The 55,754-nt window shown below is 70.7% G+C and carries 57 protein-coding genes and 4 pseudogenes (1 of these 61 only partly in view); 12 read left to right on the top strand and 49 right to left on the bottom strand.

Annotated elements, in window-relative coordinates; all coding sequences use genetic code 11:
• On the bottom strand, positions 1-257 hold the 5' end (the start) of the coding sequence (locus A5696_RS15510; RefSeq protein WP_067880433.1) for an RIP metalloprotease. The gene continues 961 nt to the left of window position 1, outside the view; the window shows 257 of its 1,218 coding nt (coding positions 1-257); its start codon is at positions 255-257; the stop codon falls past the left edge of the window.
• A gap of 19 nt (positions 258-276) precedes the next feature.
• Positions 277-1,467 (bottom strand): 1-deoxy-D-xylulose-5-phosphate reductoisomerase, encoded by a 1,191-nt coding sequence (gene dxr, locus A5696_RS15505; protein WP_067880430.1) that lies wholly within the window; start codon positions 1,465-1,467, stop codon positions 277-279.
• Between the two features lie 78 nt (positions 1,468-1,545).
• Here dxr and A5696_RS28410 point away from each other — a divergent pair, with 78 nt between their 5' ends.
• Positions 1,546-1,800 carry a DUF2631 domain-containing protein gene (locus A5696_RS28410; RefSeq protein WP_082956343.1) on the top strand — a complete coding sequence of 85 codons (255 nt, stop codon included), beginning with the start codon at positions 1,546-1,548 and terminating at the stop codon, positions 1,798-1,800.
• Here A5696_RS28410 and A5696_RS15500 read toward each other — a convergent pair.
• The 6 genes and pseudogenes from A5696_RS15500 to pyrH all read right to left on the bottom strand — a co-directional run.
• Positions 1,801-2,655 (bottom strand): annotated as a pseudogene (locus tag A5696_RS15500) (cytochrome c biogenesis CcdA family protein); the annotation flags it as partial. It abuts the gene before it with no gap.
• A 4-nt stretch (positions 2,656-2,659) separates the two neighbouring features.
• Positions 2,660-3,166, bottom strand: coding sequence for a protein disulfide oxidoreductase (locus tag A5696_RS15495; RefSeq protein WP_156738411.1), 507 nt, complete (start codon positions 3,164-3,166; stop codon positions 2,660-2,662).
• A 207-nt stretch (positions 3,167-3,373) separates the two neighbouring features.
• On the bottom strand, positions 3,374-4,477 hold the full coding sequence (gene rlmN / locus A5696_RS15490) for a 23S rRNA (adenine(2503)-C(2))-methyltransferase RlmN (protein WP_067880427.1): 1,104 nt from the start codon (positions 4,475-4,477) through the stop codon (positions 3,374-3,376).
• 22 nt (positions 4,478-4,499) lie between these two features.
• Complete coding sequence (locus A5696_RS15485) at positions 4,500-5,423, bottom strand: phosphatidate cytidylyltransferase (protein WP_067880424.1); 924 nt, start codon at positions 5,421-5,423, stop codon at positions 4,500-4,502.
• Between the two features lie 21 nt (positions 5,424-5,444).
• Complete coding sequence (gene frr, locus A5696_RS15480) at positions 5,445-6,002, bottom strand: ribosome recycling factor (protein ID WP_067880421.1); 558 nt, start codon at positions 6,000-6,002, stop codon at positions 5,445-5,447.
• Between the two features lie 12 nt (positions 6,003-6,014).
• Positions 6,015-6,776 carry a UMP kinase gene (pyrH, locus tag A5696_RS15475; protein ID WP_067880418.1) on the bottom strand — a complete coding sequence of 254 codons (762 nt, stop codon included), beginning with the start codon at positions 6,774-6,776 and terminating at the stop codon, positions 6,015-6,017.
• Positions 6,777-7,135: 359 nt separating this feature from the next.
• Here pyrH and A5696_RS15470 point away from each other — a divergent pair, with 359 nt between their 5' ends.
• Positions 7,136-7,378 carry a CsbD family protein gene (locus A5696_RS15470; protein ID WP_066909539.1) on the top strand — a complete coding sequence of 81 codons (243 nt, stop codon included), beginning with the start codon at positions 7,136-7,138 and terminating at the stop codon, positions 7,376-7,378.
• A 200-nt stretch (positions 7,379-7,578) separates the two neighbouring features.
• A complete protein-coding gene (locus tag A5696_RS15465; RefSeq protein WP_067880415.1) occupies positions 7,579-8,337 on the top strand; it encodes a winged helix-turn-helix domain-containing protein in 759 nt (252 codons plus the stop codon).
• Positions 8,338-8,355: 18 nt separating this feature from the next.
• Here A5696_RS15465 and A5696_RS15460 read toward each other — a convergent pair whose 3' ends face one another.
• Positions 8,356-9,291, bottom strand: a complete 936-nt coding sequence (locus A5696_RS15460; RefSeq protein ID WP_067880412.1) for a lysophospholipid acyltransferase family protein — start codon at positions 9,289-9,291, stop codon at positions 8,356-8,358.
• 96 nt (positions 9,292-9,387) lie between these two features.
• Positions 9,388-9,948, bottom strand: a complete 561-nt coding sequence (locus A5696_RS15455; RefSeq protein ID WP_067880409.1) for an MPT63 family protein — start codon at positions 9,946-9,948, stop codon at positions 9,388-9,390.
• A gap of 345 nt (positions 9,949-10,293) precedes the next feature.
• Between A5696_RS15455 and A5696_RS15450 the strand changes: the two genes are divergently transcribed.
• On the top strand, positions 10,294-11,127 hold the full coding sequence (locus A5696_RS15450) for an SDR family oxidoreductase (RefSeq protein WP_067880405.1): 834 nt from the start codon (positions 10,294-10,296) through the stop codon (positions 11,125-11,127).
• 10 nt (positions 11,128-11,137) lie between these two features.
• Here A5696_RS15450 and A5696_RS29190 read toward each other — a convergent pair whose 3' ends face one another.
• From A5696_RS29190 to A5696_RS15430, 4 genes are all read right to left on the bottom strand, one after another.
• Complete coding sequence (locus A5696_RS29190) at positions 11,138-11,563, bottom strand: hypothetical protein (protein WP_067880402.1); 426 nt, start codon at positions 11,561-11,563, stop codon at positions 11,138-11,140.
• Positions 11,564-11,684: 121 nt separating this feature from the next.
• Positions 11,685-11,951: a DUF2795 domain-containing protein gene (locus A5696_RS15440; protein ID WP_067880398.1), complete on the bottom strand. Its 267-nt coding sequence runs from the start codon at positions 11,949-11,951 to the stop codon at positions 11,685-11,687.
• Between the two features lie 44 nt (positions 11,952-11,995).
• Positions 11,996-12,409, bottom strand: coding sequence for a ChaB family protein (locus A5696_RS15435; RefSeq protein ID WP_067880395.1), 414 nt, complete (start codon positions 12,407-12,409; stop codon positions 11,996-11,998).
• 17 nt (positions 12,410-12,426) lie between these two features.
• A complete protein-coding gene (locus tag A5696_RS15430) occupies positions 12,427-12,963 on the bottom strand; it encodes a DUF1360 domain-containing protein (protein ID WP_067880392.1) in 537 nt (178 codons plus the stop codon).
• A 125-nt stretch (positions 12,964-13,088) separates the two neighbouring features.
• Here A5696_RS15430 and A5696_RS15425 point away from each other — a divergent pair, with 125 nt between their 5' ends.
• Positions 13,089-13,508, top strand: coding sequence for a MarR family winged helix-turn-helix transcriptional regulator (locus tag A5696_RS15425; protein ID WP_067880389.1), 420 nt, complete (start codon positions 13,089-13,091; stop codon positions 13,506-13,508).
• A gap of 93 nt (positions 13,509-13,601) precedes the next feature.
• On the opposite strand, the gene A5696_RS15420 is transcribed toward A5696_RS15425, so the two are convergent.
• From A5696_RS15420 to rpsB, 3 genes are read right to left on the bottom strand one after another with little or no spacing between them, the layout of a single operon-like run.
• Positions 13,602-15,017 carry an amidase gene (locus A5696_RS15420; protein WP_067880385.1) on the bottom strand — a complete coding sequence of 472 codons (1,416 nt, stop codon included), beginning with the start codon at positions 15,015-15,017 and terminating at the stop codon, positions 13,602-13,604.
• A 30-nt stretch (positions 15,018-15,047) separates the two neighbouring features.
• Complete coding sequence (gene tsf / locus A5696_RS15415) at positions 15,048-15,863, bottom strand: translation elongation factor Ts (protein ID WP_067880382.1); 816 nt, start codon at positions 15,861-15,863, stop codon at positions 15,048-15,050.
• Positions 15,864-15,875: 12 nt separating this feature from the next.
• The gene (gene rpsB / locus A5696_RS15410; RefSeq protein WP_067880379.1) at positions 15,876-16,718 is read right to left on the bottom strand and encodes a 30S ribosomal protein S2; all 843 of its coding nucleotides are present in this window, start codon (positions 16,716-16,718) and stop codon (positions 15,876-15,878) included.
• 212 nt (positions 16,719-16,930) lie between these two features.
• Here rpsB and A5696_RS15405 point away from each other — a divergent pair.
• Positions 16,931-17,452, top strand: a pseudogene (locus A5696_RS15405) (M23 family metallopeptidase); the annotation flags it as partial.
• A 99-nt stretch (positions 17,453-17,551) separates the two neighbouring features.
• Here the strand turns inward: A5696_RS15405 and A5696_RS15400 are convergent.
• The 8 genes from A5696_RS15400 to A5696_RS15365 all read right to left on the bottom strand — a co-directional run bounded on the left by A5696_RS15400 (position 17,552) and on the right by A5696_RS15365 (position 25,553).
• Positions 17,552-18,442 (bottom strand): tyrosine recombinase XerC, encoded by an 891-nt coding sequence (locus A5696_RS15400; RefSeq protein WP_067880376.1) that lies wholly within the window; start codon positions 18,440-18,442, stop codon positions 17,552-17,554.
• Between the two features lie 32 nt (positions 18,443-18,474).
• A complete protein-coding gene (locus A5696_RS15395; RefSeq protein ID WP_067880371.1) occupies positions 18,475-19,638 on the bottom strand; it encodes a lactate 2-monooxygenase in 1,164 nt (387 codons plus the stop codon).
• Positions 19,639-19,642: 4 nt separating this feature from the next.
• Entirely contained in the window at positions 19,643-20,491 is an 849-nt protein-coding gene (locus tag A5696_RS15390) for a siderophore-interacting protein (RefSeq protein ID WP_067880365.1), read from the bottom strand.
• Positions 20,492-20,537: 46 nt separating this feature from the next.
• A complete protein-coding gene (dprA, locus tag A5696_RS15385) occupies positions 20,538-21,689 on the bottom strand; it encodes a DNA-processing protein DprA (protein ID WP_067880364.1) in 1,152 nt (383 codons plus the stop codon).
• Positions 21,686-23,197 carry a YifB family Mg chelatase-like AAA ATPase gene (locus tag A5696_RS15380; RefSeq protein WP_067880362.1) on the bottom strand — a complete coding sequence of 504 codons (1,512 nt, stop codon included), beginning with the start codon at positions 23,195-23,197 and terminating at the stop codon, positions 21,686-21,688. Before A5696_RS15380 ends, dprA begins: the two co-directional genes overlap by 4 nt.
• Positions 23,197-23,583 (bottom strand): YraN family protein, encoded by a 387-nt coding sequence (locus A5696_RS15375; protein ID WP_067880600.1) that lies wholly within the window; start codon positions 23,581-23,583, stop codon positions 23,197-23,199. Before A5696_RS15375 ends, A5696_RS15380 begins: the two co-directional genes overlap by 1 nt.
• Positions 23,584-23,687: 104 nt before the next feature.
• Complete coding sequence (fdhD, locus tag A5696_RS15370; protein WP_067880359.1) at positions 23,688-24,509, bottom strand: formate dehydrogenase accessory sulfurtransferase FdhD; 822 nt, start codon at positions 24,507-24,509, stop codon at positions 23,688-23,690.
• 42 nt (positions 24,510-24,551) lie between these two features.
• Positions 24,552-25,553, bottom strand: coding sequence for an NAD-dependent epimerase/dehydratase family protein (locus A5696_RS15365; RefSeq protein ID WP_067880356.1), 1,002 nt, complete (start codon positions 25,551-25,553; stop codon positions 24,552-24,554).
• Positions 25,554-25,753: 200 nt separating this feature from the next.
• Between A5696_RS15365 and A5696_RS15360 the strand changes: the two genes are divergently transcribed.
• A complete protein-coding gene (locus A5696_RS15360; protein WP_067880353.1) occupies positions 25,754-26,524 on the top strand; it encodes a GAF and ANTAR domain-containing protein in 771 nt (256 codons plus the stop codon).
• 5 nt (positions 26,525-26,529) lie between these two features.
• Here A5696_RS15360 and A5696_RS15355 read toward each other — a convergent pair whose 3' ends face one another.
• From A5696_RS15355 to rplS, 4 genes and pseudogenes are all read right to left on the bottom strand, one after another.
• Positions 26,530-26,835, bottom strand: a complete 306-nt coding sequence (locus A5696_RS15355; protein WP_007171389.1) for a DUF2469 domain-containing protein — start codon at positions 26,833-26,835, stop codon at positions 26,530-26,532.
• A 7-nt stretch (positions 26,836-26,842) separates the two neighbouring features.
• Positions 26,843-27,614: pseudogene (locus A5696_RS15350) on the bottom strand (ribonuclease HII).
• Positions 27,615-27,616: 2 nt separating this feature from the next.
• The gene (gene lepB, locus A5696_RS15345) at positions 27,617-28,483 is read right to left on the bottom strand and encodes a signal peptidase I (RefSeq protein ID WP_067880347.1); all 867 of its coding nucleotides are present in this window, start codon (positions 28,481-28,483) and stop codon (positions 27,617-27,619) included.
• A 48-nt stretch (positions 28,484-28,531) separates the two neighbouring features.
• A complete protein-coding gene (gene rplS / locus A5696_RS15340) occupies positions 28,532-28,873 on the bottom strand; it encodes a 50S ribosomal protein L19 (RefSeq protein WP_044510756.1) in 342 nt (113 codons plus the stop codon).
• A gap of 308 nt (positions 28,874-29,181) precedes the next feature.
• Between rplS and A5696_RS15335 the strand changes: the two genes are divergently transcribed.
• On the top strand, positions 29,182-30,138 hold the full coding sequence (locus A5696_RS15335; RefSeq protein ID WP_067880344.1) for a hypothetical protein: 957 nt from the start codon (positions 29,182-29,184) through the stop codon (positions 30,136-30,138).
• 37 nt (positions 30,139-30,175) lie between these two features.
• Here A5696_RS15335 and trmD read toward each other — a convergent pair whose 3' ends face one another.
• From trmD to A5696_RS15305, 6 genes are all read right to left on the bottom strand, one after another.
• Positions 30,176-30,904, bottom strand: coding sequence for a tRNA (guanosine(37)-N1)-methyltransferase TrmD (trmD, locus tag A5696_RS15330; RefSeq protein ID WP_067880341.1), 729 nt, complete (start codon positions 30,902-30,904; stop codon positions 30,176-30,178).
• Complete coding sequence (gene rimM, locus A5696_RS15325) at positions 30,901-31,419, bottom strand: ribosome maturation factor RimM (protein ID WP_067880337.1); 519 nt, start codon at positions 31,417-31,419, stop codon at positions 30,901-30,903. The genes trmD and rimM overlap by 4 nt, the downstream gene beginning before the upstream one ends.
• Before the next feature lie 13 nt (positions 31,420-31,432).
• Positions 31,433-31,675 carry an RNA-binding protein gene (locus A5696_RS15320; protein WP_003878715.1) on the bottom strand — a complete coding sequence of 81 codons (243 nt, stop codon included), beginning with the start codon at positions 31,673-31,675 and terminating at the stop codon, positions 31,433-31,435.
• 5 nt (positions 31,676-31,680) lie between these two features.
• Complete coding sequence (gene rpsP / locus A5696_RS15315) at positions 31,681-32,235, bottom strand: 30S ribosomal protein S16 (RefSeq protein WP_067880334.1); 555 nt, start codon at positions 32,233-32,235, stop codon at positions 31,681-31,683.
• Positions 32,236-32,450: 215 nt separating this feature from the next.
• On the bottom strand, positions 32,451-32,870 hold the full coding sequence (locus A5696_RS15310) for a nuclear transport factor 2 family protein (protein WP_067880331.1): 420 nt from the start codon (positions 32,868-32,870) through the stop codon (positions 32,451-32,453).
• Between the two features lie 33 nt (positions 32,871-32,903).
• Entirely contained in the window at positions 32,904-33,917 is a 1,014-nt protein-coding gene (locus tag A5696_RS15305) for an NAD(P)-dependent alcohol dehydrogenase (RefSeq protein WP_067880328.1), read from the bottom strand.
• Positions 33,918-34,254: 337 nt separating this feature from the next.
• On the opposite strand from A5696_RS15305, the gene A5696_RS15300 reads away from it, so the two are divergent.
• Both A5696_RS15300 and A5696_RS15295 read left to right on the top strand, forming a co-directional pair.
• Entirely contained in the window at positions 34,255-34,512 is a 258-nt protein-coding gene (locus A5696_RS15300; protein ID WP_067880325.1) for a hypothetical protein, read from the top strand.
• A 146-nt stretch (positions 34,513-34,658) separates the two neighbouring features.
• Complete coding sequence (locus A5696_RS15295; protein ID WP_067880322.1) at positions 34,659-35,540, top strand: D-alanyl-D-alanine carboxypeptidase family protein; 882 nt, start codon at positions 34,659-34,661, stop codon at positions 35,538-35,540.
• Here A5696_RS15295 and A5696_RS15290 read toward each other — a convergent pair.
• The 6 genes and pseudogenes from A5696_RS15290 to ffh form a co-directional block, all read right to left on the bottom strand.
• Positions 35,537-36,139, bottom strand: a complete 603-nt coding sequence (locus tag A5696_RS15290) for a TetR/AcrR family transcriptional regulator (protein ID WP_067880319.1) — start codon at positions 36,137-36,139, stop codon at positions 35,537-35,539. The two genes, A5696_RS15295 and A5696_RS15290, sit on opposite strands and share 4 nt — an antisense overlap.
• 1 nt (position 36,140) lies before the next feature.
• Complete coding sequence (locus A5696_RS15285) at positions 36,141-37,934, bottom strand: amidohydrolase family protein (protein ID WP_067880316.1); 1,794 nt, start codon at positions 37,932-37,934, stop codon at positions 36,141-36,143.
• Between the two features lie 98 nt (positions 37,935-38,032).
• Complete coding sequence (locus A5696_RS15280) at positions 38,033-39,634, bottom strand: serine/threonine-protein kinase (protein ID WP_067880314.1); 1,602 nt, start codon at positions 39,632-39,634, stop codon at positions 38,033-38,035.
• A 36-nt stretch (positions 39,635-39,670) separates the two neighbouring features.
• Positions 39,671-40,747: an amidohydrolase family protein gene (locus tag A5696_RS15275; protein ID WP_156738418.1), complete on the bottom strand. Its 1,077-nt coding sequence runs from the start codon at positions 40,745-40,747 to the stop codon at positions 39,671-39,673.
• Between the two features lie 25 nt (positions 40,748-40,772).
• A pseudogene (locus A5696_RS29185) lies at positions 40,773-40,874 on the bottom strand (hypothetical protein); the annotation flags it as partial.
• Between the two features lie 47 nt (positions 40,875-40,921).
• Complete coding sequence (gene ffh, locus A5696_RS15265; RefSeq protein ID WP_067880305.1) at positions 40,922-42,481, bottom strand: signal recognition particle protein; 1,560 nt, start codon at positions 42,479-42,481, stop codon at positions 40,922-40,924.
• 130 nt (positions 42,482-42,611) lie between these two features.
• On the opposite strand from ffh, the gene A5696_RS15260 reads away from it, so the two are divergent.
• Both A5696_RS15260 and A5696_RS15255 read left to right on the top strand, forming a co-directional pair.
• Complete coding sequence (locus A5696_RS15260; protein WP_067880302.1) at positions 42,612-43,409, top strand: alpha/beta hydrolase; 798 nt, start codon at positions 42,612-42,614, stop codon at positions 43,407-43,409.
• A gap of 162 nt (positions 43,410-43,571) precedes the next feature.
• Complete coding sequence (locus A5696_RS15255) at positions 43,572-45,272, top strand: DEAD/DEAH box helicase (protein ID WP_067880299.1); 1,701 nt, start codon at positions 43,572-43,574, stop codon at positions 45,270-45,272.
• Positions 45,273-45,293: 21 nt separating this feature from the next.
• Here A5696_RS15255 and A5696_RS28705 read toward each other — a convergent pair whose 3' ends face one another.
• The 8 genes from A5696_RS28705 to A5696_RS15220 all read right to left on the bottom strand — a co-directional run bounded on the left by A5696_RS28705 (position 45,294) and on the right by A5696_RS15220 (position 55,751).
• On the bottom strand, positions 45,294-45,416 hold the full coding sequence (locus A5696_RS28705; RefSeq protein WP_255381809.1) for a hypothetical protein: 123 nt from the start codon (positions 45,414-45,416) through the stop codon (positions 45,294-45,296).
• Between the two features lie 126 nt (positions 45,417-45,542).
• Entirely contained in the window at positions 45,543-47,978 is a 2,436-nt protein-coding gene (locus tag A5696_RS15250) for a [protein-PII] uridylyltransferase (protein WP_067880296.1), read from the bottom strand.
• Positions 47,979-48,023: 45 nt separating this feature from the next.
• A complete protein-coding gene (glnB, locus tag A5696_RS15245) occupies positions 48,024-48,362 on the bottom strand; it encodes a nitrogen regulatory protein P-II (protein WP_067880293.1) in 339 nt (112 codons plus the stop codon).
• Positions 48,359-49,741 carry an ammonium transporter gene (locus A5696_RS15240; RefSeq protein WP_067880597.1) on the bottom strand — a complete coding sequence of 461 codons (1,383 nt, stop codon included), beginning with the start codon at positions 49,739-49,741 and terminating at the stop codon, positions 48,359-48,361. Before A5696_RS15240 ends, glnB begins: the two co-directional genes overlap by 4 nt.
• A gap of 187 nt (positions 49,742-49,928) precedes the next feature.
• Positions 49,929-51,161: a signal recognition particle-docking protein FtsY gene (gene ftsY, locus A5696_RS15235; RefSeq protein ID WP_067880289.1), complete on the bottom strand. Its 1,233-nt coding sequence runs from the start codon at positions 51,159-51,161 to the stop codon at positions 49,929-49,931.
• Positions 51,162-51,336: 175 nt separating this feature from the next.
• The gene (smc, locus tag A5696_RS15230; RefSeq protein ID WP_067880286.1) at positions 51,337-54,936 is read right to left on the bottom strand and encodes a chromosome segregation protein SMC; all 3,600 of its coding nucleotides are present in this window, start codon (positions 54,934-54,936) and stop codon (positions 51,337-51,339) included.
• Positions 54,937-55,057: 121 nt separating this feature from the next.
• On the bottom strand, positions 55,058-55,351 hold the full coding sequence (locus tag A5696_RS15225) for an acylphosphatase (protein WP_067880282.1): 294 nt from the start codon (positions 55,349-55,351) through the stop codon (positions 55,058-55,060).
• A complete protein-coding gene (locus A5696_RS15220) occupies positions 55,338-55,751 on the bottom strand; it encodes an OsmC family protein (protein WP_067880279.1) in 414 nt (137 codons plus the stop codon). The genes A5696_RS15225 and A5696_RS15220 overlap by 14 nt, the downstream gene beginning before the upstream one ends.
• Positions 55,752-55,754 lie beyond the last annotated feature (3 nt).

The raw sequence follows: 55,754 nt of genomic DNA, 5'->3' as shown, positions 1-55,754 counted from the left end.
CGGTCGGCCTCGTCGGGCGCCAGGTCCTCGACCGGGGTCATGCCCGCGATGTCGCAGAAGCCGCCCAGCGGGATGGCCTTGACGCCGTATTCGATCTCACCGCGCCGGGTCGACCACAGCGTGGGCCCGAACCCGACGAAGTAGCGGCGCACCTTCATGCCGGTGCCCCGGGCGACCCACATGTGGCCGCATTCGTGCAGCGCCACCGAGATCAGGATGGCGAGCGCGAACAGCACAATGCCGACAACGAACATCATCAGGCTGCTACGACCTTTCTCACACCATTCCCGAGACTTTGTGGGCACCCGCCAGGGCGAGTGCGCGCTGCGCCCGCTCCCTCGCCCAGCGCTGCGCGTCGAGTACCTCATCCACGTTAGCGGGTGAAAGCGCCCATTGGTCGGCGGCGTGCAGCACGTCGGCGATGGTTTTGACGATGGCGGGGAAGCCGATGCGGCCTTGCAGGAACGCCTCCGCCGCCTCTTCGTTGGCCGCGTTGTAGACGGCGGTCATGCAGCCGCCGATCCGGCCGGCGTGGCGGGCCAGCTCCACGGCGGGGAAAACCGCGCTGTCCAGCGGCTCGAATTCCCAGCTAGAGGCGGTGGTGAAGTCGCAGGCGGCTGCCGCCCCTGGCACCCGGTCGGGCCAGCCCAGGGCCAGCGAGATGGGCAGCTTCATGTCCGGCGGGCTGGCCTGCGCGATCGTCGAGCCGTCGACGAAGGTGACCATCGAATGAACAATCGACTGGGGGTGCACGACCACGTCGATGCGGTCGTAGGGAATGCCGAACAGCAGGTGGGTTTCGATGAGCTCGAGCCCCTTGTTGACCAGCGACGCCGAGTTCAGCGTGTTCATCGGGCCCATCGACCAGGTGGGGTGGGCGCCCGCCTGCTCGGGCGTGACGGCCTCGAGGTCGGCGGCGGTCCAGCCGCGGAACGGGCCGCCCGAGGCGGTCAGCACCAGCCTGGCCACCTCGTTGGGGCTGCCGCCGCGCAGGCACTGGGCCAGCGCGGAGTGTTCGGAGTCGACGGGCACGATCTGGCCCGGCCGCGCCGCCCGCAAGACCAGCGGTCCCCCGGCGATCAGCGACTCCTTGTTGGCCAGCGCCAGCCGGGCCCCGGAATCCAGCGCGGCCAGCGTCGGCCGCAGGCCCAGGGCCCCGACCAGGGCGTTGAGCACGACGTCGACTCCGCTGGTCTCCTCGACCAGGCGGGTGACCGCGTCCGGGCCGCTGTAGGGGACGTCCCCGAGCTGCGCCGCCGCGCGCTCGTCGGCGATGGCCACGTTCGTCACCCCGGTCTCGGCGCGCTGCCGCGCCACCGCCTCCGGGTTGGCGCCGCCGGCGGCGAGCCCGACCACCTCGAAACGGTCGGGGTTGGCCGCGATGACCTCGAGCGCCTGGGTGCCGATCGAGCCGGTGCTGCCCAGCACCAGCACGCGCAGCCGGCGCTCGGTGGTCGCGTTCGTCACTCACCCATTGTGCCCGCTCGAGTCCCGCGGCGGGTGTGCCAGAATCTCCCTACCAGCCGATCACGAAGGGGATTCGCCGTGGCCAGTACCGAGGTGGAGCACTACAACGGCGTCGACGTCGCCGAGGTGCCGTCCGCTGCGTGGGGATGGAGCAAGATCAACGTCCGCACCTGGCACGCCACCGGGCTGTTCATCGTGATCTTCCTGCTGGCGATGCTGCGCGGAAACCACGTCGGTCACATCGAGAACTGGTTTTTGATCGGGTTCGCCGCCCTCACGATCTTCGTTTTGGTGCGCGACTGGTGGGGCCGCCGACGCGGCTGGCTCAGGTAGCCGCCGCACCCGACGGCGCCGGGCGGCGGCGAACGCCCCCGCCACCAGCACGCCCAGGGCCACCGCCCAGGGCGCGGCGCCGTGTTGGTGCACCCACCCGGCCAGCGCGCCCTGCAGCCGCCCGGCCGAGGCGATCACCGCGTCCTGCGGGTTCGCGTTGCCGGTGAAGAGGCGCAACTCGTAGACGCCGTAGTAGCCGACATACAGCCCGACCAGCACCAGCAGCGCACCGCCGACGCGGCTGACGAACGGCAGGAGACGGCGCAGCCGGTCGGCCAGGGCCGAGCCGGCCGTCCCCGCCGCGATCGCCAGGACCCCCACGACCAGGGTCAGGCCCGCGACGTAGGCGAGATAGATCGAGACGCCCGTCACCACTGATCCGCCCCGCAAGCCGGCCGCTGTGACCGCGAGGAACGGCCCGAGCGTGCACGACAGCGAGGCGACGGCATAGCTGACGCCGTACGAATACATCGACGCCAGCCGCACGGTCGGCGCCCACCGCGGGCCGAGCGGCCGCGGCGTGAGCGCCGTCAGCTCGCGACCCGACAGCAGCCAAACCCCGAGGGCGACAAGCACGACGCCGATCGCCGCGGTTCCGTAGGGCAGGTAGCGCTGCACGGTGCCGGCCGCCGAAATGGTCAGCGCGCCGAACGCCCCGAACACCGTCAAGAAGCCCAGCGCCATTCCGGCGGTGGCGCCCAGCGCGCGGCCCAGCGCAGCCGGAGCCCGCCGTTCGCCGGACCGCTGCCCCCGCACCACGAGGAGCAGGTAGGCGGGCAGCATGGCAAACCCGCAGGGGTTCAGCGCCGCGACCAATCCGGCGGCGAAGGCCAGGCCGATCAGACCCCGATCCACGGCGTCAGCGCAGCGCGGCCACCCGGCCGGCCAGCTCGTTCTGGGGCATGGCCGCGGTGGGGTTGTTGACGAACGTCGAGCTGCCGTCGGCGCGGTAGAACACGTAGGCCGGTTGCCAGGGGACGTGGTAGCGGGCCCAGATCGAGCCGTCGGCGTCGTTGAGGTTGGTGAAATTCAGGGTGTACTTGGAGACGAAGTTCTGCATGGCCCCGACGTCCGAGTGCGCCGCGATGCCGACGAACGTGACGCCGGGATTGGCGGCCGCCACCTGGCTGACGCCGGGGGCCTCGGCGTTGCAGAAGGGGCACCACGGCGTCCAGAACCACAGCACCGCCGGCTTGCCCTGCAGGGCGGCCCCGTTGAACGGAGCCCCGCCGAGCGTGGTGGCGCTGAACTGCAGGCGATCGTCGGCGGCCGCCGAGCGCGGCGCCTCGGCCAGGCCGAAGATCAGGGCAACGGCGACAGCGGCCGCGGCAAACAACTTGAGCGGCGAGAACAAGCGAACCATCACGGCATCCCCTCGTTTGCTGGTGTATGCCCTAAAGACGTGTTCGGCGCCGCTGAGGTTCATCCTTCGGCTCATCCGCCGATCTCCCGCCGAGCGTGAAACCAGAGCGAAAATTTCGCGGAAAACTCGCCACAGCTTCACGTTCGGCGCCGCTACCCGCCTTCGGCGGCCAGCTGTCCGCAGGCCCGGGCCGAATCGCCTGCGCTCCAGCTAGCCGCCTTCGGCGGCCAGCTGTCCGCAGGCGGCGCTGATCTCACGCCCCCGCGTATCCCGCACCGTGCAGGACACCCCGGCCGCGCGGACCCGCCGCACGAATTCCCGCTCGACCGCCTTCGGGCTGGCGTCCAACTCGCTGCCCGGGGTCGGGTTGAGCGGGATGAGGTTGACGTGCACCAGCGGGCCGAGCGCGCGGTGCAACCGCTCGCCCAGCAGGTCGGCCCGCCAGGGCTGATCGTTGACGTCGCGGATCAGGGCGTACTCCACCGACACCCGCCGACCGGTCACGTCGGCGTAATACCGGGCCGCTTCTAGCGCCTCGGCGATCTTCCACCGGTTGTTGACGGGGACCAGGGTGTCGCGCAGCTCGTCGTCGGGCGCGTGCAACGACAGCGCCAGCGTCACCGCGAGGCGTTCGTCGGCGAGCTTGCGGATCGCCGGGGCCAGGCCGACGGTGGAAACCGTCACCGACCGGGCCGAGATGCCGAAGCCGTGCGGCGGCGGCTCGGTGATGCGCCGCACCGCGGCCAGCACCCGGGCGTAGTTGGCCAGCGGCTCGCCCATGCCCATGAAGACCACGTTCGACAGCCGGTCACCGAAGTCGTCCCGCAGCGCCGCCGCGGCCGCCCGCACCTGTTCGAGGATCTCGGCGGTGGACAGGTTGCGGGTCAGCCCGCCCTGTCCCGTCGCGCAGAACGGGCAGGCCATGCCGCACCCCGCCTGCGACGAGATGCACACCGTGTTGCGGTCCGGGTAGCGCATGAGCACCGACTCGACCGTGGCCCCAGCAGGATCGTTGACGGCCCGCCACAACGTCTTTCGCGTCTGCCCTTCGTCACAGGTGACCTCGGCCGCCGCGGTGAGCAGCGTCGGGAACATCGCCTCCGCGATCACGTCACGCACGGCCGCGGGAAGATCCGTCATCTGGTGCGGGTCGGCGATCAGCCGGCCGTAGTACTGGTGAGCGAGCTGCTTGGCGCGAAAGGCCGGCAGGCCGAGCTCGGCGACGGCCGACGCGCGGCCCGCCGCGTCGAGGTCGGCCAGGTGCCGCGGCGGCTTGCCCGGGCGCGGTTCGGTGAAAACCAATTGTTGGACCATGACCCGTCCAGTATCGGCCACCTCAGCGCACGAGCGTCAGGATCGTCCACGTCGCGACCGCCGAGGGCAGCACCCCGTCGAGCCGGTCCATCAACCCGCCGTGACCGGGCAGCAGCCGGCCCATGTCCTTGATGCCGAGGTCGCGCTTGATCTGGGACTCCACCAGGTCGCCCAGCGTGCAGGTGATGACCAGCACCACACCCAGCAACGCGCCGACCCACAGCGGTCTGTGGGCCAGCAGGGTCGCGGTGAGGATCGCGGCCGTGATGCCGAAGACCAACGAACCGGCGAACCCCTCCCAGGACTTCTTCGGGCTGATCGCCGGAACCATCGGATGCTTGCCCAGCAGCACGCCGACGGCGTAGCCGCCCACGTCGGAGGCGACGACGGTGATCATCAGGCAGAACACCCGTCCGGCGCCGTCCTTCGGGTACACCAGCATCGCGGCGAACGAGGCGAACAGCGGCACCCAGGCCGCCAGGAAGACGGTCGCGGACGCGTCGCGCAGGTAGTTCGCCGAGGGCGAACCGGCGAACGGCTCCGGCCGCTTGCTGTTGTCCTGCTGGAACAGCCGCCACACCATGCAGGCGACGACGGTGGCCCCGAAGCCGGCCAGCGCGCCGGCGGAGCGGTACGGCCAGGTCAGCCAGAGGGTGACCTGCCCGCCGATCAGCAGCGGGATGAGCGGGATGACGTAGCCGGCCTCGCGCAGCCGGCGCACCACCTCGTGGCTGGCGACGAGGATGGCCCCGGAGCACAGCACCACCCACAGGCGCGGGGCGAACACCAGCGTCACAACGAGGACGCTGCCGATGCTGACGCCCACCGCGATCGCCGCGCGCAGGTCGCGTCCGGCCCGCGAGGTCTTCTTGGCCGGCTGCTGCGTCGTCTCCTCGGCCCCCCGCCCCGGCTCGTCGGACGGGGTGCCTGCGCCGGTAGTCACCACGGATAGGTTGCTGAGCGGCCGCTAGACCTCCAGCAGCTCGCCTTCTTTGTGCTTGACCAGCTCATCGATCTGGGTGACGTACTGCTGGGTGGTCTTGTCCAGATCCTTTTCGGCCCGGCCGACCTCGTCCTCGCCGGCTTCGCCGTCCTTGCGGATGCGGTGCAGCTCCTCCATGGCCTTGCGGCGGATGTTGCGCACCGACACCCGGGCCTCTTCCCCCTTGTGCTTGGCCTGCTTGACCAGCTCGCGGCGGCGCTCCTCGGTCAGCTGCGGCACCGCCACCCGGATCAGCGTGCCGTCGTTGGTCGGATTCACGCCCAGGTCGGAGTTGCGGATCGCCGTCTCGATGGCGTGCAGCTGATTCGCCTCATAGGGCTTGATGACGACGAGCCGCGCCTCGGGGACGTTGATGCTGGCCAGCTGGGTGATCGGGGTGTGGGTGCCGTAGTAGTCGATCACGATCCGGGAGAACATGCCGGGGTTGGCACGCCCGGTCCGGATGGTTGACAGGTCGTCACGGGCCACGGATACGGCCTTCTCCATTTTCTCTTCGGCGTCGAAGAGAGCCTCGTCGATCATCGCGTCTTCCCCTCAGGTGGTGACCAGCGTCCCGATCTTCTCACCCGCGACCGCGCGAGCGATATTGCCACTGGTCAGCAGGTTGAACACCAGGATCGGCATGCCATTGTCCATGCACAGGCTGAACGCGGTGGCATCGGCCACGCGCAGCCCGCGGTCGATGACCTCGCGATGGCTGATCGCGGTGATCAGCTCGGCCTCGGGGTTGATCCGCGGGTCCGCGGAAAAGACCCCGTCGACCGCCTTGGCCATCAAGACCACCTCGGCTCCGATCTCCAGCGCCCGCTGCGCGGCCGTGGTGTCCGTGGAGAAGTACGGCAGGCCCATGCCGGCCCCGAAGATCACGACCCGTCCCTTCTCCAGGTGGCGGACGGCCCGCAGCGGCAGGTAGGGCTCGGCCACCTGACCCATCGTGATCGCGGTCTGCACGCGGGTGACGATGCCCTCCTTTTCCAGGAAGTCCTGCAGCGCCAGGCTGTTCATGACCGTGCCCAGCATGCCCATGTAGTCCGACCGGGTGCGCTCCATGCCGCGCTGCTGGAGCTGCGCGCCCCGGAAGAAGTTGCCGCCGCCGATCACCACCGCGACCTGCACGCCGCCGCGGACCACCTCGGCGATCTGGCGGGCGACCTGCGCCACCACGTCGGGATCCAGGCCGACCTGGCCGCCGCCGAACATTTCGCCACCGAGTTTGAGCAAGACCCTCGAATACTTGGATCGACTCTCCGGTGACGACGGCGGTACGCCGTTGGCACTTCTCGTCGGCTCCGTCATCAGACTCCTCGCCATGAGAGTGCCATCCCGGGCGAACTCATCCGGAACGGCATTTCACATCCTGCCTCATCGCAACACAATGCGGCGTCGGTGGGGTGCATTATCTGCACACTTGGCGAATTCACGGGATTGTCGGGTGCTTCGGCCCACGTCGATCCGGCCGTCCACGCCGGCGCGGCTTTGCTTCCGGCGCCGGATGTTTGAGCGGGCGGCGGCATGGAGAATAGGCACCATCGCGGGGGGCGAAGCCAGCGGTCTTGAGAATAAGGACCACGCCCCGCCGTGTGACGGGTCGGTCGTTTCGGCGATCGGCGCTGAGCAGTTGCTCAAGTACGGACGCCAATGAGGAGGAACAATTCATGGCGGACAACGAGAACAAGTCGGGACCTGCGGAAGCGGTCAAGGGCGTCGTCGAGGACGTCAAGGGCAAGGCGAAGGAAGCCGTCGGCGCGGTGACCGGGCGTGACGACCTCACGCGCGAAGGCCAGGCCCAGCAGGACAAGGCCGAAGCTCAGCGCGACGCGGCCAAGAAGGAAGCCGAGGCGGAGGCCGCGCGCGGCGGCGCCAAGGCAGCCGAGGAGCGCCAGAAGGCCAACCAGTAGCGCTTGTCGCAAGGATGGGTCCGGTCCGTGCCAACGGGCCGGACCCATCGGCTTTCCCCGACCAGAGCATTGACCCCGCGAACGCGGACAATAAACTTTGCATAGTTTGGCTCTGATTCGGGTACTCAGCGCTGCGCTGGCAGACATCTCGCCGTGAGGTGCCTACGGGTGGGGGGCGATACAAACTCACGAGTTTGGAGATGTCGTTGGACGTTTTACTTCTTACGGACGAAGACGACTTCGAATCGGCCCTGCCCACCCTGCGGTCGTTCACCCACTCGGTGCGGCGCCTGCCCCTCACCGACGGCGTCGACGAGCATCGCGCTGACGCCGACGTCGCGATCATCGATGCGCGCACCGACGTCGACTCCGCCCGCAGCGCCTGTCGCCGGCTGGCCTCCGCGGCACCGTCCGTCGCGGTGGTGGCCGTCGTGGCGCCGGCGGACTTCGTCGCGGTGGACGTCGACTTGCACTTCGACGACGTGCTGCTGCCCGCCGCCGGGGCCGACGAGCTGCAGGCGCGGCTGCGGCTGGCGATCTCGCGCCGGCGCAGCGCGCTCGACGGCATCCTGAAATTCGGCGACCTGTTGCTGCACCCCGCGAGCTTCACGGGCTCACTCGGCGGCGCGGACCTGGGCCTGACGCTCACCGAGTTCAAGTTGCTGAATTTCCTTGTGCAACATGCCGGCCGGGCGTTCACCCGCACCCGGCTGATGCACGAGGTGTGGGGCTACGACTGCAGCGGGCGCGTCCGCACGGTCGACGTGCACGTGCGGCGGCTGCGGGCCAAGCTGGGGCCCGAACACGAGTCGATGATCGACACCGTCCGCGGGGTCGGCTACATGGCGGCCACGCCCCCCCAACCCGAATGGATCCTCGGCAGCGGGTCGACGCTGGCTCCGCTCTGGACGTCGACGACACGCCCCGCCACCGACCACGAAACGGCCGGCCGCGCATAGCTTTTCGCCGGTCCCGGTTCACGCGAACAGCGGCAGCGCCCGCTTTCGCGCCAGGGCGTCCATGCCTTCCTGGATCGAGTCCTCGACCTCGTGGTACTTGCGCTCGACGTAGGCGTCGTCCTCTGCGCGCGCCGGATCGTGGTCGACCTCGACGGCCGGCATGAACCGGGTCCTGATCTTGGCCGGCAGCGGCAGCTGCGGCAGCGCCGCTGGCGCGATCCCCCACGGCAGGGAGACCGCCAGCGGGAACACCTTGAGCCGCAACACCCGGTCGAGCCTCAGCGCCTTCGACAGGCGGTCGCCGCGGATCAGCACCGGCATCGCGTCGGCGCCGCCGACGGTGGCGATCGGCACGATCGGCACGCCGGCGCGAATCGCCATCTTCACGAAGCCCTTTCGCCCCGCAAGGTTGGCGCGGTCGCGCTCGGTCCACGGCCGCAGCGAGTCCACTTCCCCGCCGGGCCACAGCGCCACGTCGCGCCCCTCGGCCAGCGCCGTGGCGATCGCGTCCGGGGCGGCCGGCAGCACGCCCATGGAACGGAAGTAACGCCCGAAGATCGGGATCGCCATCAGCGCGTCGTGCGCCGTGCCGTGCAGCGGGCGGTCCTGGCCGAAGCGCCGCCACCATTGCAGCCCGACGGTCCAGGCGTCCCAGACGAACGGGGCGCCGGAATGGATGCCCACCAGCAGCGCCGGGGGTGCGGGGATGTTCTCCCAGCCGTCGATCTCCATGCGAAACCAGTAGTCCACCAGCACATTCCAGAAGAATTTCTGGCGCTGCAGGGTGGCCTCGTCCTGGCCGCTGAGGTCCCACCTGCCGGCGCGCTCGGCGAGCCAGCCTGCGAGCCCGCCATCCTGCTTGCTGCGCCGCTCGTCCATCGTCACCCGCGCCCGCTTGGCGTGGAGCTTGGCTTGTGCACGTATTTCGGCTGGCCTGTGATCGGGATTACTCATAGGGGTCGGGTACCCGATTCGGTCGCGCGGGATTCCCCGCAGACGCAAAATCTCCCCGCGCCAATTGGGGAGGCGCGGGGAGATGGTTGCGACCGATCAGGTATGCGGCGCCGGCGCCGGCGGTTGGCCCGGTGCCGGGCTCGCGTTCGGCGGTGCGCCGGGCGTCGAGGCGCCCGGGACGTTCGACGTCCAGATCAGGACGTCTTGCAGCCCGTCGTTGTAGACGACGCCGTTAGGCGGCGCCCCGGTCACGTCGAAGTACAGCGTGCCGGTCGACTCTTGGCCCTGCGGGATCGGCGCCGGGTTCAGGCTGCCCGGAGCGCCGGCCTTGTCGATCAGCTTGTACGTCTGACCGTTGGGCCCGCGGGCGCTGAAGTCCTTGACCATCGGGGTGACGAGTCCGGCGTCCGACCGGGCGGTGATGTCCGCCTGGTAGAGCGTCCCCTTGGGGGTGTAGCCCGGAATCGAGACGTTGCTCGGCTGCAGGTTGCTCACCGTGTAGTTGGTGATCATGGGCCCGTCGACGAGCTGTTCGCTGGTGCCGAAGCCCTGGATGTTGGGCGGCGCAGCGGAAGCGGTTGCTGCTGCGAAAACGCCAGCGGCCGCGATGCCCCCGGCGGCAATGGCACTCTTGACAGCGGTTTTTGTGACCTTCATGGTATTCCTTTCGTGTCGAACAATCGCTCCCACTTAGGGCGATAACCGCACTCCGAAGGCATAACCGCTCGGCCGCGAAGGTAAACCCCAGGTATCGGCCGAATTCCGCATAAGTCGGTCCTCAGCTGCATTTACCGCGCCGTTGTTGCTTTATCCCGCAGCCCCTTTCGCGTCACAGAATTCACATTTGCATCATTGCCATCACCGCTGGAACCGGCGATCAGTTCCGCCACCGAGGGGTAGCCGCACCGAGAGAGCCGCGGTGAAGAGCCGCTTACAGCGCGCGGGTGCCCCGTGAATCCTGAAGCGGCGCGAAAAGCGAAAGCGCGAAAGGACGAGTCACAAATGAGTTTTGCGGCGCAGCAACAAGAAGTTCCGGGCGTGCAGGCGCGAATGGATCCCGTGCCCGACTGCGGCGAAAAAAGTTACCGGGGCTCGGGAAAGCTGACGGGAAAAAGGGCGATCATCACCGGCGGCGATAGCGGCATAGGCCGCGCCGTCGCCATCGCGTTCGCCCGCGAAGGCGCCGACGTCCACCTCAACGAGGACGATGACGCGCGGGATGTCGCCCGTTACGTCGAGGATGCCGGCCGCACCTGCGTGCTGGTCCGCGGCGACCTCTCCGACGCCGACCAATGCCGCGCCGTGGTTGCGCGGGCGGTCGAGGAATTCGGTGGGGTAGACATCCTGGTCAACAACGCCGCGTTCCAGATGATGCACAAGCGCCTCGACGAAATCAGCGACGAGGAATGGGACTACACGTTCCGGCTCAACGTCGGGGCATACTTCCACCTCGCCAAGGCCGCCGTGGCGCACATGAGGCCGGGCTCGTCGATCATCGGAAGTTCCTCGGTCAATTCCGATACGCCCAACCCCACCCTGGCGCCCTACGCCGCGACCAAGGCGGCCATCGCCAACTTCTCGGCCAGCCTCGCCCAGTTGCTGGGCGACAAGGGAATTCGGGTCAACAGCGTGGCACCGGGCCCGATATGGACACCGCTCATCCCGTCGACCATGCCACCGCAGAGCGTCGAGTCGTTCGGCGACAACGTGCCGCTGGGGCGCGCGGGCCAACCGGCCGAGTTGGCGGCGCCGATCTATGTGCTGCTGGCCTCCGACGACGCGAGCTACATCTCCGGGGCGCGGGTCGCCGTGACGGGCGGCCGGCCGATTCTCTAGGCGTCGCAATTCATGGACGGAACGGGCACGCGGCGCCCGGGGTCCAGCCAAGCGGGACCGCCGGGTTGGCCGGGTCCGGCGGGCACACCCGGCTGCACTGGGTCCCCCCGAAGCCGAGTACCGAGACGCTGACGCAGTGGTCGTAGCTGCCGTCGGGGTACGGGTTGCTGTCGCAGTAGGTGCCACCGCCCCACGGTGTCCATCCGCCCTGACACCCGGCCGTCGGCATGCTGTCGGGCCCGGCGAGCGGGCCGTCCGTGGATGTCAAAGGCGCACCGGCGCAAAGGAGTCCGGCCTCAGCGGAGGCCGGGCGGTCATCGTCGAGGTCGTCGCCGCGGTGTTGCCTACTGAATGTGAAGCCGCCGAACGCCACGGCCGCCGCCACCAGGCTGGCAGTGAATCCGGCACCCCAGGCCGGCGCAACGCCGTCCTTCATGACACTTCCTATCTGGCACGGCCGAACGCGAATGCTTGCGCACCGTTGCGCAAGTCTGAGCGACGGGCTCGATCGGCAGATAGGGCCTCAGGTCACATGGGGCAGGGCACTCGGTAGGCGCTCAGGATCCCCGGTTTTCGCCCAACTCCTCGACGATCGGGCCCTGGGCGGCGTTGCCTGCGTCGTCGTTGTCGTCGGCGATCGTCACGGACGCGGCGACCTGACCGACGTTGGTGTAGGTCTCGGGTGGTATCCCACGCAGCGCGCGGACGGTGTCGTCGTCGCAGCCGTTGCGAACGGCGGAATCGATCAGGTCCTGCTTGTTAGCCGGAAAGTCGACGTCTGTGAGGCACTTTCGGAGTTGACTGCGGGTGGTGGTCGCGACCATGGCTGCCGGGATGCCCAGCGGAAGTCGGCCTAAACCCGGCCCGCTCAGCGCCCTCGCACCCGCCGGTTCTCCTTCTTGATCGCCTCGACCAGCTCCGACTTGCTCATCGTCGAGCGGCCGCGCACCTCAAGACGTCGGGCCACGTCGAGCAGGTGCTTCTTGCTGGCGTTGGCGTCGACGCCCTCGGCCGAGCGGCCGGCGTTGTCCAGACCGCCGCCCTCGGCCAGCTCGTCCGACGGACCCTTCTGGTCCTTGGGTTCCCAGTGGTCGCCGACCTTTTCGAAGCTGTGCTTGAGCGCCGAGTAGGCCACCCGGTGGGCGCGCTCCTCGCTGCCGTACTCCTCGGCGGCCGAGTCGTGGGTCTTGGCGAAGGTGCGCTGCGCCTTGGCGTTGGAACGCTGCAGGGTGCTCGGCAGCTCACTTTTCTTCGCCGCGCCGCCTTTGGTGGTCTTGGGCATCGAACCTCCTCGCGTTGTCAGCCCTCGGTGATCTGCTGTGCCTTCGCGTAGGCCAGCTGCAGGAAGTCGGCGCCGGCCAGTGCGGTGAAGGTGCCCGCGATCAGGCGGGTCGGCCTGGGCGCGAAGATCAACCCGATCACGAACGCGGTGGCCACCCACATGTCGAGGCAGAAGGGGCAGGTCAACAGCTCGCCCAGGCTGTGGCGCAGGGCGCTGCCGTGCCGCGTCTCCTCCATCACCTCGGCCGGGCCTCCCGAACCCGCGTACCGGGCGAACGGGGCCCGCAGCGGGCTGGTCACGGCGTCCTTGGACACCGTGCGCGACAACTTGTGGGTGCCGACGGTCACGGTCAGCAGGTCCTGGACGCCCCAGCGCTCGGGTAACCGTCGCCCGGTGGCCGCGGCGATGGCGCCGGTCAGGGCGACGAGGGCACCGTAGATCGCGAGGACCACCGTGTAGCCCTCCAGCGGTCGGGGGCTGTCCCCGCGGTACGCGTCGGCTTCCCGCCGCGCGCGCTCGGCCACCCCTTCGGTGATGCCGGTTGCTTCGCCCATGGGCGCTCCTTCACGTTGTGGATCCCCTGTGGGTTACCCGGTTGGGCGCCCGGGAACCACGATCCGCCGAACCGCACCGGCGCGGGTGCGCATCTGCGCGTCCCGGATATGTCAAGATCACTGACATGGGTCAGGCCGAAGACGCTCCGCTCGGTTTCCTGCTGTACCGGGTGGGAGCCGTTCTGCGCCCGGAGGTTTCCGCGGTGCTGGGGCCGCTGGGCCTCACGCTGCCCGAATTCGTTTGCCTGCGCATCCTTTCGCTGCACCCGGGCATGTCCAGCGCCGAATTGTCCCGGCACACCAACGTCACGCCGCAGGCGATGAACACGGTGCTGCGCGGGCTGGAAGACGTGGGGGCGGTGGAACGGCCGGCGTCGGTGTCCTCCGGGCGGGCGCTGCCGGCCACGCTGACCGGCCAGGGCCGCGCCCTGCTGAAGCGCGCGGAGGCCGCGGTCCGCCTCGCCGATGACCGGATCCTGGCCAAGCTGACCGACGCGCAGCAGCGCGAGTTCAAGCGGATGCTCGAAAAACTCGGATCCGACTAGAGCGCGGCGTAGCCGGGCGCTTGGGGGTATCCCCGCGGAGCCGGGGGACGGGTCGCCGCCATCAGGCCTGGACGGTGGGGGGCCGGGGCCTGATCACGCGTCCTGGATGCGGGCCCACGGCCGCGCCTCTTCGAGCTCGTAGGCGAGTTCCAGCAGCAGCGATTCGTGCCCCAGGTCGGCCGAGAGCATCATGCCCACCGGCATGCCGTCGGCGGATTGGGCCAGCGGCAACGAGACCGCGGGCTCGCCGGTGACGTTGTGCAGCGGGGTGAACGAGACCCAGTCGATGAGCCGCTCGATGACCTGGTGATAGTCGGTCGGCGCCAGATGGCCGATGCGGGGTGTCTCGTCGGCGAGGGTCGGCGTCAGCACCGTGTCGTAGGTGCGGTAGAGCTCGGCGGTGCGCCTGCGTACCCGGCGCAACCGCACGATCGCCAGCGGCAACCGGTGAATGTTGCGGCCGGTGTTTCGCTCCAGCCCCAGCGTCAGGCTGTCCAGTTTGGCGCGGTCGAACGTCTTGCCGAACAAGCGGGGCCCGGTGCGCACCTGCGCCAGCGCCAAAAATCCCCAGTACAGAACGAAATCCTCGACGAAACTGGCCGACACCGGCGGCGTGTCGAGGTACTCGACGCGGTGGCCGAGTTCCTCGAGCAGAGCGGCGGACTTCAGAGTCAGCTCGCGCACCTGCGGACTGGATTCCCGCTGCACCGACCGGGTCAGCACCGCGATCCGCAGCCGCCGCCGCCCGGGACCGGTGACGTCGCCGATCGGCGCCAGCTTGGGGTTGCGCCAGATCCGCTCGGCCTCGCGATAGAACGCCGCGGTGTCGCGCACCGAGCGGGTCACCACGCCGTTGGCGACGATGCCCACGGGCATCCGGCGCAGATGGGGGTCCAGGGGCAGCCGTCCGCGCGACGGCTTGAGCCCGACCAGCCCGTTGCAGGCGGCCGGAATGCGGATCGAGCCGCCGCCGTCGTTGGCGTGCGCGATCGGCACCACGCCGGCGGCGACGAACGCGCCCGACCCCGACGACGAGGCGCCGGCGCTGTAGTCGGTGTCCCACGGGTTGCGGACCGGCCCCAGCCGGGGGTGTTCGGCGGACGCGCTGAAGCCGAATTCCGACAACTGTGTCTTGCCCACCGGGGCCAGCCCGGTGGCCAGGTACAGCCGGGTGAACTCGCTGTCGCTGGTGGCGTTCCAGGGCGTCCACGCGTCGGTGCCGTGCATCGTCGGCTGGCCGGCGACGTCGACGTTGTCCTTGACGAACGTCGGGACGCCTTCAAAAAACCGCGAGAAGCCCGTGCTCGGGCTGCCCGACGCGGCGGCGCGGGCCTGCTGGTAGGCCTTGTGCGCCGTCCCGTTCAGGACCGGGTCGACGGCCTCGGTGCGTGCGATGGCGGCCTCGATGACCTCGGCCCTGCCGACCGACCCGGCCCGGATGGCCTCGGCCACGCCGACAGCGTCGAGATCACCGAGGGCATCGTCAAAGAAGGCGTGGACGCGTCGCATGACACGACGCTAGCCGCTGGCGCCCGCCGGTCAGGCCTGGCCCACCTCAAAGCGGACGAACCGGGTCAGCGTCACCCCGGCCTCGTCGAGCAGGGCCTTGACCGTCTTCTTGTTGTCGGACACCGCGGGCTGCTCGAGCAGCACCACGTCCTTGAAGAAGCCGTTGAGCCGGCCCTCGACGATCTTGGGCAGCGCCTGTTCCGGCTTGCCCTCGGCCTTGGCGGTCTCCTCGGCGATGCGGCGTTCGCTGGCCACGACCTCCTCGGGCACGTCGTCCCGGGAGAGGTACTTGGCTTTCAGCGCGGCGATCTGCAGGGCGGCGGTGTGCGCGGCGTCCTGGCTCTCGCCGGTGAACTCGACCAGCACGCCGACGGCGGGCGGCAGGTCGGCCGCACGCTTGTGCAGGTACGTTTCGACGTTGCCGTCGAAGTACTGCACGCGGCGCAGCTCGAGCTTCTCGCCGATCTTGGCCGACAGGTCGGCGATGGCCTGCTCGACGGTCGTGTCACCGATCTTGGCCTGTTTCAGGGACTCGACGTCGGTGGCCTTCGCGGCCAATGCGGCGTCGACGACCTGGTCGGCCAGTGCCTGGAACTCGGCGTTCTTGGCGACGAAGTCGGTCTCGCTGTTCAGCTCGATCAGCGCGCCGCCCTTGGCCGCGACCAGACCCTCGGCCGTGGCCCGCTCGGCGCGCTTGCCGACGTCCTTGGCGCCCTTGATCCGCAGCGCCTCAACGGCCTTGTCGAAGTCGCCGTCCGTCTCGGCCAGCGCGTTCTTGCAGTCGAGCATGCCGGCGCCGGTCAGTTCCCGAAGCCGCTTGACGTCGGCAGCGGTGAAATTCGCCAATGCTCAGCCTTCCTATGAGGGTTCGGTAGTCGGTTCGGTCGGGCCCGCAGCGGCGTCGGTGGGGGCGGCGGTAGCGGTCGCGGTCGCCGAGGCCAGCAGCTCCTGCTCCCACTCGGCGAGCGGCTCGGCGGACTCGGCCTCGGGCTTGCCGTCGCCGCGGCCCACCCCGGCGCGCGCCTGCAGGCCCTCGGCGACCGCGGACGCGATCACCTTGGTCAACAGGGCGGCGGAGCGGATCGCGTCGTCGTTGCCCGGGATCGGGTAGTCGACCTCGTCGGGGTCGCAGTTGGTGTCCAGGATCGCGATGACCGGGATGCCGAGCTTGCGGGCCTCGCCGACGGCGATGTGCTCCTTGTTGGTGTCGACGACCCAGATCGCCGACGGCACCTTGTTCATGTCGCGGATGCCGCCGAGGCTGCGCTCCAGCTTGTTCTTCTCCCGGGTCAGGCCGAGGATTTCCTTCTTGGTGCGGCCCTCGAAGCCGCCGGTCTGCTCCATCGCCTCGAGCTCCTTGAGGCGCTGCAGCCGCTTGTGCACCGTGGAGAAGTTGGTGAGCATGCCGCCCAGCCAGCGCTGGTTCACGTACGGCATGCCGACGCGGGTCGCCTCGGCCGCGACCGACTCCTGCGCCTGCTTCTTGGTGCCGACGAACAGCACCGACCCGCCGTGGGCGACGGTCTCCTTGACGAACTCGTACGCCTTGTCGATGAACGTCAGGGTCTGCTGCAGGTCGATGATGTAGATGCCGTTGCGGTCGGTGAAGATGAACCGCTTCATCTTGGGATTCCAGCGACGGGTCTGATGCCCGAAGTGGGTGCCGCTGTCGAGCAGCTGCTTCATGGTTACGACAGCCATTGCCGCCATTCCTTTGTTGTCGGTTGTCGCCCGGCATCGGGTGAGGCCGGGCCCTGGCGCCTGCGGATTGCCGCGCCCTTCCCGGATGTCTTGGACGTCCGGGACGGGACCGCACGGCAGTCGGTTGGCTGCAGGCGCGCGAAGTCAGCCCGCTAACGAGCTGCGAGCAGCAGTTTACACCGACTCAGCAGGTGGTTTTTCCACAGCGGTGAGTGGCGGGGTCACGCGGGCCGCGCTGGACTGAGCGCGTGCGGTGGGTGGCGCTGGTCCTGACGTTGGGCCTGGTCAGCGCGCTACCCGCCAGCGCCGACGACGTGCGGTTGGACTGGCCGCTGCGGCCGCCCCCGGCCGTCGCGCGCGGATTCGACGCGCCCTCACCCGACTGGCATCCCGGTCATCGGGGCGTCGACCTGCCCGGCTCCCCCGGTCAACCGGTCTATGCCGCCGGCGCCGCGACCGTGGTGTTCGCCGGGCTGCTCGCCGGGCGGCCGGTGGTGTCACTGGCCCACCCCGGCGGCCTGCGCACCAGCTACGAGCCGGTCCTGGCGGTCGTGCGGACGGGCCAGGCGGTGACGGCCTACACGGTGATCGGTTCGCTGGTGGCCGGGCATGCCGGCTGCCCGGCCGCCGCCTGCCTGCACTGGGGCGCGATGTGGGGTCCGGCGTCGCGCGCCGAGTATGTCGACCCGCTGGGGCTGCTGAACTCCACGCCGATTCGGCTTAAGCCGCTCAACGGGTAAGCCCGTGCGCTGAGGGCTTTGGGTGTGCGCCCAGGGCGGCCCGCCACGGCGTGTCGCCGCCGGCCTTTCACACTCAAAGCCCTGAGTGCACACTCAGGCCCGCGGGTGGGCCTGGTCGTGCACGGCCCGCAACCGCGACACCGCGACGTGGGTGTAGAGCTGCGTGGTCGCCAGGCTGGAATGGCCGAGCAACTCCTGGACGACGCGCAGGTCGGCCCCGCCTTCGAGCAGGTGGGTGGCCGCGCTGTGGCGCAGCCCGTGCGGCCCCATGTCGGGTGCGCCGTCCACCGCGGCGACGGTTTGGTGCACGACGGTGCGCGCCTGGCGCACGTCGAGCCGACGTCCCCGCGCGCCGAGCAGCAGCGCCGGCCCGGACTCCGCGGTCGCCAGGGCGGGACGGCCGTCGGCCAGCCAGGCCTGCAGTGCGTCGGCGGCCGGCGCCCCGAACGGCGCGCTGCGCTGCTTGTTGCCCTTGCCCAGGACGCGGACCAGCCGGTGGTGGCCGTCCACGTCGTCGAGGTCCAGGCCGCACAGCTCGCTGACCCGGATGCCGGTGGCATACAACAGCTCGACGATCAGCCGGTCCCGCAGGGCCAGCGGATCACCCTGCTCGGCACCGGATTTCGCGGCCGCCATCGCCTGCAGCGCCTGGTCCTGGCGCAGCACCGACGGCAGGGTCCGGTGCGACTTGGGCACCTGCAGCCGGACGGCCGGATCCTCCTTGAGCAGGCCGCGCCGCGTCGCCCAGGCGGTGAACGCCTTGATCGCCGAGGTGCGCCGGGCCAGGGTCGTGCGGGCCGCGCCGGCGCCGGCGGCCGATGCCAGCCACGCCCGCAGCACCGGCAGGCTCAGCGCTTCCAGGCCCCGCTCGTCGAGAAACGCGAACAGCGAGCGCAGGTCGCCGAGGTACGCCCGGCGAGTGTGCGCAGAACGGCCGCATTGCAGGTCCAGGTACTGGTCGAACTCGTCGAGGATCGCCTCCACGCCCCCACGTTCGCAGGCGCCGCGGGCTCGGCTCAGGTGACGCGCCGAAGCGTGTCCGGGGTGAGATCTTTGAGCGTGGGATAGCCGTCGACGGCCATGATCAGGTCCGCCTCGGCGAGCATTGTGCGCAGCACGTGCACGACGCCGTCGACGCCGCCCAACGCCAGTCCGTAGGCGTACGGGCGGCCGACGCCCACCGCCGTCGCGCCCAGCGCCAGGGCCTTGACGACGTCGGCTCCGCTGCGGATGCCCGAGTCGAAGAGCACGGGCAGCCCGTCGGCGGCCGCCACCACCCCGGGCAGGCAGTCGATGGCCGGCAGCCCGCCGTTGGCCTGCCGGCCGCCGTGGTTGGAGCAGTAGATGCCGTCGACGCCGCCGTCCCTGGCGCGCCGGGCGTCGTCGGGGTGGCAGATCCCCTTCACCAGCAGCGGCAGGTCGGTCAGCGAGCGCAGCCAGGGCAGGTCGTCCCAGGTCAGCGCGTTGCCGAAGAGCTGTATCCAGCGCAGCACGGCGCCCTGCGGGTCCTCCTCCGGCGGGCGGGGCAGCCCGGCGCGGAACACCGGGTCGCTGGTGTAGTTGGCCAGGCAGTGCCCGCGCAGCTGGGGGAAGTTCGACGTGCTCAGGTCGCGCGGGCGCCACCCGGTGACCCAGGTGTCGAGGGTGACGACGATGCCCTTGAACCCGGCCGCCTCGGCGCGGTGCACCAGGCTGGCGGCCACCTCCCGATCGGTCGGTGTGTACAGCTGGAAGAAGCCGGGCGTGTCGCCCAGGGCGGCGGCGACGTCTTCCATCGGATCGACCGTCAGCGTGGAGGCCACCATCGGCACGCCGGTGCGGGCGGCGGACCGCGCGGTGGCCAGGTCGCCGTGGCCGTCCTGGGCGCAGATGCCGATGACACCGATGGGCGCCATGAAGAGCGGGGACGGCAGGGTCATGCCGAACAGCTCGACGGACAGGTCGCGCCGGGCGGCGCCGACGAACATGCGCGGGATGAGCCCCCAGCCCTCGAAGGCCGTGCAGTTGGCCCGCTGCGTGCGCTCGTCGCCGGCCCCGCCGGCGACGTAGGACCAGACCGACGGCGGCAGCGCGGTGGCGGCCTTGGCCTCCAGCTCCGCGAAGGCCATCGGGAACGGGGGCACCACGCCGGCCAGGCCCTGCAGGTAGATCTCGTTCTGGTAGTCGCCGAAGTGCGCCATGCGCCTAGGCCCCGGCCTCGGCCTCGGCCAGTTCCCTCTTCCACTGCCGGAACGTCTCCTCGGTGCGGCCGCGCCGCCAGTAACCCGAGATCGACGACGCCCATTTCGCGTCCACGCCGCGCTCCTTGCGGATGTAGGGCCGCAGGTTGTGCATGACGGTTTGCGCCTCGCCGTGGATGAACACGTGCACCTGTCCGGGCAGCCACGGCGCGGTGGTGACCGCCTCGATCAGCGGTGCGAAATCCCCGGCGCGGTCCTCGGGGACCAGGTCGGCGCGGCCACCGCGGTACACCCAGCTCACCTCGACGCCTTCCGGTGCGGTCAAACCGATTTCGTCCTCGGGGCCCCCGACCTCGATGAACGCCTTGCCAACGGCGTTGGGCGGCAACGCTTCCAGCGCGACGGCGATGGCCGGAAGCGCCGACTCGTCGCCGGCGAGCAGGTGCCAGTCCGCGGTCGGGTCGGGGGCGTAGGCGCCGCCCGGCCCCCTCAGGTAGATCGGCTGGCCGGGCTGGGCCGCCGCCGCCCACGTGCCGGCCACGCCGTGCTCGCCGTGCACCACGACGTCCAGGGTGAGTTCGCCGGCCGCGGCGTCCACGCTGCGGACCGTCATGGTCCGCACGGAGGGCCTCTTCTCCGGGGGGAGCTCGTTGAAGCTGTCCAGGGTCAACGGCCGCGGCAGCCCCGCCACGTCGACGTCGTCGGCCACGAAGGCCAGCTTGACGTAGGAGTCGGTGAACTCGCTGGGCGCGAAGGTGTCGAAGTGGTTGCTGCCGAGCACCACCCGGACCATGTGCCGGGTGAGCTGTTCGGTGCGCACGACTTCGAAACGTTGCAGAGGTCGACCTGCCACTTGGTCCTCCTGTCCGGTCCTCCTGTCCGGACCCGACCCCCGTCGACTATACGAGCCGCGCCGCCGAGTGCCGGGCCCCAGCGGCCCGGACGATTCGCCATCGCCCGCCGTCGCGCTGCGCCAACCCGGCCACCTCGAGGATGGCCAGCGGCCCGAGCACCTGCTCGGGCGGCAGCGCCGACGCGATCGCGATCTCGTCGACCGTGGCGGCGCCGCGGCCCGGCAACGCCTCATAGACCCGGCGCTCGGCGTCGCCCAGCCCGTCGAGCGCGGTGCTGGGGCGCTGCTCTTCGGGCGCCAGCTCACCGATGCGGCCGACCAGCTCGACGACATCGTCGGCGCGGGTGACCAGCTGCGCGCCGTCGCGCAGCAGCGCGTGACAGCCCGCCGACGCCGAGGAGGTCACCGGCCCGGGCACGGCGGCCACCACCCGGCCCAGCGCCCGCGCCCAGGCGGCGGTGTTCGCGGCGCCGCTGCGCAGGCCCGCCTCCACCACCACCGCCGCCCCCGCGGCCGCGGCCACCAGGCGGTTGCGGGTCAGAAACCGGTGCCGGGCCGGACGGACACCCGGCGGGTATTCGGTGAACACCAGCCCGCTCTGGCCGATGCGGTGCAGCAGCCCGGAATGCCCCGCCGGATAGGGGATGTCGAGGCCCCCGGCCAGGACCGCCACGGTGATCCCCTCGCAATCCAGCGCCGCGCGGTGCGCCGCGCCGTCGATGCCGTAGGCGCCGCCGGAGACCACCGCGACGTCGCGCTCGACCAGCCCGGCGGCCAGGTCGGCGGCCACCTGCTCGCCGTAGGCGGTCGCGGCACGGGTGCCGACCACCGCGGCCGCGCGCTGGGCCACCTCGTCGAGGCGTTCGGGCCCCAGCGCCCACAACACCAGCGGCGGGCCGCCGCCGGCCTTGGCCGCGGCGCCGCCGAACGCCGCGAAGGCCAGCACCGGCCACTCGTCGGCGCCGGGGGTGATCAACCGCCCGCCGCGACGGGCGAGCAACTCCAGATCGGCTGCGCTGCGGTCGGTTTCGCGTCTGGCCTCGGTGCGTCGCGCCAGGTCGTCTTCGACCGATCCGCGCCGAACCCGGTCGGCCGCCTCGACCGGGCCCACCCGTTGTACCAACGCGGCCAGCTCCGCGCAGGGCGGTTCGGCCACCCGCGACAGGTACGCCCAGGCACGCAGCAGCGGATCACTCATCGCCGGGCTCCCGGTTGCCGGAAGCTCAGCGCGGTACCGACCTCTTCGAGCCCGGGCGACACCCGGCCCGCCAGGTCGGCCAGGCTCCACGCGACGCGCAACGTCCGGTCCACGCCGCGGATGCTGAGCAGCCCGTTGTCCAGGGCCCGCTTCAGCGGCTCCATCGCGGCGTTGCCGGGGCGAAACTTGCGGCGCAACAACGTCCCGCTGACCTCGGCGTTGGTGCCGAACCCGTGTGGTCGCCAACGCTCGGCGGCCGCATCGCGCGCCGCGGCCACCCGCCGGCGAACCTGCGCCGTCGACTCCCCGGCGGTGGCCGCGAAGGCCCCGGCGCGCACCGGATGCATCTCCACCCGCAGGTCGACGCGGTCCATCAGCGGCCCGGACAGTTTGCCCAGGTAGCGGCGTTTGACCGCCGCCGCGCAGAGACAGTCGCGCGGATCGGCGGGCGCGCACGGGCACGGGTTTGCGGCCAGCACCAGCTGGAAGCGGGCCGGGTAACACGCCACCCCGTCGCGGCGGGCGAGGCGGATTTCGCCGTCCTCCAACGGGGTTCGCAGCGCTTCCAAAACACTGACGCCGATCTCGGCGCATTCGTCCAGGAACAACACCCCGCGATGCGCCCGGCTGACGGCGCCCGGCCGCGCCATGCCCGATCCCCCACCGACGAGCGCCGCGACGCTGGAGCTGTGGTGCGGCGCCACGAAGGGCGCCCTGGTGATCAGCGGCGTGTCCGCCGACAGCAGCCCGGCCACCGAGTGAATGGCGGTGACCTCCAGCGCCTCACCCTCGGACAGGGGCGGCAGCAATCCCGGAAGACGTTGCGCCAGCATCGTTTTTCCCACGCCGGGCGGCCCGGTCAGCATGAGGTGATGCGCCCCGGCGGCCGCGACCTCGACCGCGAACCGAGCCTGCGCCTGCCCGACCACGTCGGCCAGATCCGCCGCCGGCTCGGGGTCGCCGGCCGCCGCGCCGATCCTGTGGTCGAGGCCGCCGGAGCCGTCGAGCCAGCGCCTCAGCTGGCGCAGGGTGCGCACGCCCCAGACGTCGATCCCGTCGACCAGGCTTGCCTCGGCCAGGTTGTCCGCCGGGACGACGACGGCCGGCCAGCCTTCGCGCTTGGCGGCGAGCACGGCCGGCAGCACCCCGCGCACCGGGCGCACCCGACCGTCCAGCGACAGCTCGCCGAGCAGCACCGTCTTCTCCAGTCGCTCCCACGGTTGCTTGCGCTGCGCCGAGAGCACGGCGGCGGCCAGCGCGATGTCGTAGACCGAACCCATCTTCGGCAGCGTCGCGGGCGACAGCGCCAGCGTGAGCCGCGACTGGGGCCAGGCGTCGCAGCAGTTGGTGACCGCCGCCCGGACCCGGTCCCGCGACTCCTGCAGGGCGGCGTCGGGCAGGCCGACCAGGTGCACGCCGGGCAGCCCGGAGGTGATGTAGGCCTCGATCTCCACGATCGCCCCGTCCAGCCCGCGCACCGCAACCGAGAACGCCCGCCCCAGCGCCATCAGCCGACTCCGCGCAGGTGGGTGAGCTCCGGGGCGCGGCGCGAATTCCTCGGCCCGATGCGCACGCCGATCACGTCGATGCGCAGCGCCGCCCACCGCACGTCCTGGCCGGCCAGCCAGAGCCCGGCCAGCCGGCGCAACCGCCAGACCTTGCGCGGGGTCACCGCGTACGCCAGCCCCCCGTAGCCGTCCCCGGTGCGGGTTTTCACCTCGACGAAGACGACGGTGCGGGTGGCCTCGTCGGCGGCGATCACGTCGAGCTCGCCGTAGCGGCAGCGCCAGTTGCGGCCCAGGATCCGCAGCCCCAGCCGGGTCAGGTGATCCACGGCGAGCGCCTCTCCCAGCGCGCCCAGCTGGGCCCGGGTCATGCTCTGTTCGGTCGTCATGGCGGCCACGCTGCCCGGCGATCCCGACACGGCGTGCCGCCGCCGGGTGCGAACGGCGACGGAAACGACCGGTTATCCCCAGTCGCGCGCCCGTCCACAGCCGGTTACGTGATGCGGTCGGCCCGGGTGTAGACGTTCATCGAGTCCTCCCGCAGGAAGGCCACCAGCGTCAGCCCGGCGTCGTCGGCGAGCGAGACCGCCAGCGACGACGGCGCCGACACCGCGGCCAGCACGGGAATGCCCGCCATCACGGCCTTCTGCGTCAGCTCAAAGGAGGCGCGCCCGCTCACCAGCAGCACCGTGGCCGTAAGCGGCATCCGCCGGTGTTCGGCCGCCCAGCCGATGACCTTGTCGACCGCGTTGTGCCTGCCGATGTCCTCGCGCACCACCTGCATCGTGCCGTCGACAGCGAAGAGGGCCGCGGCGTGCAGGCCGCCGGTGCTGTCGAAAACCTTTTGCGCGGAACGCAATTGGCCGGGCATCGCCTGGAGGGTGGCCGCGGGGACGGTCGCCGCATCGGCGCCGGGCGGGAACCGGCCCGCCAGGCGCACCGCCTCGAGCGACGCCTTGCCGCACACCCCGCAGGACGACGTGGTGTAGAAGTTGCGGGTGACGTCGAGCCCGGGCGGTTCGACCCCGGGAGCCAGGGTCACGTCCACGACGTTGTAGGTGTTGGCCCCGCCCCCGCCCCGACCGCCGCAGTAGCGGATGGCGAGCACGTCGCCACGCCCGCCGATCACCCCCTCGGTGAGCAGGAACCCTTGCGCCAGTTCGAAATCCGAGCCGGGCGTCCGCATCGTCACCGTGACCGGCGCGCCGTTGACGCGGATCTCCAACGGCTCCTCGACGGCCAGGGTTTCCGGCCGGGTGACGGCCCGGTCCGCGGTGAGATGATGCGCGCGCCGGCGCGCCGTTACGCGGCTCACCCGCGCCGGGACCTCATGCAGCCAAAACTACATTGGCCGACGTCACACCGCCCTCGGACCGCCCCCGGCCAGCGCCGCCAGCGTCTCCGCCGACGAGTGCAGCGGCTGCCACCCCAGCTGGGTCTTCGCCTTCGTCGTGTCCATCACCACGGACGTCCGCGCGATGTGCAGCCACTCCAGCAGCGAGGGGACGAACGGGAGCCGGGACAGCGCCGCCGACGCCGCCGACGCCGCCAAGGCCGGGACGCGCACCGGCCGGCCGCCCAGCGCCCTGGCCACCTCGGAAACCGTCACCACGCCGTCACCGGCGATGTTGTACGCCCCTGGGGGCGCCGGAGCCGTCGCCGCCAGCGCGATCGCCTCGGCGACGTCGTCGTGGTGGACGAGCTGCAACGGAAAACCCGGATCGGGCACGACCGGCTTCAGCACCGGCACCACCCTGGAAATGGCGCGCACCGGGCCGGGCAGCTGGTTCCATGGCATCGCGTCGGCCAAAGCGGTCGCCTTGGGCCCGGCGACGATGCACGGCCGCAGGACGAACACCTCGAGCGACGACCCCTTGGTGACTTCCGCCAGCAGCGCCTCGCACGCCGCCTTCTGCGCCGAGTAGTAGTGCTCGGCGGATCCCCGCGTCGGCACCTCCTCGGTGAGGGGCACCGGGTTGTCGGAGTGGTAGCCGTAGGCCGCCACCGACGACGTGTAGACCAGCCGCCGCGGCCGCCCGGCGGCGGCCCCGGCAGCCACCGCCTCGAACACGTTTCGGGTGCCCTGCAGGTTGATGCGCGAGCTCTCCTCGCGCGAGCCCATGATGATGAACGCCAGGTGGATCACCACGTCGGCCTGCGCCACCAGGGCGTCGACCGCCTCCCGGTCGAGGATGTCGCCCCGCTGGTAGACGGTCTTGACCCAGCCGCACGACACCGGGTCGAACGGCCGGCGGGCCATCCCGATGATGGTGTCCACCGCGGGCTCGCGCTCGAGCGCTGTCACCGCGGAGATGCCGATTTCCCCGGTCGGCCCGGTCACCGCAACGGTCAGCCCCATTCGAGATGAGCTTCCCTGCGGCGCCGCTTCGAAACCACAAGTGACCAAAGTCGCAAGTCGATATTCTCGACAAGGGAGCGTGAGCAGCCACGCCGCCTATACCCGGCAACTGGCCATACAGCGTTTGCGGTCGTGTTGGCGACCGATAATCTACGGCGATCGCGGGCCGAACACCGGCAGCGCAGGAATGGGGACACGACGTGGCACAAGACGCGAATGCGGTCGCGGACGGTCCGCCACCGGGCGGCGAGAAGGCCGACCCGGGGACGGTCTTCGCCGCCCTCGCCGAGATCATCTATCAGGGCTCGGACGCCAAGCAGATGTACGCGGCCATCTGCATCGCGGCGACCCTGACCGTGCGCGGCTGTGACCATGCCAGCCTGATGGTGCGCGAGGGCGACCGCTACGTCACGGTCGGCGCGAGCGACCGCCTCGCTCACCAGATCGACGAGCTGGAGCGGCGCGCCGGGGACGGGCCCTGCATCGACGCGATCGAGGAAGAGACGCCCCAGATCGACACGGACCTGACCACGCCGTCGCTGTGGCCCAAGCTGGCATCCGTCCTCGTCGAGGAAACCCCGGTGCGTGGGGCCATGGGCTTTCGCCTGCTGGTCGACAAGCGCAAGGGGGCCGCGCTGAACCTGTTCAGCGACACGCCCAACATGTTCGACGCCGAGTCCGCCGGCCGTGCGGCGGTGCTGGCGGCGTTCGCCAGCGTGGCGATCAACGCCGTCGCCAAGGGCGAGGACGCCGCCAGCCTGCGACGGGGCCTGCTGAGCAACCGCGAGATCGGCAAGGCGGTCGGCATGCTGATGCTGCTGCACGGCATGAGCGAAGACCAGGCGTTCGACCTGCTGCGGCGCCACTCCCAGGCGCTGAACATCAAGCTGGCCGACGTGGCGCGTGCCGTCATCGAAAATCGCGGCGCGCTGCCGTCGGACGCCGAGAATCAGCCGCCGCCGGACGCCTGACCGCGTTACTCGGGCAGCCGCAGCTCGGGCTTTTCGACCTCTTCGATGTTGACGTCCTTGAAGGTGACCACCCGCACCTGCTTGACGAACCGGGCCGGCCGGTACATGTCCCACACCCAGGCATCGGACAGCCGGAGCTCGAAGTAGACCTCGCCGTCGGCGTTGCGCGGCACCATCTCCACGCTGTTAGCCAGGTAGAAGCGCCGCTCGGTTTCCACGACGTAGCTGAACTGGCCGACGATGTCCTTGTATTCGCGGTACAGCGAGAGCTCCATCTCGGTTTCGTACTTTTCGAGATCTTCTGCACTCATCTGCCACTCATCTGCTCAGACGCCTCCGTCGCCACGCGGGAACCTGGTCCCATCTTTCCTCACCGGTATCCGTCACGCTCGGCCGGAGGGTCCGGTTTGCACTCGGCCACTATCCGGGCCCCCGATCCGGTTGCCACGCGCCGGACGTTGATGAACGAATAGCGGTGCTCGGCGCAGGGCCCCAGCTCGGTCAGGGCCGTCGAGTGCGCCGGTGTGCTGTAGCCCTTGTGATCGGCGAAGCCGTAGCCGGGATGCTCGGCGTCCATGGCGACCATCAGCCGGTCGCGGCTGACCTTCGCCAGCACGCTCGCCGCGGCGATGCAGGCGGCCGCGGCGTCGCCCCCGATCACCGGCAGCGACGGCATCGGCAGGCCGGGCACCCGGAACCCGTCGGACAGCACGTATCCCGGACGAACGGCCAGGCCGGCCACCGCGCGCCGCATGCCCTCGATGTTGGCGACGTGCACGCCGCGCCGGTCGACCTCTTCCGACGGGATGAACACCACGTGATAGGCCAGCGCGTAGCGGCGGATCAACGGAAACAGCCTCTCCCGCACCTTCTCCGTGAGCTTCTTCGAATCATCAAGGGCGGCAAGGCTTTCCAAGCGCCCCGGTCCCAGCACGCAGGCCGCCACCACCAGCGGGCCCGCGCAGGCGCCGCGGCCCACCTCGTCCACCCCGGCCACCGGCCCCAGGCCGCTGCGATACAGCGCCGACTCCAGGGTGCGCAGACCCCCGGCCTTGCGGATCACCGTCCGCGGCGGCCACGTGGTGGCCACGGCTACTGGCCCTGTTGGGGATTCACCGATCTGACTCCGCCCCACCGCGACGGCGGCCACACGATGAATCTGGCCTTGCCGATGACGTTGGACACCGGCACGGTTCCCGAGTTCGGGTCACCGGTGCACAGGATGCCCTTGAGGGCTTCGGCCGGGACGCTGGTGCAGTGGGCCCGCGAGTCCGCCGAGTGCGTCCGGTTGTCGCCCATCACCCACAGCCGGCCCGACGGGACGGCGACCGGACCGAACTCGCTGCCCAGGCACGGATACTTCGCCGGGTCGGCCATCATGGTGTTCGGATCCAGGTAGGGCTCCTTGAGCGGCTTGCCGTCGACCGTCAACCCGGTGTCGGCCCGGCACTGCACGGTCTGGCCCCCAACCGCGATGACGCGCTTGACCAGGTCGTTCTCGTCGGGCGGCACGAAGCCGATGAACGACAGCCCGTCCTGCACCCAGCGCAGCCCGGTGTTGTTCGAGCGGATCGACTTGTATCCGGCGTTCCACGACGGCGGACCCTTGAAGACGATCACGTCGCCGGGCCGCGGCTGACCGAAGCGGTAGGTCAGCTTGTCCACCATGATCCGGTCGCCGACACAGCCCGTGCACCCGTGCAGCGTGGGCTCCATGGATTCCGACGGAATCAGGTACGGACGCGCGATGAACGTCAGCATGACGTAGTAGAGCACCACCGCGATCAGCGCGAGGATCGCGAGTTCGCGCAGCGTCGACTTCTTCTTGGGCTCCGGCCCGGGCGGCACGGTCCGCTCGGCGGCGGGCGCCTCGGTGTCACCGGGGTCGCGGGTGGATACCTTCGGCTCCGGCTGGCCGGCGTCGGACGGGGCCTCGGAGGGGTCCGGGTTGTCGGTCACGGGATCAGCGTAGCCAGCATGGTCGGCGCCCCGGTGAACCGTGTCCGGTCAGCGCTTTTCCTTGATCTTGGCCTTCTTGCCACGCAGTTCGCGCAGGTAGTACAGCTTCGCGCGACGGACGTCGCCACGGGTCACCACCTCGATGTGGTCGATGTTCGGCGAGTGCACCGGGAAGGTCCGCTCGACGCCGACGCCGTAGCTTTCCTTGCGGACGGTGAACGTCTCGCGGATGCCCCCACCCTGGCGGCGGATGACCACGCCCTTGAACACCTGGATGCGCTCCTTGGCGCCCTCGATGACCTTGACGTGCACGTTGATGGTGTCGCCCGGGTTGAAGGCCGGGATGTCGTCGCGCAGCGACGCCTGATCGACGAAGTCCAGCCTGTTCATCGTACGAAGACACTTCCTTGCGGTCGCGGCTTGCGATGGCCGCCCACACCCGCGGGCGTGGGGCGGTCATCAAGCCGATGGGTTTCGGGCTCTTGGTGTGCATCTCGCGGCGGCCGGGAAGGAGCCCGGCCCGCTGACGGGTGCGAGACAACTGAACAATTGTGCCAGACGGCCCGCTTGCTTTGAAAATCACATGTAAACGCTGCGGTTCATAGCCCGCCGAAGACCCTGGTGAGTGGTAAATATGACTCGGGTCCACGTGCGCCGATCGACCCGACGACGTCAGGCGAAACCAAGGAGACCGACCCATGCGCCCCCGCCCGCTCACCGTGCTCGCCGCCGTGGCGGCGGTGACGCTGGTGTTGGCAGGGTGCGACGAGGCGCTGGTGGAGCGGCAAAGCCAACCGAAGGTGTCGGGCAGCCCGGAACGCAGCGCGCCGGTGCTCGAGTCGCCGAAGCAGCCTGAGACGGTTCAGCTGCTGCTGGACAGCCTGCCGATGCACGGGTCGCCGCAGGCGCTGTCCGGAACGGTGTTCGGCGGCCTGCCGGCGCGGATTCAGCAGGCCATCGACGAGGCGGCCGCCGCCGGAGCCACGCTCTCGGTGGCCGTGCTCGATCGCAAGACGCATGAGCTGGTCTCCAATGGCAACAGCCAGATCATCGGCACCGCCTCCGTGGCCAAGCTGTTCATCGCCGACGACCTGCTGCTGGCCGAGTCCCAGGGCAGGACCGCGCTGCCCCCGGAGGACCGCCAGGCCCTGGACGCCATGTTGCAGTCCTCCGACGACGGCGCGGCCGAGAAGTTCTGGGGTCAGGGCGGCGGCGACGCCATCGTCAGCCAGGTCGCGGCCCGCTACGGCCTGTCCTCCACCACCCCGCCCAGCGACGGCCGCTGGTGGAACACGATGAGCTCGCTGACCGACCTGGTCCGCTACTACGACATGCTGCTCGACGGGTCGGGCGGCCTGCCGGCCGACCGGGCGACGATCATCGTCAACGACCTGGCCCGGTCCACTCCCACCGGGATCGACGGTTACCCGCAGCGGTTCGGCATTCCGGATGGGCTGTTCGCCGAGCCGGTGGCCGTCAAGCAGGGCTGGATGTGCTGCATCGGCACCGACTGGGTGCACCTGTCGACCGGCGTGATCGGCGCCGACCACCGCTACGTCATGGTGGTCCAGTCGTTGCAGTCGTCCGACGACGCCACGGCGCGGCAGACGATCACCCAGGCCGTCAAGACGATCTTCCCCAGCGGTCGCATCTGAGCCCGGCCGGTCACGGCGCGAGCAGACGTAAACGCCCCTAATCTTCGGCGTGTCGCGGGGCTTTTGCGTCTGCTCGCGGGTCCTCCAATAAGTCGGGGCGGCGTTCCCGCGTGCGCTGCCGCGAGACCTCGCGTCGCCACGCGGCGATGCGCGCGTGGTCGCCGGACAACAGCACCTCGGGAACGTCGAGCCCGCGCCAGCTCGGCGGCCGCGTGTAGCTGGGGCCCTCCAGCAGCCGGTCCAGGGCCGGCGAGTGCGAGTCCTCCTGCAGCGACGCGGGATTGCCCAGGACGCCGGTCAGCAGCCGCAGCACGGCCTCGATCATCACCACGGCCGCCGACTCCCCGCCCGGCAACACGTAGTCGCCGATCGAGACCTCCTCGACCCGCATCCGGCGGGCGGCGTCCTCGATGACGCGCTGGTCGATGCCCTCGTAGCGCCCGCACGCGAACACCAAATGGCGCTCGGCGCTCCAGCGCTGCGCCGTCGCCTGGGTGAAGAGCGAACCCGCTGGCGTGGGAACCACCAGAAGCGTTTCGCCGGAACACGTTTCGTCCAGCGCCTCACCCCACACCGGGGCCTTCATCACCATTCCCGGGCCGCCGCCGTATGGCGCGTCGTCCACCGAGTGGTGCACGTCGTGGGTCCACCGGCGCAGGTCGTGCACCTGCAGATCGACCAGCCCCGAGGCAATCGCCTTGCCCGGCAACGATTCTCGCAGCGGATCGAGGTAGGCCGGGAAGATGGTGACGACGTCGATCCTCATGCCAGATCCAGCAGCCCCTCGGGCGGGTCGATCTCGATGACGCCATCGTCCAGCGACACCGACGTCACGATCGCGGCGACGAACGGCACCAGGGCTTCGCCGGAGTCGCGCCGCACCGCCAGCAGCTCACCGGCGGCGGTGTGCAGCACCTCGGCGACGACGCCGACGTGCTGTCCGCCGGTGGTGCGCACGCGCAGGCCCTCGAGCTGGTGGTCGTAGTAGGTGTCGGGCTCGTCGATCGGCGGCAGCTCCGCGGAGTCAACCACGAACAGGCTGCCGCGCAACGCTTCGGCGGCGTCGCGGTCGTCCACCCCGGCCAGCCGCACCAGCAGCCGCGCGCCGTGCTCGCGCACCTGGTCGACGACGACGTTGCGTTCGTCACCGGTCCGGGAGTTCTTGGCGCGCAACGTGTTACCCGGGGCGAAGCGGGCGTCGGGATCGTCGGTGCGGACTTCGACGACCACCTCGCCGCCGATGCCGTGTGCCTTGACCACGCGCCCGACCGTCAACTCCAAAGGAGGCGCTCCGCTACTGGTCGGTGTCCACCACGTCGACGCGGATGCCGCGGCCGCCGATCCCGGCGACCAGTGTGCGCAACGCGGTCGCGGTGCGTCCGCCGCGACCGATCACCTTGCCGAGGTCGTCGGGGTGGACGTGCACCTCCACGGTGCGCCCGCGCCGACTGGTCACCATGTCGACCCGGACATCGTCGGGATTGTCGACGATCCCGCGGACCAGATGCTCGACAGCGTCGACGACGACCGTGCTCACCCCGGTCAGCCTTCCTCGGACGTCTCAACCGGCTGGGCCGGCTCGGCCTGCTCGCCGCCCTTGGCCGCCGGCTGTTCGGCGGCTTCGGCCGCCGGCTGTTCGGCGGCTTCGGCCGCCGGCTGTTCGGCGGCTTCGGGGGCCGCTTCCTCGGCCGCCTTGGCGGCCTTCTTGGCGGGGGCCTTCTTCTTCGGCTTGGCGGCCTCGGTGGTGGGCCCGCCGTCGGCCTCGGCGAGCGCGGCGTTGAACAGCTCCAGCTTCGTGGGCTTCGGCGGCGCGGCCTTCAGGGTGCCCTCGGCGCCGGGCAGCCCCTTGAACTTCTGCCAGTCACCGGTGATCTTCAGCAGCTTGAGCACGGGCTCGGTCGGCTGGGCGCCCACCGAGAGCCAGTACTGGGCGCGCTCGGAGTTGATCTCGATGAGGCTCGGCTCCTCCTTCGGGTGGTAGCGGCCGATGACCTCGATGGAGCGGCCGTCGCGGCGGGTGCGCGCGTCGGCGACTGCGATTCGGTACTGGGGATTGCGGATCTTGCCAAGCCGGGTGAGCTTGATCTTCACAGCCATGGTTGAGCGACTTCTCCTGTGGGTGTCACGCTGCAATTCAGCGATCCGGGCGGGATGCCCGGATCCGGTTTTGCCTCGCGTGTGTGACCACCGGGCGGCCGTAACCGCGCGGCGGACAGCCGCCCATTGTGCCAGAACGGGGCGGTCGCGCGGAAATTGCGGCGATCGCAAGCGCGGCGCAGCCGGGCGCGGCGGGTCGCCGCCATCAGATTCGCCTACATCACCTTCTGGAAGACTTTGGTCTCCACCCGGCGCGTCATGCGCCAGCCCTCGGGGGTCCGCACGAACTCGTCGTCGTACCAGAGCCCGCAGAACAGCGCCTGGTCGCCCCCGCCGGGCAGCACCATCGGGTTGAAGCAGATCACCCGCGACGCGGCCTTGTCCCCGTCGATGTGCACCGAGAAGTTGCCCAGCATGTGCGCGTACACCGGGAAGTTCGGCAGCACCTCCGCCAGCCATTTCTTGACCTCGGGGTAGTGGCCCTCGATGCCCCCGAGGGCGGTGTAGTCGATGTAGGCGTCCGGGGTGAACACCTTGTCCAGGTCGTCGAATCGGCGGTTGTCGATCGCGGTGGAGTAGTCCACCAGCAGCTGCTGGATCTCGAGGCGGTCGGAGATTTCGGCCAGGCTCAACATGGCTCGATTGAACACGACGGCCGGTCGCCGCGCTCAGCCGATCCGGACGACGAGCTTGCCGACGTGCTTGCCGTCGCGCAACCGTTCGAATGCCGCTTTCGCGTCATCGAATTCGAAGACGTCGTCGATCACGGGCACCAGCCCCGTGGCGGCCACGGCTCGCACAAGGTCCTGCAGATCGGACCGGCTCCCGACGGTGATGGACCGCGTCGTCGCGCCGGCCCCCTTGAGCAGGAAATAGTCGATGCCCGGATTGTCTTGGCTGAGAAAGCCGATCAGCGTGACCTCGCCACCCTCGGCGACCGCACGCAGCGACTGCTCGATGGTGGCCGGGCCGCCGACTTCGACGACGCGGTCCGCGCCGCGGCCACCGGTCAGTTCGCGTACCTGCTCACCCCAGTTGGGATTGCGGCGGTAGTCGATGACGTCGTCGGCCCCCAGCGCTTTGAGGGTCTGGGCTTTCTCCGAGCTCGACGTCGTCGCGACCACACGGCCGCCCACCAGCTTGGCCAGTTGCAGCGCGAACAGCGAAACCCCGCCGGTACCCAGGGTCAACACGGTCTGGCCCGCGCGAATCGGCGCGGGGCCACCGAGTGCGTTCCAGGCCGTAACCCCGGCGCACGGCAGCGTCGCGGCCTGTTCGTCGGGTATGGCGTCGGGAATGCGCACGACCGCCTCCCGGGACACCACCTTGTACTCGGTCAACCAGCCGTCCTGGCCGCTGCCGTAGCTGTCCGAATTCGCCGTCGCAGGCATTGGGCCGCCGAACCATCTCGGCTGGAACGAGCCCACCACCCGCTCGCCGGGACGGTAGTCCTCGACGCCCTCGCCGACCTCCACGACCTCGGCGGCGGCATCGCTGCACGGCACCAGGCCCGGTGTGCTGTCCCGCACGTACCGGCCCAGGGGAATCGCCACGTCTCGGTAGTTCAGCGAGACCGCTCGTATCCGAAGCAGCAATTCTCCTCGCTGGGGCGACGGGACGGGTTCGTCGTGAATCCGCAATCCGTCCAGCCCGGTGAAGTCGTCGAACCGGTACACACGCATAACGCACTCCTCCCGATATCGGTCTTCAACACTTGCGGATGATTCCCTTGTTCCGCAGCCAGAAACCCGTCAGGTTAGTGTGAGTCGACGCGGACCGATAGAACTTTAGCGAGGGGGAGTTCGCCTGTCCCGCAAGCGATTCTACGTCGTGAACCGCGCCCGGTCGCCGACTTCGATCTCGGCAACGTCGCCACCCGAGTTGGGATCGGTAGCCGCGTGCGCGGTGTGCAGTTGCCACAGGATCGTCAGCAACGAGGGAGCTCAGATGAACCAACCGCGACAGCATTCCGGTCTTCCCAGGACATCAGCGGCAAACGAGCGGAATAATCCTGAATTTATGAGAGCGGCACTCGCGGCTTTGGCAACGACGCTGTTGATGTTCGGCGGCTCGGGGCTGGCCGCGCCCTCGGCCGAGGCCGCCCCTTGCCCGGCCGGGAAGTCCTGCCAGCACTGGTGCCCCGGCGACGTCCTCCCGGCGGGCCGGCCCGTCCCGTGGGACGGCAACGTCTGCCACGACTACTTCTGGGACTACTACGGCGTCCACGACATCGGCGACGGGAAGTTCTACTCCTGGCGCGACATGCCCTGGCATTAGCGCCTCAACTCGTCAAAAACACTCGCCGGGAGGGTCGCAGGTCAGCCTGGCAGGCGCCGCCCGCACCGGCGGGTCCGATCAGCCCGGGGCCACCTCCGTCCGGCAGCGGACCCACCGCACGAACCCGGAAGTTAAACTGAGCGGCCATGCGCAAGCTCATGGCCGCAGCCGCCGCCCTGCTGGCGGCCGTCGCGTCCGGTGCCACCGTCGGAGTGCCGCCCGCCTCGGCCGACAGCGCGCAGCCGGTCGGCTCGGTGCCCATCCCCGACGGCCCGGCCCAGACCTGGATCGTGGCCGACCTGGACAGCGGCCAGGTGCTGGCCGGCCGCGACCAGAACGTGCCCCACCCGCCCGCGAGCACCATCAAGGTGCTGTTGGCGCTGGTGGCGCTGGACCAGGTCAGCCTGGACTCGTCCGTCGTCGCCGACGTCGCCGACACCGAGGTCGAGTGCAACTGCGTCGGCATCAAGCCGGGCCGCAGCTACACCGCGCGCCAGTTGCTGGACGCGCTGCTGCTGGTCTCGGGCAACGACGCCGCCAACACGCTCGCGCACCTGCTCGGCGGCGCCGACGCGGCGGTCGCCAAGATGAACGCCAAGGCCGCGTCGCTGGGCGCGATGAGCACCCACGCGGCGACCCCGTCGGGCCTGGACGGGCCGGGTGGCTCCGGGGCGTCCACGGCGCACGACCTGGCCGTCATCTTCCGCGCAGCCATGGCCAACCCGGTGTTCGCCCAGATCACCGCCGAGCCGTCGGCGATGTTCCCCGGCGATCACGGCGACGAACCGATCACCAACCAGGACGAACTGCTGGCGCGCTACCCCGGCGCCATCGGCGGCAAGACCGGCTTCACCGACGCCGCCCGCAAGACCTTCGTCGGCGCCGCCGCCCGCGGGGGCCGCCGCCTGGTGATCGCGATGATGTACGGGCTGGTGAAACCGGGCGGCCCGACGTACTGGGATCAGGCCGGCAGCCTGTTCGACTGGGGTTTCGCGCTGAACCCCGAGACCGGCATCGGCTCGCTCTAGGCGCCGGCCTCCGGCAGCGCCGCGTTCAGCAGCGCCGTCAGCACCGGGATCCGCTGCTGGGCGATCGCGGGCTGCGGCAGCACCCCCTCCACCACCGCCGCGCCGTCGAACACGTTTGTCATCAGCGCCACGACGACCGGGAACGTCTCCTCCGGGAAGGCCTCGGCCCCGGGCAGCGCCCGCGCCGCGTCTACGATCTTGGCGGAGTACTGCCCGAGCTCGTGTTGCAGAGTCTCCCTGAGCTTTTCGTCGGTGCGCGCGGCGATCAGGAGCTCGTAGACCACCGCGTTGGTGGGGCCGCTGGTGATGTCGCGCAGTATCGCCAGCGCGGCCTCGAGGGCCGGCCGGTCGGCCGGTATTTCGGCGACGCCCTTGGTGAAGGACTCCAGCTGGCGGCGCAGCACCTCGGATGCGGTGGCCGCCATGAAGTCACCCATGGTTTCGAAGTGGCGGAACAGGGCGCCGACGGACACCCCGGCGCGCTTGGTGATCACGGCGGCCGATGCCCGCGCGTAGCCGACCTCGATGATGGTGGCGATGCAGGCGTCGATGAGCCGCCCGACGGTCTCCTCGCGCCGCTGCTGCTGCGTCCGGGCCATGTCAGGCGCCCACGCTCAGCGCGGTCCGCTCGCCGGCCCGCAGGTAGCGGCCCGACTTCACCGTCTGGCCGTAGCCGTCGCGGAATCGGCCCCGCGCGAAGACGACGGCCCCGCCGACACCGGTCGCGACGACGGCGTCGTCGTTGCGGTTGACCATGCGCCGCAGGCCGCCGTAGAACGGCACCGCTTCCTCGTGATAGCCGTCCACCGCCTCGTTGAGCCCGGCCGGGTCGATCACGACGAAGTCGGCCCGGTCGCCCTCGCGCAGGGTGCCCGCGTCGATGCCGAACCACTCGGCCAGTTCGCCGGTCAGCCGGTGCACCGCCCGCTCGGTGGACATGAACGGCGCGCCCGCCCGGTGGGCGTCGCGGGTGCGCTTGAGCATCTTCAGACCGAAGTTGTAGAAGGCCATGTTGCGCAGGTGCGCGCCGGCGTCGGAGAAGCCCATGTGGATGCTCGGCTCGTTGGCGAGCTTGTCGAGTTGGCGGGGGCGGTGGTTGGCCACCACGGTCGTCCAGCGCACGTTGCGCTCACCGTTTTCGACGAGCACGTCGAGGAACGCGTCCAGCGGGTGCAGCCCGCGCTCGTCGGCGATGGCGCCGAAGCTCTTGCCGATCAACGACCCGTCCGGGCATTCGACGACGACCGCGTCGTGAAAGTCACGGTGCCACAACGACGGTCCGAGCTTGACGCGGTCGAACTCGCGGCGGAACTTGCGGCGGTATTCCTTGTCGGCGAGCAACTCGTTGCGCTGCAGTTGGTCGCGCAGGTGCAGGGCCGCCGTCCCGGCGCCGAACTCCTCGAACACCGGCAGGTCGATCCCGTCGGAGTACAGCTCGAACGGGACCGGCAGGTGCTGGAACCGCACGGCCGAGCCGAGGAACCTGTTCAGCATCCTGGTGCCGAACCCGAACGTGTGCACCGCCAGCGGCATCGACTTGGCGTCGGCCGACACCAGCATGCTCATCCGAACACCCTTGCCGCGCCCGAAGATCCGGCTGCTGGTCAGAAAGAACATCAGCGCCGACACGGGGCTTTCGACGTCCGGGGCGCTCTGCAGCATCCGCCCGCGCTTGCGCAGGACATTGATGAGCTTGCGCCGTTCCCGCCACGTGGCGAAGGTCGACGGCAGCGCGCGCGACCGGAAGCGATCGCCGTCGAGCTTGTCGATGGCCGCGTCCATGCCGGACATGCCGAGCATCCCGGCGTCCAGCGCCTCGTCGAGCAGCGCCGCCATCCGCTCCAGCTCGGCATCGGTGGGCCGGACGGTGTCGTCGGTGGCGCGATCGAGGCCGAGCACCGCGGTCCGCAAATCCGAATGACCAAGCAGGGAGCCGACATTCGGCCCGAGCGGCAGGGTGTCGATCGCCTTGACGTACTCCGCGGCGGTCGACCAGGTCTTGTTGGAATCCAAAGCGCCGTAAACGAATTCGCGCGGCACCGCCTCGACGCGGCTGAACAGGTCGGCCGCGTCCTCGGAATCGGCGTAGACCGTCGACAGCGAGCAGTTCCCCAGCAGCACGGTGGTGACGCCGTGGCGCACCGACTCCCGCAGCCCCGGGTCCAGCAGCACCTCGGCGTCGTAGTGGGTGTGCACGTCGATGAAGCCGGGCATCACCCACTTGCCGGCCGCGTCGATCACCTCGGGGCAACCGGTCTCGTCCAGCGGCGCGGCCGAGACCGTGGCCACCACGCCGTCGCGGATGCCGAGCGTGCGAGTCTGCGGCGCGCCGCCGGTGCCGTCGAACCACAGCCCGTCGCGAACGATCACGTCGTAGGTCACGGTTTCCTCCAAGGTCGTCGAGTTGGCACGAACCGTAACATAGATAGCAAGTACTCGCAATCTTTCCGCGAAGGCCGGCGCGCCGTGCCGAAAGCGCTGGTCAGGCGGGCTTAGCGAGGGGGGCCGGGGGGCGAGGCGTGGGGTTCAAGGGCCCCCGCCGGGTCCGGGACCGTGACGCCCGACGGCAGGTCGCCGCTGCGGGTGGCCACCGCGGGCGCCCGCAGCACGGCCCCGAGCTGGCCGCATTCGTCGCTCTGCACGGTGACGGTCATGTCGCCGGCGAACTCGCCTTGCGGCCGCGGTCGCAGCGACAGCACCTGCGTGGTCGCTTGCATCCCGTCGGCCCCGTTCCGGCCGATGCAGGCGACGGTCGCCTCCTCCGGCCGCGACAGCCAACGACCGTCGCGGAAGTCGAGCACGACCGGCCCGCGGACGGTCGGCTTCGGCTGGGTGTGGTTATCGTCGTCCAGCGGCTGGCCGACGGCCGTGCACGGACCGGCCGCGCACGACGAGCGGAAGGCCCACCAGGTGGTCACGTCGGGTGGCTGCGGGTCGGGCGTGTCGTTGAACGTCTGCCGGGTGCGCTGGACCTCGAGGCGGTACGTGCCGTCGAGCGGGATCGCTGCCACGGGTGGCGCCGGCGGCGCGCTCGTTGACGGGCGACCCGCAGGGGCGATGTTCGTGTCGGTCTTGCGCCCGATGGCGACGCCGACGGCGAGCAGCGCCGCGACGAGCAGCGCCGCCGCGGCGGCCACCACGATCCTGCGGGGCCGGCGCCTCTTCGGCCGGGCCACCGCGGGCTCCCGCTCGTGCGGGGCGGTCCGCGTGAGCGCGTCGTCCAGGCGAAGGGCCGGCGATCCGGCCGCCGCTCGTTCGGCCGCGGCGGGTGCGGTATACGCCGGGTACTCGGCCACCAGGGCGGCCTCGGGACTGCGGTCACCGCTGAGGACGCCCGCCTGTTCGTTCGCCGCCGCGGCGAACTCCCGGCAGGTCGCGAACCGGTCGTCGGCGTTGGGGGCGAGCGCACGGGCGAACGCGCCGTCGAGGCGCGCCAGTTCCGGGCGTTGGTCGCTGAGCAACGGGGGTGCGGCGTCGGGTGGCGGCGGCGCGCCGGTCAGCAGGTGGAAGGCGGTGGCGGCCAACGCGTACTGGTCGGAGCGCCCGTCGACGCCCGTGCCCAGCAGCTGTTCGGGCGCGGCGTAGCCGGCCGTGCCCGGGTCGCGAACCACCCCGAAGTCCGTCAGCAGCGTCCGCTGTTCGCCTTCCCAGAGGCCGGTCAGCAGGACGTTGGCGGGTTTGACGTCGCGGTGCAGCAGCCCGCGCTCGTGCGCGTAGTCGAGGGCGCCGGCGAGCGCGGTCACCATGGCGAGCACCTCGCCCGCCGCCGAGACGGCCGGGAATCGGTCGGCGATCAACCGCGCGGCGTTGATGCCCTCGACGTACTCCATCGCGACGTACAGCTGGCCGTCGAACTCGCCGCGGTCGCGCGCCTCGACGACGTTCGGGTGGTACAGGCGCGTCGCGACCGGGACCTCCGCCAGGAATCGCCGACGGAATGCGCCGTCGTCGGACAGCGCCGGCGCAAGGACCTTCAACGCCTGCCAGCGCGACGCCCGCGGGTCCTGGACAAGGTAGACCGCGCCGGTCGCTCCAGAACCCAGCCTCCGCGCGACCAGGTAACCGGCGAAGGTCGCGCCGCTGGCCAACGCCATTCGAGGATCCTATCCGCGATCGCTACGCCGCGCCGCCTAGTCGTGTGGCCGAAAAATCTTGCCGCGCAATATCACAAGGTCCGGCCGGTTCAGGACCCCCGGACTCTGCCGTGGGTCCTGTGCGTAGCACAACAGGTCGGCCGACACCCCGTATTCCAGACCGGGCCGGCCCAGCCAGCGGCGGGCATCCCAGCACGCCGCGCCCAACGCCTCGGTCGGGCTCATACCGATGCGCTTGAGCGCCTCGACCTCGTCGGCGATCCGCCCGTGCGCGATCATGGTGCCCGCGTCGCTGCCGGCATACACGGCAACGCCCGCCTCGCGCGCGGCGGCGGTCCGCTGCAGGCATCGGGCGTGCAGGTCGCGCATGTGCGCGGCATAGGCCGGGTAGCGGCCCGCGGCGTCCGCGATGCCTTCGAAGTTCTCCAGGGTGTTGATCAGGGTGGGCACCAGCGCGGTGCCGTGCTCGACCATCAGCGCGATGGTGTCGTCGGTGAGCCCGGTGCCGTGTTCGATGCAGTCGATGCCGGCGTTGATCAGGCCGGGCAGCGCGTCCTCGCTGAAGACGTGCGCGGTGACGCGGGCGCCGTGCTCGTGTGCGGCAGCGATCGCGGCCTTGAGCACGTCGTCGGACCACAGCGGGGCCAGGTCGCCGATGTCGCGGTCGATCCAGTCGCCGACCAGCTTGACCCAGCCGTCGCCGCGCTTGGCCTCGCGGGCCACCGCCTCGGGCAGCTGGGATTCGTCTTCGAGTTCGTCGGCGAAGCCCCGCGAATAGCGCTTGGGCCGCGCCAGGTGCCTTCCGGCGCGGATGATGCGGGGCAGATCCTCGCGATCGTCGAGGCTGCGGGTGTCGGTTGGCGAGCCGGCATCACGCAGCAGCAGCGCGCCGACGTCGCGTTCGGCCTCGGCCTGGCCGATCGCCTCATCGAGGGGGATCTCGCCGTCGTCGCCGAGCCCGACGTGGCAGTGCGCGTCGACCAGCCCGGGCAGAATCCAGCCACCTTCGAAGACGGTGTCCGCGCCGGCCACCGGTTCGGTGCTGATGCGGCCGTCGACGATCCACAGCTGCAGCTCGGTCTCGTCGGGCAGCCCCCGGCCGCGCACGTGCATCCGCACCGCGCGGCTACTTCCGCCGGTGACGACCCGCTTCGCCCGGCTCCGCCGCGCTCGCGATCGTCACGATCTGACGGTGACGACCCGCTTCGCCCGGCTCCGCCGCGCTCGCGATCGTCACGATCCGCCGGTGACGACCCGCTTCGCCCGGCTCCGCCGCGCTCGCGATCGTCACGACTTCTTGCCCGGGAACTTCAGCTTGGACAGGTCGAAGTCGGCCAGCCCGGGCGGCAGCTCGTTGAGGCCCTCGGGCATCTGCGACAGGTCGGGGAATCCGGCCGGCATGCCGGGCATGCCCTGCATGAGCGGGTTCCTGGCCTTCGGCGGAGTCGGCCCGCGCCCGCCCTTCTTGCCCTTCTTTCCAGCCTTCCCCTTGGCCTTTCGGGTCGCCGACTTGCGGCCGATGCCGGGGATGCCCATGCCGCCGAGCATCGACGACATCATCTTGCGGGCCTCGAAGAAGCGGTCGACCAGCTGGTTGACCTCCGACACCGTCACCCCCGAGCCGTTGGCGATGCGCAGCCGCCGCGACGCGTTGATGATCTTCGGGTCGGCCCGCTCCTGGGGCGTCATCCCGCGGATGATGGCCTGCAGCCGGTCGAGCTGCTTGTCGTCGACCTCGGCCAGCGCGTCCTTCATCTGTCCGGCGCCGGGCAGCATGCCCAGCAGGTTGCCGATCGGGCCCATCTTGCGAATGGCGAGCATCTGCTCGAGGAAGTCCTCCAGCGTCAGCTCGCCGCTGCCGATCTTGGCGGCCGCTTCCTCGGCGCGCTGCGCATCGAAGACCTGCTCGGCCTGCTCGATCAGGGTCAGCACGTCGCCCATGCCCAGGATGCGGCTGGCCATCCGGTCGGGGTGGAAGACGTCGAAGTCCTCCAGCTTCTCGCCGCTGGAGGCGAAGAGGATTGGCACGCCGGTGACCTCGCGGACCGACAGCGCGGCGCCCCCGCGGGCGTCGCCGTCGAGCTTGGTCAGCACCACGCCGGTGAACCCGACACCCTCGCGGAACGCCTCGGCGGTGGTGACGGCGTCCTGGCCGATCATCGCGTCCAGGACGAACAGCACCTCGTCGGGGTCGACGGCGTCGCGGATGGCCGCGGCCTGCGCCATCAGCTCGTCGTCGATGCCCAGCCGGCCGGCGGTGTCGACGATGACGACGTCGAAGTGCTTGGCCCGGGCCTCCGCGAGCCCCGCCGCCGCCACCGCGACCGGGTCCCCCGGTCCCGACTCGGGCGACGCGCCGGGGTGCGGGGCGAACACGGGCACGCCGGCGCGCTCGCCGACGACCTGGAGCTGGTTGACCGCCGCGGGCCGCTGCAGGTCGCAGGCCACCAGCAGCGGGGTGTGACCCTGGCCGCGCAGCCACGCGGCCAACTTGCCTGCCAGCGTGGTCTTACCGGAACCCTGCAGGCCGGCGAGCATGATCACCGTCGGCGGCGTCTTGGCGAACGCGAGCTGGCGGGTCTCGCCGCCCAGGATGCCGATGAGTTCCTCGTTGACGATCTTGACGACCTGTTGCGCCGGGTTGAGCGCGCCGGACACCTCGGCGCCCCGGGCGCGTTCCTTGATCCGGCCGACGAACGCCCGCACCACGGGCAGGGAAACGTCGGCTTCGAGGAGCGCCAGCCGGATTTCGCGGGTGGTCGCCTCGATGTCGGCGTCGGTCAGTCGACCCTTGCCGCGCAGGCCCGCAAGGGCACCGGTCAACCGGTCGGACAGCGATTCAAACACCCCGCAAGCCTAGCGGGCGCGAGCGCCGCGAAGCCGGGCGCCGGTGGTGCCCCCGCTTGCGGGGGACAGGTGCCGCCGCGCGGGGCATGGGGGCTTGACGCGGAGGGGCCTGCTGGCAAAAAGTCAGCTCATGCTCGAGGTGATCGACAAGGGGTCCTGCAGCGACGCGCATCCCGTGCCGTTGCTGTTCGTGCACGGCGGCTGGCACGGCGCGTGGTGCTGGGACGACGGTTTCCTGGACTTCTTCGCCGACGCCGGCTACCGCGCGGTCGCGATGAGCCTGCGCGGCCACGGCGGAAGCCCCACCGCCGAGCCGCTGCACCGGGTTTCCATCGCCGACTACATCGACGACGTCCGTTCGGTGGCCGACGATCTGGGCGGCTCCCCCGTCCTCGTCGGTCACTCGCTGGGCGGCTACACGATCCAGCGCTACCTGGAGGACCGGGACGCCCCGGCCGCGGTACTGGTGGGATCGCTGCCGCCGAGTGGCGTGCTCGGGGCGGCGCTGCGGGTCTGGCGGCGCCGCCCGTGGATGACCGTGCACTCGTTCAACGACCCCACCTTGGTCAGGTTCCTCCGGACGGCGGCGCTGGCCCGCGAGTATCTCTTCTGCGCCGACACGCCCGAGGACGTCGTCCAATCGTGCTGGCATCGCGCCGGGCCCGAGAGCATCCGCGCGGCGATGACCGATCCGATGTTCCGCCGGGTCGACACCGAGCGGATCACCACACCGATGCTGGTCCTCGGCGGCGTGCACGACGGCTTCGTCAGCGTGCGGGCGGTGCGGGCCACCGCGCGCGCCTACCGCACCGAGGCGGAGTTCTTCGACATGGGGCACAACATGATGCTCGAACCGGGATGGGCCGACGTCGCCGCCCGAATCCACGGGTGGCTACAAGCCCGGGACCTGGCGGGCCACGCCGTCTAGTGGGGATCGCAAGCGCGGCGTAGCCGGGCGCGGCGGGTCGCCACCATGAATCGACCCAGTGCGTCGCTGCTGCGCCGAAAAGCGTTGGCATGCTACATTTCACACCCGTCGCCGAGCCGCACCTGACGCGTCGAGGACGCAACTTTGGGGGGAACCTTTTCGATGCAGTCGGGCAGCGACACGGTCCTGGCGTTGCGGGGCTGGCAGCGCCGCGCGCTGGTCAAATATCTCGCCGCCCAGCCGCGCGACTTCCTCGCCGTCGCCACCCCCGGTTCCGGCAAGACGACGTTTGCGCTGCGGGTGGCGGCCGAACTGCTCGGCCAGCGCGCCGTCGAGCAGATCACGGTCGTGGTGCCCACCGAGCACCTCAAGGTGCAGTGGGCGCTGGCCGCGCAGCGGCACGGCCTCGCGCTGGATCCGAGGTTCTCCAACACCAACCCGCAGACCTCACCGGAGTTTGACGGCGTGATGGTGACCTACGCCCAGGTCGCGGCGCACCCGACGCTGCACCGGGTGCGCACCGAGCAGCGCAAGACACTCGTCGTCTTCGACGAGATCCATCACGGCGGTGACGCCAAAACCTGGGGCGAGGCCATCCGCGAGGCGTTCGGTGACGCCACCCGACGACTCGCCCTGACGGGCACGCCGTTTCGCAGCGACGACAGCCCCATCCCGTTCGTCACGTACGAGTCCGGCGCCGACGGCGTGGCACGCTCGCAGGCCGACCACACCTACGGCTACGCCGAGGCCCTGGCCGACGGCGTGGTCCGGCCGGTGGTGTTCCTCGCCTACTCGGGACAGGCCCGCTGGCGCGACAGCGCCGGGGACGAGCATGCCGCGCGGCTGGGTGAACCGCTGTCGGCCGAGCAGACCGCGCGGGCGTGGCGCACCGCGCTCGACCCGGCCGGCGAATGGATGCCCGCGGTGATCGCGGCCGCCGACGAGCGGCTGCGCCAGAAGCGGGCGCACGTGCCCGACGCGGGCGGCATGATCATCGCCTCCGACCGGACCGCGGCGCGCGCGTACGCCGCACTGCTGACCAGGATCACCGGGGAGGCGCCCGCGGTCGTGCTGTCCGACGACCCGGGGTCGTCGGACCGGATCACCGAATTCGCAGCGAGCACCAGCCGGTGGCTGGTCGCGGTGCGCATGGTGTCCGAGGGCGTCGACGTGCCGCGGCTGTCGGTCGGGATCTACGCCACCAGCGCCTCGACGCCGCTGTTCTTCGCGCAGGCCATCGGCCGGTTCGTGCGCTCGCGTCGGGCGGGCGAGACCGCGAGCATCTTCGTGCCGTCGGTGCCCGGCCTGCTGCAGCTCGCCAGCGAGCTGGAGGCTCAGCGCAACCACGTGCTCGGCCAACCGCACCGCGAGTCCGACGATCCCCTCGACGGCGACCCGGCCACCCGGACGCGGACCGAAAAGACCGACGCCGAACCGGGTTTCACCTCGCTGGGCGCCGACGCGGAGCTGGACCAGGTGATCTTCGACGGGTCGTCGTTCGGCACCGCGACGCCGGCCGGCAGTGACGAGGAGGCCGATTACCTCGGCATCCCGGGGCTGCTCGACGCCGAGCAGATGCGCGCCCTGCTGCACCAGCGCCAGGACGAGCAGCTCAAGAGGCGGGCGGCCGGCGCCCCCGGAGCCCCGGCGACGGCGTTCTCCATGCACGGCCAGCTTCGCGACCTGCGCCGCGAGCTCAACACGCTGGTCTCGGCCACCCACCACCGCACCGGCCAACCACACGGATGGATTCACAGCGAACTGCGCCGCCGCTGCGGGGGCCCGCCGATCGCCGCGGCGACCCGCGAGCAGATCCAGGCCCGCATCGAGGCCCTGCGCCAGCTGAATTCGGAACCGTCGTGACCCAGTGGGCCTGAGCCGGACCTATCCACAGTTGCGGTCGGGGGGTTCGGCGATCTCGGCGAACAACCGATACATCAGGCCCCGGTTGGTGCGCTCCCGGGTCTCCAACCGCTCGGCCACCTCGACGCGAAACTCGTCGCCCACCAGGTTCGAGTCTGACGCAGCACGTCGTGCGCGGCATCGATCGCGTCAAGCGCGGCGCTGATTCGCTGCTGGGCCGCTGCAGACTCCGACCCACCCGACGAGGACGAACAGTGAGCCGCGCCGGGCCTATCCCGCAAGGCCGCCCAGCACCGCCAGCAGCTGCTTCTCCACCGCCGCCTGCGCGCCCGGCTCTTCGGGCAGTTCCACGCAGAACACGTCGGCGGCCGTCGACCCGAACGTGTGAACCTTGGCCCATCGCAGGTCGGCCCCCGCGCGCTCCAGCGCCCGGGCCAACAGCGCCAGTAACCCCGATCGGTCCATGGCGCGGACCTCGACGAGCGAGTGGCCGGACGCGGCGGGGTCGAGCCACTGGATGTGCGGCGGCGCCGTCGAGCGGGTGACGGGCACCCCGACCTGGATCTCGCCGGCCCGCGCGGTCGCCGCGTCGACGGCGTCAGTGTCACGCTTCTCCACCGCGCCGATGACGTCGACGTCGCCGTTCAGCGCGTTGGTGAACTGCTGCCGCAGCAGCCCGGCTTCGGGCGGTGATCCGAACAGCGGCGACACCACGAATTCGATGATCGCCGCTCCCTCGTGGGTGTTGACCGACGCCGAATGGATGCGCAGCGAGTTCAGGGCCAGCACCGCGGCGGCGTTCGACACCAGTCCGCGCTGATCCGGCGCGACCATCACCAGGTTCAGGCGCTCGCCGCCGCCGGCCTCGATCTCGACATGCACCCCGCCATCGGCGGCCAGCGAAAGGTATTGCGGCGCAATCGGTTGCGCCTGAGGCAGCGGCTCCCCGGCCATCACCAACCGGCAGCGCCGCACCAGGTCCTCGATCAGGGACGCCTTCCAGTCGCTCCACACTCCGGGACCGGTCGCCTTGGAGTCCGCCTCGGTCAGCGCCTGCAGCACGTCGAGCAGGAGCGGATCGCCGCCCAGGGCCGCCGACACACCCTCGATGGTCTTGGGGTCGTTGAGGTCGCTTCGGGTGGCCACCACCGGCAGCAGCAGGTGGTGGCGGACCAGCTTCGACAGGAACTCGGCGTCCTCGGGGGCGACCCCGAGCCGGGCGCCCATCTCGATGGCCATCTCGGCCCCCAGCACGCTGTGGTCGACGCCGCGGCCCTTGCCGATGTCGTGCAGCAGCGCGCCGAGCGCCAGCAGGTCGGGCCGGGCCACGCGGGTGGCCAGGGGCGCCGCGTTCACGGTGGTCTCAATGACGTGCCGGTCCACCGTCCACTTGTGCGCGACGTCGCGGGGCGGAAGGTCGCGGATCGCGGCCCATTCCGGCAGCAACCGCTCCCACAACCCGGTGCGGTCGAGCGCTTCGACCGTCGCCACCGCGGTCGGCCCCGCCGAGAGCACGACGAGCAAGTCGTCCAATGCCTCGCTGGGCCACGGGGCCGGCATCTCGGGCGCGCCGGCGGCCAGACGACTCAGCGTCGCGGCGCCGATCGGCACACCGGTGCCGGCCGACGCGGCGGCCACCCGCAGCACCAGCCCGGCGTCGGTTTCCGGCGACGCGTCGCGGGCGAGCACGATTTCCCCGGCGTACTCGACCACGCCCTCGTCCAGCGGTCGCCGCTTGGGCCGCCGGACGAGCACCGACACGCCGCGCCGCGGCAACGCGTTTTCGGCCGTCCGCAGCCCCGTTTCGGCGTGGTAGGCGATGGTGCGCCCGGCCCCGGACAGCTTGCGCGCCAAGTCGAATCGGTCACCGATGTGCAAGTGGGCGCTGATCTCGTCGGCGTACTGGGCCAGCAGCTGATCGCGGCCGCGCCCGGACACCCGGTGCAGCTCGGTGCGCACGTCGAGCAGCGTCAGATAGGCATCGTCGAGCGAACCCCCGGGCGTTTCCGGGCGGGCCATGCCGTGCCGGTCGATCAACTGGGCCACCCCCAGCGCGTCGAGCAGTTGCACGTCGCGAAGCCCACCGCGGCCCGATTTGAGGTCCGGCTCGGCGCGCTGCGCGATCCGGCCGCAGCGCTGCCAGCGGGCCTGCGTGATGTCGACCAGCTCGTCCATTCGTGAGCGAATTGCGCTGCGCCACTGCCTTCTTGCGCCGGCGATCAAGTCCTCGGACAGCCGCGCGTCGCCGGCGATGTGGCGGGCGTCCAGCATGCCCAGCGCGGCGATCATGTCCATGTTGGCCACGCCGAGCGCCCCGGAGACCGTCCGCACGCTGTGGTCGAGCCGAACGTTGGCGTCCCACAGGGGATACCACAGCTTGTCGGCGACGTCTTGGAGCACCTCGACGGGCTTGTCGTCGTGCAACAGCATGAGGTCCAGATCGGAATACGGCAGCAGCTCGTGACGGCCCAGCCCGCCGATCCCGACGATCGCGAAACCGCTGCCGTCGGTGATCCCGATCTCGTCCGCCTTGGCGGTCAGCCACGACTCGTGCAGATCCTGCCACGCGTGCCGCAGCTCGGCGGCTCCCAACCCACGACCATCCGACAGCAAACGGCGCCGCGCGACAACCAAATCGCTTGCCGCGCAGGCGTTTTCCGCTCCCGCTCCGGATGACCCGGACGGGCCGGGTGGGTCCTGTTTCATACCCTCCCGGCCCGTCCGGCCTGGTTCAGCAATGCACGACTGGGGTCAGAGGGCATCGGTTCCGCGTTCACCCGTGCGCACCCGCACGATGGTTTCCACGGGGCTCACCCAGACCTTGCCGTCACCGATCTTGCCGGTGCGGGCCGCGCGGACGATGCTGTCCACGACCTTGTCGACGATGGAGTCGTCGACGACGACCTCGATGCGGACCTTCGGGACGAAATCGACCGAGTATTCCGCACCCCGGTAGACCTCCGTGTGGCCCTTCTGCCGTCCGTAGCCCTGGATTTCGCTGACCGTCATCCCCAGGACGCCGGCCTCCTCGAGGGCGGTCTTGACGTCGTCGAGGGTGAACGGCTTTACGATCGCGGTGACCAGCTTCATGAAGTCTCTGCCTCCACTTTCTTGACTGCGTCGTCCTGTCCGTTGAGACTTTCCTCCGCGCCGCCGATCCGGTGCGGAATGGACGAGGCCCCGATAACTGCGAACTCGTAAGCGGTTTCTGCGTGCTCCGACTCGTCGATGCCGCCAGCCTCGGCTTCCGGACTCAACCTGATCCCGATGGTGTATTTCAAGATAAGCGCCAGGATAAGCGTCACGATGAACGAGTAGAAGAGGACGCTGAACGCGCCGACCGCCTGCCGCTCGAGTTGAGACCAGCCACCGCCGTAGAAGAGGCCCTTCGACACGCCGGTCACGCCGTTGATCGCCGTGCTCTCCGGGGCCGCGACCAGGCCGACCAGCAGCGTGCCCGTCAAACCGCCGACCATGTGGACACCGACCACGTCCAGCGAGTCGTCGAAGCCGAACCTGAACTTCAGCCCCACCGCCAGCGCGCACACCGCACCACCGACGAAGCCGATCACCAGGGCACCGAGCACGTTGACCGACGAGCAGGACGGCGTGATGGCCACCAGCCCGGCGACGATGCCCGAGGCCGCGCCCAGCGTGGTGGGATGCCCGTCGCGGATGCGCTCGACCAGGAGCCAGGCCAGCATGGCCGTCGCGGTTGCGATCGTCGTCGTCATGAAGGTCGACCCGGCGGAGCCGTTGGAGCTGGTCGCCGATCCGGCGTTGAACCCGAACCAGCCGAACCACAGCAATCCGGCGCCCAGCATGACGAACGGCAGGTTGTGCGGGCGGAACAGCGTCGTGGGCCAGCCCTTGCGCTTACCCAAGACGATCGCCAGCGCCAGGCCCGCCGCACCGGAGTTGATATGGACCGCCGTTCCACCTGCGAAGTCGATCGCATGCAGCTTGTTGTTGATCCAGCCGCCGTGCTCGGAAGCGAAGCCGTCGGCCGCGAACACCCAGTGCGCCACCGGGAAGTAGACCAGCGTCGCCCACAGTCCGGCGAACACCAGCCACGCGGTGAACTTCAGCCGGTCGGCCACCGCGCCCGAGATCAGGGCGACGGTGATGATCGCGAACATCAACTGGAAGGCGACGAACACCGTGGCCGGCATGGTGCCCGCCAGGGGGATGTCCACCTGGGCGGCGCCCTTGGACGGATCCGCCTTGACGGCGTTGCCGCCGATGAGCTTCGCCAGCCCCCAGTAGTCGGACGGGTTGCCTACGACGCCGCCCTTGCTGTTGCCGAACGACATCGAGTAGCCGTAAAGCACCCACAGCACCGTCACCACGCCCATCGCGCTGATGCTCATCATGATCATGTTGAGCACGCTTCGGGTACGGACCATGCCCCCATAGAAGAAGGCAAGGCCCGGCGTCATTAACAGCACCAGAGCGGAACTCGCCAACATCCAGGCGGTATCGCCGGTATCGGGTTGGCCCAATTGCGGGAATGCCACGCGCTATCACCTCCGGTCGCACAGGAAAGGCCGTCAGACGTCCGTCCGTGGCCTGCCAGAACCATGCGCAATTGTTGTTTCGGCGATGGTGCCGCCGTGTTTCGGCGGTATTAACGTCGCGCTTGGCGTGTAAGCGGTCTCAGCCGAGCAGGGCGTCCACGAAAGCGGCGGGTTCAAACGGCGCCAGATCGTCCGGACCCTCGCCGAGCCCGACCAGCTTCACCGGCACCCCGAGCTCTTGCTGAACGCGGAAGACGATGCCGCCCTTGGCGGTTCCGTCAAGCTTGGTGAGCACCGCGCCGGTGATGTCGACGACGTCGGCGAACACGCGCGCCTGGGCCAGCCCGTTCTGCCCGATGGTCGCGTCGAGCACCAGCAGCACCTCGTCGACGGCGGCGCGGCGGCTCACTATCCGCTTGACCTTGTCGAGCTCGTCCATCAGCCCGACTTTGGTGTGCAGCCGGCCCGCGGTGTCGATGACCACCACGTCGGCGCCCGACGCGATGCCCTTGTCGACGGCGTCGAAGGCCACCGACGCCGGGTCGGCGCCTTCTGCCCCGCGGACTACCTCCGCGCCGACCCGGGACGCCCAGGTCTGCAGCTGATCGGCCGCCGCGGCCCGAAAGGTGTCGGCCGCGCCCAGCACGACGCGCCGCCCGTCGGCCACCAGCACCCGCGCCAACTTGCCGACGGTGGTGGTTTTGCCGGTGCCGTTCACGCCGACGATGAGCAGCACCGACGGGTGGTCGGCGTGCGGCAGCGCGCGGATCGAGCGGTCCATGCCGGGCTGCAGCTCGTTGATCAGCACGTCGCGCAGCACGGCCTTGGCGTCGGCCTCGGTGCGCACGTTGCCGCTGGCCAGCCGGCTGCGCAGCTGCGCGATCACCGACTCGGTGACCACCGGGCCGAGGTCGGCGATCAGCAGGGTGTCCTCGACGTCCTGCCAGGACTCCTCGTCGAGGTCGCCGCCGCCGATCAGGCCCAGCACGCTGCGCCCGAGCGCGTTCTGTGACCGGGCCAGCCGGCCGCGCAGCCGCTCCAGCCGGCCCTCGGGCGGGGCCTGCGGCGGCGCGGCCTCGAGCGTTTCGGGGTGCGGCAGTTCGACCTCGGAGATCGTGCGCCGGGGGGCGTCGCGGGGAATGGTGGCGTCGTCGCCTACCGCGGGCAGCCCGGTGGTGTCGATCGTCGGCGCGGACTGGCTGAAGGTGATGCCCGACGACGCCGTATAGCGCCCGGAGCGGTCGAGCGCGCCGGGCTCGGGCCGGGCCAGCCGGATCCGTCGGCGCCGGTATCGCACCAGGCCTGCGACCAGCGCGGCGATGACGAGCAGGGCGGCGACGACCGCGACGGCGATCCAAAGACCTTGTGACACGCCGACAATCCTTCCAGCCGCGGGTCACCCGGCGGTCGGCGGGCATTGGTGCGCGTGCCGGCCGTTGAGTGTGTTGCCTGGGCGTCGGGTGTGTTCTCCTGGCGGAAAAATCGCCGAAATCCCGCCGTCAGTACACGCTGAAAGCCGTCAGTTCACACTCAAGCCCCGACCGGCGCTAGTTGGAGCTGGAGACCAGCTGCTCGACCTGCTGACCACGCATCCGCTGGGAGATCACCGCGGTGATGCCGTCGCCCTGCATGGTGACGCCGTACAGCGCGTCGGCCACCTCCATCGTCGGCTTCTGGTGGGTGATGATGATGAGCTGCGAGCGGGCCCGCAGCAGTTCGAACAGGCCGATCAGGCGGCGCAGGTTGGTGTCGTCGAGCGCGGCCTCGACCTCGTCCATGATGTAGAACGGCGACGGCCGGGCGCGGAAGATGGCCACCAGCATCGCCACCGCCGTCAGCGCCTTCTCGCCGCCGGACAGCAAAGACAGCCGGGTGATCTTCTTGCCGGGCGGGCGCGCCTCCACCTCGATGCCCGTGGTGAGCATGTCGCCCGGGTCGGTCAGCCGCAGCCGGCCCTCGCCGCCGGGGAACAGGACGGTGAACACTTCCCGGAATTCGCGTTCCACATCGGTGAATGCGTCGCTGAACACCTGCAGGATGCGGGCGTCGACGTCGGCGATGACGTCGAGCAGGTCCTTGCGGGCCGCCTTGACGTCCTCGAGCTGGGTGGACAGGAAGTTGTAGCGTTCCTCCAGCGCGGCGAACTCCTCCAGCGCCAACGGGTTCACCCGGCCCAGCTCGGCCAGCTCGCGCTCGGCCCGCTTGGCCCGACGCTCCTGGGTGGCCCGGTCATACGGGATCGGGGCCGGCGCGAACACCTGCTCGCCGCGCTCCCGGGCCTGCTCGTACTCGGCCATCTCCAGCTCGGTCGGCGGCAGCGCAACCTCGGGGCCGTACTCGGCGATCAGGTCGGCGGGCGCCATCCCGAACTGCTCGAGCACCATCTGCTCGAGCTGCTCGATGCGCATCGCCGCCTGGGCATTGGCCACCTCGTCGCGGTGCAGCGAATCGGTCAGCTGAGCCACCCGCGCGCCGAGCGCGTGCACCTCGTCGCGCACCGCCGCCATCGCCGCCGAACGCTCCTGGCGCTCGGCGACAAGCGCGTCGCGGATTCCCGACGCCGCGGCGACCACCCGGTCCAACCGCGCCGCCAGCAACCGCCCGGCGTCGGCCACCGCCGCGGCCACGGCGGCCGCGCGCAGCCGCGCCGCGCGCGCCTGCTGCGCCCGCAGCCGCGCCTCGCGCTCCGCGGCGGCCGCCCGGCGCAGCGAATCCGCCCGCCCGCGCACCGCGTGGGCGCGCTCCTCGGCCGTCCGCACCGCCAGGCGGGCCTCCACCTCCGCGCCGCGGGCGCTTTCGGCGGCGGCGGCGATCTGGTGGCGGTCCACCGGTTCGGCCGCGTGCACGTGCTGCGTCTCCTGGGCGTTGCGCAGCCGGGTCTCCAGCGCCGTGACCTCCTCGACGGTCTGCGTGCGCCCCGCCTCGAGCTCATCGCGCTGGCGCAGCAGCCCGCTCCACTCTTCCTCGGCGGCGCGGGCCTCCTGCCCGAGCCGGCCCAGCTGCTCGTACATCGCCGAGATCGCGGTGTCGGACTCGTTGAGCGCGGCCAGCGCCTGCTCGGCGGAATCCTGGCGGGCGATCTGCTCGGTCAGCGCGCCGGACAGCGCCGCGGTCAGCTGCGCCACCTGCGCCTCGGCGGCGGCCAGCTCGGCGCCGGCCTTGTCGATCTCCGACGTGAGCTCCAGCGTGGACAGCTTGCGGTCCGACCCCCCGCTCACCCAGCCGGCGCCCACCAGGTCGCCGTCGAGGGTGACCGCCCGCAGCTGCGGGCGGGCCGCCACCAGGTCCAGGGCGGCGCCGAGGTCGTCGACCACCGCGACGCCCGAGAGCATCGCGGTCATCGCCCCGCGCAGCCGCGGGGGCGCCTCCACCAGGTCGAGCGCCCACAGCGCGCCGTCGGGCAGCGCCGCCGGATGCGCGGGCTGCTCGGCCGGCCAGTCGCCCAAAACCAGGGCCGCGCGCCCGCCGTCGGCCTGCTTGAGCGCGGCGACCGCCGAACGGGCCGCGCCGAAGCTGTCGGCCGCCAGCGCGTCGGCCGCCAAACCCAGCACCGCGGCCAGCGCCGCCTCGTAACCCGACCGGACCTTCACCAGCTTGGCGATCGGCCCGAAAAGCCCCGTGCCGGCGTGGTTTTGCGCGAGCCAGGCGGCGCCGTCCTTGCGTTCCAGTCCCACCGAGAGCGCGTCGATGCGGGCGCGCAGCGAGGCCACCTCGCGTTCGGCGCCGCGCTCGGCGGCCTGCAGTTCGGCGACGCGCTCGTCGGCCAGCCGCAGCGCGGCCACGGTCCTTTCGTGGTGCTCGTCGAGGCCCACCTCGCCCTGATCCAGTTCGCCGACGCGGGCCTGCACGGTCTCGAACTCGGCCCGGGTCTGCTGGGCGCGGGCGGCGGCCTGTTCGATGCGCTCGGACAGCCGCGCGACGCTGTCGTCGATCGATTCGACGCGCGCCCGCATCGTCTCCACCTGGCCGGCCAGCCGCGCCAGGCCCTCGCGCCGGTCGGCCTCGGCCCGGACCGCCGCGAGGTGGGCCCGATCGGCCTCGGCGGCCTCGCGCTCGCGCTCGGCCAGCTCGGCGCGGGCGGCGTCCAGGCGGGTGCGGGCGGTGGCCAGCTCGGCCAGCAGGCGCTGTTCGGTCACCTCGACCTGCCGGGCCTCGGCCTCCAGCGCATCCGGGTCGGTGTCGCCGGCGGCCACCGGCTCGACGTCGAGGTGCTGGGCGCGCTCGCTGGCAATGCGCACGGTCGCGCCCACCCGCTCGGCCAGGGCGGACAGCCCGAACCACGTGTGCTGGACCGATTCGGCGCGAACCGACAGCTCGGCCAGCGCCGTCTCGTGCGCGGCGAGCTCCTCGGACGCCACCGCCAGGCGGGCGGCGGCCTCGTCGTGCTCGCGGCGCATGACGGCCTCGGCCTCGAAGATCGCGTCGCGCTCCACCTGCCGGCTGACCAGGTCGTCGGCGGCCAGCCGCAACTTCGCGTCGCGCAGGTCGGCCTGGATGGTCTGCGCGCGACGGGCCACCTCGGCCTGGCGGCCCAACGGCTTGAGCTGGCGGCGCAGTTCGGTGGTGAGGTCGGACAGCCGGGCCAGGTTCGCCTGCATCGCGTCGAGCTTGCGCAGGGCCTTTTCCTTGCGCTTGCGGTGCTTGAGCACGCCCGCGGCCTCTTCGATGAACGCGCGGCGATCCTCGGGTCGCGACTGCAGGATCTCGTCGAGCTTGCCCTGCCCGACGATGACGTGCATCTCGCGGCCGATCCCCGAGTCGCTCAGCAGCTCCTGCACATCCATCAAACGGCAACTGGTGCCGTTGATTTCGTACTCGCTGGCGCCGTCGCGGAACATCCGCCGGGTGATCGACACCTCGGAGTACTCGATGGGCAGCGCGTTGTCGGAGTTGTCGATGGTGACGGTGACCTCGGCGCGGCCCAGCGGCGCCCGGGACGAGGTGCCGGCGAAGATGACGTCCTCCATCTTCCCGCCGCGCAGCGTCTTCGCCCCCTGCTCCCCCATCACCCACGCCAGGGCGTCGACGACGTTGGACTTGCCCGAGCCGTTGGGCCCGACGACCGCGGTGATGCCCGGCTCGAAGCGCAGAGTCGTCGGCGAAGCGAAGGACTTGAAGCCCTTCAGCGTCAGGCTCTTGAGGTACACGGCGTGCCAGACTACCGCTCAAATTGGCGGCGCCGGCCCTCCCCGAGGGGTGTCGGGGCGCCTCAAATTTGCCTGCCGTTCACACTCTGACGCACTGGCCCCAGTGGCCACATCCGTCACGTCAGCGCTCCACGAAGCCTTCGAACCGCTCTTGCGGCGACGACCAGTCGGCGACCACCTTGTCGACCCGGCCCGGCCTGGCCGGCCACGCGGCGCCGCCTTCCAGCAGTTGCAGCAGTTTCTCGGCGGCCCGGCGCGCGCCCTGAGCCACCACCAGCACCCGGCCGTCGGCCTGGTTGGCGGCGTAGCCGGTGAGCCCGAGCTCCAGCGCCCGGCACCGCGTCCACCAGCGGAAGCCGACGCCCTGGACGCTGCCGTGCACCCAGGCGGTGAGCCGGACGTCAGGATCCGGCATCGGCGATCTCGAAGTTGACCGTCGTGCCGGATTTCAGCGTGCGCCCGACGGTGCAGACCAGGTCGACGGCCCGGTTGGCTACCACCAGCACGCGTTGCTTTTCTTCATCGGAGAGTCCCGAGAGATCGATCTCGAGCGTCTCCTCGAGCAGCGGATAGCGTTCCTGCTCGCGGTCGGCCGCGCCGGACACCCTGACGACGGCCTTGTAGTCGTCGCCCAGCCGGCGGGCCAGCGGCTCGTCGGTGGACATGCCGCTGCACGCGGCCAGCGCGATCTTGAGCAACTCGCCCGGGGTGAACACGCCCTCGACGTCCTCCGAGCCGACCAGCACCTGCGCCCCGCGCGAGCTGTATCCGGTGTAGCGGCGGGTTCCGGTGCGCTCGACCCACAGTTGCGTCATGGC

Origin of the sequence: Mycobacterium sp. E2699 (assembly GCF_001666745.1) — a bacterium.
Taxonomy (GTDB): domain Bacteria; phylum Actinomycetota; class Actinomycetes; order Mycobacteriales; family Mycobacteriaceae; genus Mycobacterium.
This window is presented reverse-complemented; position numbering and strand designations above follow the sequence as displayed.

Coding starts and splice junctions, on each gene's coding strand:
- A5696_RS15455 (WP_067880409.1), bottom strand. CDS start 9,948: ATGAAGGTCACAAAAACCGCTGTCAAGAGTGCCATTGCCGCCGGGGGC.
- A5696_RS15365 (WP_067880356.1), bottom strand. CDS start 25,553: ATGGGGCTGACCGTTGCGGTGACCGGGCCGACCGGGGAAATCGGCATC.
- A5696_RS29190 (WP_067880402.1), bottom strand. CDS start 11,563: ATGAAGGACGGCGTTGCGCCGGCCTGGGGTGCCGGATTCACTGCCAGC.
- A5696_RS15450 (WP_067880405.1), top strand. CDS start 10,294: ATGAGTTTTGCGGCGCAGCAACAAGAAGTTCCGGGCGTGCAGGCGCGA.
- rpsP (WP_067880334.1), bottom strand. CDS start 32,235: ATGGCTGTGAAGATCAAGCTCACCCGGCTTGGCAAGATCCGCAATCCC.
- pyrH (WP_067880418.1), bottom strand. CDS start 6,776: ATGACGGAGCCGACGAGAAGTGCCAACGGCGTACCGCCGTCGTCACCG.
- A5696_RS15290 (WP_067880319.1), bottom strand. CDS start 36,139: ATGGCCCGGACGCAGCAGCAGCGGCGCGAGGAGACCGTCGGGCGGCTC.
- A5696_RS15430 (WP_067880392.1), bottom strand. CDS start 12,963: ATGGGCGAAGCAACCGGCATCACCGAAGGGGTGGCCGAGCGCGCGCGG.
- A5696_RS15310 (WP_067880331.1), bottom strand. CDS start 32,870: ATGTTGAGCCTGGCCGAAATCTCCGACCGCCTCGAGATCCAGCAGCTG.
- A5696_RS15275 (WP_156738418.1), bottom strand. CDS start 40,747: ATGCACGTGCGCGGCCGGGGGCTGCCCGACGAGACCGAGCTGCAGCTG.
- A5696_RS15440 (WP_067880398.1), bottom strand. CDS start 11,951: ATGGTCGCGACCACCACCCGCAGTCAACTCCGAAAGTGCCTCACAGAC.
- glnB (WP_067880293.1), bottom strand. CDS start 48,362: ATGAAGCTGGTCACCGCGATCGTAAAGCCGTTCACCCTCGACGACGTC.
- A5696_RS15305 (WP_067880328.1), bottom strand. CDS start 33,917: ATGCGTGTGTACCGGTTCGACGACTTCACCGGGCTGGACGGATTGCGG.
- A5696_RS15380 (WP_067880362.1), bottom strand. CDS start 23,197: ATGGCGCTGGGGCGGGCGTTCTCGGTTGCGGTGCGCGGGCTGGACGGG.
- A5696_RS15280 (WP_067880314.1), bottom strand. CDS start 39,634: ATGGCGTTGGCCAGCGGCGCGACCTTCGCCGGTTACCTGGTCGCGCGG.
- A5696_RS15395 (WP_067880371.1), bottom strand. CDS start 19,638: ATGGCGCACTTCGGCGACTACCAGAACGAGATCTACCTGCAGGGCCTG.
- A5696_RS15260 (WP_067880302.1), top strand. CDS start 42,612: ATGCTCGAGGTGATCGACAAGGGGTCCTGCAGCGACGCGCATCCCGTG.
- A5696_RS15300 (WP_067880325.1), top strand. CDS start 34,255: ATGAGAGCGGCACTCGCGGCTTTGGCAACGACGCTGTTGATGTTCGGC.
- A5696_RS15225 (WP_067880282.1), bottom strand. CDS start 55,351: ATGCCGGATCCTGACGTCCGGCTCACCGCCTGGGTGCACGGCAGCGTC.
- A5696_RS15465 (WP_067880415.1), top strand. CDS start 7,579: ATGTCGTTGGACGTTTTACTTCTTACGGACGAAGACGACTTCGAATCG.
- A5696_RS15240 (WP_067880597.1), bottom strand. CDS start 49,741: ATGTTGGCGAGTTCCGCTCTGGTGCTGTTAATGACGCCGGGCCTTGCC.
- rpsB (WP_067880379.1), bottom strand. CDS start 16,718: ATGGCTGTCGTAACCATGAAGCAGCTGCTCGACAGCGGCACCCACTTC.
- A5696_RS15420 (WP_067880385.1), bottom strand. CDS start 15,017: ATGCGACGCGTCCACGCCTTCTTTGACGATGCCCTCGGTGATCTCGAC.
- A5696_RS15470 (WP_066909539.1), top strand. CDS start 7,136: ATGGCGGACAACGAGAACAAGTCGGGACCTGCGGAAGCGGTCAAGGGC.
- A5696_RS15250 (WP_067880296.1), bottom strand. CDS start 47,978: ATGAAACAGGACCCACCCGGCCCGTCCGGGTCATCCGGAGCGGGAGCG.
- A5696_RS15375 (WP_067880600.1), bottom strand. CDS start 23,583: ATGACGACCGAACAGAGCATGACCCGGGCCCAGCTGGGCGCGCTGGGA.
- dprA (WP_067880364.1), bottom strand. CDS start 21,689: ATGAGTGATCCGCTGCTGCGTGCCTGGGCGTACCTGTCGCGGGTGGCC.
- frr (WP_067880421.1), bottom strand. CDS start 6,002: ATGATCGACGAGGCTCTCTTCGACGCCGAAGAGAAAATGGAGAAGGCC.
- rplS (WP_044510756.1), bottom strand. CDS start 28,873: ATGAACAGGCTGGACTTCGTCGATCAGGCGTCGCTGCGCGACGACATC.
- A5696_RS15220 (WP_067880279.1), bottom strand. CDS start 55,751: ATGACGCAACTGTGGGTCGAGCGCACCGGAACCCGCCGCTACACCGGA.
- A5696_RS15435 (WP_067880395.1), bottom strand. CDS start 12,409: ATGCCCAAGACCACCAAAGGCGGCGCGGCGAAGAAAAGTGAGCTGCCG.
- A5696_RS15355 (WP_007171389.1), bottom strand. CDS start 26,835: ATGAGTGCAGAAGATCTCGAAAAGTACGAAACCGAGATGGAGCTCTCG.
- A5696_RS15295 (WP_067880322.1), top strand. CDS start 34,659: ATGCGCAAGCTCATGGCCGCAGCCGCCGCCCTGCTGGCGGCCGTCGCG.
- trmD (WP_067880341.1), bottom strand. CDS start 30,904: ATGAGGATCGACGTCGTCACCATCTTCCCGGCCTACCTCGATCCGCTG.
- A5696_RS15255 (WP_067880299.1), top strand. CDS start 43,572: ATGCAGTCGGGCAGCGACACGGTCCTGGCGTTGCGGGGCTGGCAGCGC.
- rlmN (WP_067880427.1), bottom strand. CDS start 4,477: ATGGTCCAACAATTGGTTTTCACCGAACCGCGCCCGGGCAAGCCGCCG.
- A5696_RS15425 (WP_067880389.1), top strand. CDS start 13,089: ATGGGTCAGGCCGAAGACGCTCCGCTCGGTTTCCTGCTGTACCGGGTG.
- A5696_RS15460 (WP_067880412.1), bottom strand. CDS start 9,291: ATGAGTAATCCCGATCACAGGCCAGCCGAAATACGTGCACAAGCCAAG.
- A5696_RS15335 (WP_067880344.1), top strand. CDS start 29,182: ATGCGCCCCCGCCCGCTCACCGTGCTCGCCGCCGTGGCGGCGGTGACG.